56 protein-coding genes and 1 pseudogene (2 of these 57 running past the window's edge) are annotated in these 56306 nt (G+C 66.3%); 45 read left to right on the plus strand and 12 right to left on the minus strand.

The features are described from left to right. From ASE79_RS00550 to ASE79_RS00640, 19 genes are all read left to right on the plus strand, one after another. Positions 1-603: the 3' portion of a TonB-dependent receptor plug domain-containing protein gene (locus tag ASE79_RS00550; RefSeq protein WP_056410711.1), read on the plus strand. 2469 nt of this gene lie to the left of the window's left edge; 603 of the gene's 3072 nt are visible here — the last part of the coding sequence; its start codon lies beyond the left edge, outside the window; it ends in the stop codon at positions 601-603. A gap of 390 nt (positions 604-993) precedes the next feature. Further along, positions 994-2172, plus strand: coding sequence for an inositol-3-phosphate synthase (locus ASE79_RS00555; protein ID WP_056410715.1), 1179 nt, complete (start codon positions 994-996; stop codon positions 2170-2172). Further along, on the plus strand, positions 2169-3062 hold the full coding sequence (locus ASE79_RS00560; RefSeq protein WP_056410717.1) for a hypothetical protein: 894 nt from the start codon (positions 2169-2171) through the stop codon (positions 3060-3062). Before ASE79_RS00555 ends, ASE79_RS00560 begins: the two co-directional genes overlap by 4 nt. Then, positions 3059-4153, plus strand: coding sequence for a class I SAM-dependent methyltransferase (locus ASE79_RS00565; RefSeq protein ID WP_056410720.1), 1095 nt, complete (start codon positions 3059-3061; stop codon positions 4151-4153). The genes ASE79_RS00560 and ASE79_RS00565 overlap by 4 nt, the downstream gene beginning before the upstream one ends. 2 nt (positions 4154-4155) lie before the next feature. Next, positions 4156-5151, plus strand: a complete 996-nt coding sequence (locus ASE79_RS00570; protein WP_200910314.1) for a Gfo/Idh/MocA family protein — start codon at positions 4156-4158, stop codon at positions 5149-5151. Continuing rightward, positions 5142-5957, plus strand: a complete 816-nt coding sequence (locus ASE79_RS00575; RefSeq protein ID WP_056410725.1) for a hypothetical protein — start codon at positions 5142-5144, stop codon at positions 5955-5957. The genes ASE79_RS00570 and ASE79_RS00575 overlap by 10 nt, the downstream gene beginning before the upstream one ends. Then, positions 5954-7474 (plus strand): YcaO-like family protein, encoded by a 1521-nt coding sequence (locus ASE79_RS00580; RefSeq protein WP_056410728.1) that lies wholly within the window; start codon positions 5954-5956, stop codon positions 7472-7474. Before ASE79_RS00575 ends, ASE79_RS00580 begins: the two co-directional genes overlap by 4 nt. Next, on the plus strand, positions 7471-8301 hold the full coding sequence (locus tag ASE79_RS00585) for a sugar phosphate isomerase/epimerase family protein (protein ID WP_056410731.1): 831 nt from the start codon (positions 7471-7473) through the stop codon (positions 8299-8301). Before ASE79_RS00580 ends, ASE79_RS00585 begins: the two co-directional genes overlap by 4 nt. Next, complete coding sequence (locus ASE79_RS00590; protein ID WP_056410734.1) at positions 8301-9509, plus strand: glycosyltransferase family 4 protein; 1209 nt, start codon at positions 8301-8303, stop codon at positions 9507-9509. The genes ASE79_RS00585 and ASE79_RS00590 overlap by 1 nt, the downstream gene beginning before the upstream one ends. A 7-nt stretch (positions 9510-9516) precedes the next feature. Next, on the plus strand, positions 9517-10212 hold the full coding sequence (locus tag ASE79_RS00595) for a PIG-L deacetylase family protein (protein ID WP_056410737.1): 696 nt from the start codon (positions 9517-9519) through the stop codon (positions 10210-10212). 52 nt (positions 10213-10264) lie between these two features. Continuing rightward, positions 10265-11275, plus strand: coding sequence for a galactosyltransferase-related protein (locus ASE79_RS00600; protein ID WP_200910296.1), 1011 nt, complete (start codon positions 10265-10267; stop codon positions 11273-11275). 11 nt (positions 11276-11286) lie between these two features. Beyond that, complete coding sequence (locus ASE79_RS21500) at positions 11287-12219, plus strand: polysaccharide pyruvyl transferase family protein (RefSeq protein WP_056410740.1); 933 nt, start codon at positions 11287-11289, stop codon at positions 12217-12219. Further along, the gene (locus tag ASE79_RS00610; RefSeq protein ID WP_235516703.1) at positions 12216-13148 is read left to right on the plus strand and encodes a glycosyltransferase family 2 protein; all 933 of its coding nucleotides are present in this window, start codon (positions 12216-12218) and stop codon (positions 13146-13148) included. The genes ASE79_RS21500 and ASE79_RS00610 overlap by 4 nt, the downstream gene beginning before the upstream one ends. A 102-nt stretch (positions 13149-13250) precedes the next feature. Continuing rightward, positions 13251-13541: an HNH endonuclease gene (locus ASE79_RS00615; RefSeq protein WP_056413098.1), complete on the plus strand. Its 291-nt coding sequence runs from the start codon at positions 13251-13253 to the stop codon at positions 13539-13541. A gap of 289 nt (positions 13542-13830) precedes the next feature. After that, positions 13831-15291 carry an aminotransferase class I/II-fold pyridoxal phosphate-dependent enzyme gene (locus tag ASE79_RS00620; RefSeq protein WP_056410743.1) on the plus strand — a complete coding sequence of 487 codons (1461 nt, stop codon included), beginning with the start codon at positions 13831-13833 and terminating at the stop codon, positions 15289-15291. Positions 15292-15347: 56 nt separating this feature from the next. Further along, entirely contained in the window at positions 15348-15842 is a 495-nt protein-coding gene (locus tag ASE79_RS00625; protein WP_056410746.1) for a nucleoside deaminase, read from the plus strand. A gap of 384 nt (positions 15843-16226) precedes the next feature. Continuing rightward, positions 16227-16673, plus strand: coding sequence for a DMT family transporter (locus tag ASE79_RS00630; protein WP_056410748.1), 447 nt, complete (start codon positions 16227-16229; stop codon positions 16671-16673). A gap of 457 nt (positions 16674-17130) precedes the next feature. Beyond that, positions 17131-17856, plus strand: coding sequence for a hypothetical protein (locus ASE79_RS00635; protein ID WP_056410751.1), 726 nt, complete (start codon positions 17131-17133; stop codon positions 17854-17856). A gap of 242 nt (positions 17857-18098) precedes the next feature. Continuing rightward, on the plus strand, positions 18099-18839 hold the full coding sequence (locus tag ASE79_RS00640) for an SDR family NAD(P)-dependent oxidoreductase (RefSeq protein ID WP_056410756.1): 741 nt from the start codon (positions 18099-18101) through the stop codon (positions 18837-18839). Between the two features lie 112 nt (positions 18840-18951). Here the strand turns inward: ASE79_RS00640 and ASE79_RS00645 are convergent, their stop codons facing one another. Genes ASE79_RS00645 through ASE79_RS00660 form a run of 4 tightly spaced genes read right to left on the minus strand, consistent with a single transcriptional unit; the run spans position 18952 to position 22851 of the window. Then, positions 18952-19257 (minus strand): cytochrome o ubiquinol oxidase subunit IV, encoded by a 306-nt coding sequence (locus ASE79_RS00645; RefSeq protein ID WP_056410758.1) that lies wholly within the window; start codon positions 19255-19257, stop codon positions 18952-18954. Then, positions 19254-19880 carry a cytochrome c oxidase subunit 3 gene (locus ASE79_RS00650; protein WP_056410760.1) on the minus strand — a complete coding sequence of 209 codons (627 nt, stop codon included), beginning with the start codon at positions 19878-19880 and terminating at the stop codon, positions 19254-19256. The genes ASE79_RS00645 and ASE79_RS00650 overlap by 4 nt, the downstream gene beginning before the upstream one ends. Then, on the minus strand, positions 19877-21976 hold the full coding sequence (locus ASE79_RS00655) for a cbb3-type cytochrome c oxidase subunit I (RefSeq protein WP_082444981.1): 2100 nt from the start codon (positions 21974-21976) through the stop codon (positions 19877-19879). The genes ASE79_RS00650 and ASE79_RS00655 overlap by 4 nt, the downstream gene beginning before the upstream one ends. After that, entirely contained in the window at positions 21973-22851 is an 879-nt protein-coding gene (locus ASE79_RS00660) for a cytochrome ubiquinol oxidase subunit II (protein WP_235516704.1), read from the minus strand. The genes ASE79_RS00655 and ASE79_RS00660 overlap by 4 nt, the downstream gene beginning before the upstream one ends. A gap of 283 nt (positions 22852-23134) precedes the next feature. On the opposite strand from ASE79_RS00660, the gene ASE79_RS00665 reads away from it, so the two are divergent. Beyond that, positions 23135-24010, plus strand: a complete 876-nt coding sequence (locus ASE79_RS00665; RefSeq protein ID WP_056410762.1) for an SDR family oxidoreductase — start codon at positions 23135-23137, stop codon at positions 24008-24010. Positions 24011-24071: 61 nt separating this feature from the next. Continuing rightward, positions 24072-25265, plus strand: a complete 1194-nt coding sequence (locus ASE79_RS00670; RefSeq protein WP_056410765.1) for a DUF2252 family protein — start codon at positions 24072-24074, stop codon at positions 25263-25265. Between the two features lie 392 nt (positions 25266-25657). On the opposite strand, the gene ASE79_RS00675 is transcribed toward ASE79_RS00670, so the two are convergent. After that, positions 25658-26785 (minus strand): MFS transporter, encoded by a 1128-nt coding sequence (locus ASE79_RS00675; protein ID WP_235516705.1) that lies wholly within the window; start codon positions 26783-26785, stop codon positions 25658-25660. A gap of 180 nt (positions 26786-26965) precedes the next feature. On the opposite strand from ASE79_RS00675, the gene ASE79_RS00680 reads away from it, so the two are divergent. The 6 genes and pseudogenes from ASE79_RS00680 to ASE79_RS20650 all read left to right on the plus strand — a co-directional run. After that, positions 26966-27577: a TetR/AcrR family transcriptional regulator gene (locus ASE79_RS00680; protein ID WP_056410771.1), complete on the plus strand. Its 612-nt coding sequence runs from the start codon at positions 26966-26968 to the stop codon at positions 27575-27577. Positions 27578-27854: 277 nt separating this feature from the next. Next, a complete protein-coding gene (locus ASE79_RS00685) occupies positions 27855-29987 on the plus strand; it encodes a TonB-dependent receptor (protein ID WP_056410774.1) in 2133 nt (710 codons plus the stop codon). Further along, a complete protein-coding gene (locus tag ASE79_RS00690) occupies positions 29987-31048 on the plus strand; it encodes a PepSY-associated TM helix domain-containing protein (RefSeq protein WP_056410777.1) in 1062 nt (353 codons plus the stop codon). Before ASE79_RS00685 ends, ASE79_RS00690 begins: the two co-directional genes overlap by 1 nt. A 224-nt stretch (positions 31049-31272) precedes the next feature. After that, positions 31273-31605, plus strand: coding sequence for an ArsR/SmtB family transcription factor (locus ASE79_RS00695; protein WP_056410783.1), 333 nt, complete (start codon positions 31273-31275; stop codon positions 31603-31605). A gap of 11 nt (positions 31606-31616) precedes the next feature. Beyond that, the gene (gene arsC / locus ASE79_RS00700) at positions 31617-32045 is read left to right on the plus strand and encodes an arsenate reductase (glutaredoxin) (RefSeq protein WP_056410787.1); all 429 of its coding nucleotides are present in this window, start codon (positions 31617-31619) and stop codon (positions 32043-32045) included. Next, positions 32045-32434: pseudogene (locus tag ASE79_RS20650) on the plus strand (ArsB/NhaD family transporter); the annotation flags it as partial. The gene arsC and the pseudogene ASE79_RS20650, both read left to right, overlap by 1 nt. On the opposite strand, the gene ASE79_RS00710 reads toward ASE79_RS20650, so the two are convergent. Continuing rightward, positions 32434-33876 carry a TonB-dependent receptor plug domain-containing protein gene (locus ASE79_RS00710; protein ID WP_235516706.1) on the minus strand — a complete coding sequence of 481 codons (1443 nt, stop codon included), beginning with the start codon at positions 33874-33876 and terminating at the stop codon, positions 32434-32436. The pseudogene ASE79_RS20650 and the gene ASE79_RS00710 sit on opposite strands and share 1 nt — an antisense overlap. Positions 33877-34055: 179 nt before the next feature. Here ASE79_RS00710 and ASE79_RS00715 point away from each other — a divergent pair, with 179 nt between their 5' ends. From ASE79_RS00715 to ASE79_RS00740, 6 genes are all read left to right on the plus strand, one after another. Further along, complete coding sequence (locus ASE79_RS00715) at positions 34056-34289, plus strand: hypothetical protein (protein WP_056410789.1); 234 nt, start codon at positions 34056-34058, stop codon at positions 34287-34289. 133 nt (positions 34290-34422) lie between these two features. Next, positions 34423-35205, plus strand: coding sequence for a DeoR/GlpR family DNA-binding transcription regulator (locus ASE79_RS00720; protein ID WP_056410793.1), 783 nt, complete (start codon positions 34423-34425; stop codon positions 35203-35205). Positions 35206-35221: 16 nt separating this feature from the next. Next, positions 35222-36364 (plus strand): MFS transporter, encoded by a 1143-nt coding sequence (locus tag ASE79_RS00725; RefSeq protein ID WP_200910297.1) that lies wholly within the window; start codon positions 35222-35224, stop codon positions 36362-36364. A 45-nt stretch (positions 36365-36409) separates the two neighbouring features. After that, positions 36410-36727: a hypothetical protein gene (locus tag ASE79_RS00730; RefSeq protein WP_056410796.1), complete on the plus strand. Its 318-nt coding sequence runs from the start codon at positions 36410-36412 to the stop codon at positions 36725-36727. Between the two features lie 102 nt (positions 36728-36829). Beyond that, positions 36830-37249: an SgcJ/EcaC family oxidoreductase gene (locus ASE79_RS00735; RefSeq protein ID WP_056410799.1), complete on the plus strand. Its 420-nt coding sequence runs from the start codon at positions 36830-36832 to the stop codon at positions 37247-37249. Between the two features lie 72 nt (positions 37250-37321). Continuing rightward, a complete protein-coding gene (locus tag ASE79_RS00740; protein ID WP_056410801.1) occupies positions 37322-38089 on the plus strand; it encodes a hypothetical protein in 768 nt (255 codons plus the stop codon). Between the two features lie 141 nt (positions 38090-38230). Here the strand turns inward: ASE79_RS00740 and ASE79_RS00745 are convergent, their stop codons facing one another. Beyond that, positions 38231-38689, minus strand: a complete 459-nt coding sequence (locus ASE79_RS00745; RefSeq protein WP_056410805.1) for a DUF3833 family protein — start codon at positions 38687-38689, stop codon at positions 38231-38233. Positions 38690-39121: 432 nt separating this feature from the next. Here ASE79_RS00745 and ASE79_RS00755 point away from each other — a divergent pair, with 432 nt between their 5' ends. The 6 genes from ASE79_RS00755 to ASE79_RS00780 are packed head-to-tail and all read left to right on the plus strand — an operon-like array spanning position 39122 to position 44326. Next, positions 39122-39652, plus strand: coding sequence for a thermostable hemolysin (locus tag ASE79_RS00755; protein ID WP_082444983.1), 531 nt, complete (start codon positions 39122-39124; stop codon positions 39650-39652). Then, positions 39649-41739 (plus strand): AMP-binding protein, encoded by a 2091-nt coding sequence (locus tag ASE79_RS00760; RefSeq protein WP_056410815.1) that lies wholly within the window; start codon positions 39649-39651, stop codon positions 41737-41739. The genes ASE79_RS00755 and ASE79_RS00760 overlap by 4 nt, the downstream gene beginning before the upstream one ends. Next, positions 41726-42505, plus strand: coding sequence for an SDR family NAD(P)-dependent oxidoreductase (locus ASE79_RS00765; RefSeq protein WP_056410818.1), 780 nt, complete (start codon positions 41726-41728; stop codon positions 42503-42505). The genes ASE79_RS00760 and ASE79_RS00765 overlap by 14 nt, the downstream gene beginning before the upstream one ends. Next, positions 42502-43161, plus strand: coding sequence for a tetratricopeptide repeat protein (locus tag ASE79_RS00770; protein ID WP_056410821.1), 660 nt, complete (start codon positions 42502-42504; stop codon positions 43159-43161). Before ASE79_RS00765 ends, ASE79_RS00770 begins: the two co-directional genes overlap by 4 nt. Beyond that, positions 43158-43784: a class I SAM-dependent methyltransferase gene (locus ASE79_RS00775; protein ID WP_056410824.1), complete on the plus strand. Its 627-nt coding sequence runs from the start codon at positions 43158-43160 to the stop codon at positions 43782-43784. The genes ASE79_RS00770 and ASE79_RS00775 overlap by 4 nt, the downstream gene beginning before the upstream one ends. Then, positions 43781-44326: a phosphatase PAP2 family protein gene (locus ASE79_RS00780; protein WP_056410827.1), complete on the plus strand. Its 546-nt coding sequence runs from the start codon at positions 43781-43783 to the stop codon at positions 44324-44326. Before ASE79_RS00775 ends, ASE79_RS00780 begins: the two co-directional genes overlap by 4 nt. Here the strand turns inward: ASE79_RS00780 and ASE79_RS00785 are convergent. Then, positions 44323-45675 (minus strand): sensor histidine kinase, encoded by a 1353-nt coding sequence (locus ASE79_RS00785; RefSeq protein ID WP_156359472.1) that lies wholly within the window; start codon positions 45673-45675, stop codon positions 44323-44325. The genes ASE79_RS00780 and ASE79_RS00785 overlap by 4 nt on opposite strands. Then, the gene (locus ASE79_RS00790) at positions 45662-46339 is read right to left on the minus strand and encodes a response regulator transcription factor (RefSeq protein WP_082444985.1); all 678 of its coding nucleotides are present in this window, start codon (positions 46337-46339) and stop codon (positions 45662-45664) included. Before ASE79_RS00790 ends, ASE79_RS00785 begins: the two co-directional genes overlap by 14 nt. Positions 46340-46473: 134 nt before the next feature. On the opposite strand from ASE79_RS00790, the gene ASE79_RS00795 reads away from it, so the two are divergent. The 3 genes from ASE79_RS00795 (at position 46474) to ASE79_RS00805 (ending at position 51231) form a co-directional block, all read left to right on the plus strand. Further along, positions 46474-47751, plus strand: a complete 1278-nt coding sequence (locus ASE79_RS00795) for a TolC family protein (RefSeq protein ID WP_056410833.1) — start codon at positions 46474-46476, stop codon at positions 47749-47751. Next, on the plus strand, positions 47748-50945 hold the full coding sequence (locus tag ASE79_RS00800; RefSeq protein ID WP_416354490.1) for an efflux RND transporter permease subunit: 3198 nt from the start codon (positions 47748-47750) through the stop codon (positions 50943-50945). Before ASE79_RS00795 ends, ASE79_RS00800 begins: the two co-directional genes overlap by 4 nt. Positions 50946-51012: 67 nt before the next feature. Beyond that, a complete protein-coding gene (locus ASE79_RS00805) occupies positions 51013-51231 on the plus strand; it encodes a hypothetical protein (RefSeq protein WP_162236981.1) in 219 nt (72 codons plus the stop codon). 177 nt (positions 51232-51408) lie between these two features. On the opposite strand, the gene ASE79_RS00810 is transcribed toward ASE79_RS00805, so the two are convergent. Beyond that, positions 51409-51843 carry a hypothetical protein gene (locus ASE79_RS00810; RefSeq protein WP_056410840.1) on the minus strand — a complete coding sequence of 145 codons (435 nt, stop codon included), beginning with the start codon at positions 51841-51843 and terminating at the stop codon, positions 51409-51411. Positions 51844-52245: 402 nt separating this feature from the next. Then, on the minus strand, positions 52246-52614 hold the full coding sequence (locus tag ASE79_RS00815; protein ID WP_156359474.1) for a hypothetical protein: 369 nt from the start codon (positions 52612-52614) through the stop codon (positions 52246-52248). On the opposite strand from ASE79_RS00815, the gene ASE79_RS21505 reads away from it, so the two are divergent. After that, positions 52613-52858, plus strand: a complete 246-nt coding sequence (locus ASE79_RS21505; protein ID WP_156359475.1) for a hypothetical protein — start codon at positions 52613-52615, stop codon at positions 52856-52858. The two genes, ASE79_RS00815 and ASE79_RS21505, sit on opposite strands and share 2 nt — an antisense overlap. A gap of 100 nt (positions 52859-52958) precedes the next feature. Here ASE79_RS21505 and ASE79_RS00820 read toward each other — a convergent pair whose 3' ends face one another. Continuing rightward, positions 52959-54287, minus strand: a complete 1329-nt coding sequence (locus ASE79_RS00820; RefSeq protein WP_056410846.1) for a sugar MFS transporter — start codon at positions 54285-54287, stop codon at positions 52959-52961. Between the two features lie 175 nt (positions 54288-54462). Between ASE79_RS00820 and ASE79_RS00825 the strand changes: the two genes are divergently transcribed. Then, on the plus strand, positions 54463-55569 hold the full coding sequence (locus ASE79_RS00825) for an aldose epimerase family protein (protein WP_416354500.1): 1107 nt from the start codon (positions 54463-54465) through the stop codon (positions 55567-55569). Positions 55570-55596: 27 nt separating this feature from the next. Then, a protein-coding gene (locus ASE79_RS00830) for an IlvD/Edd family dehydratase (RefSeq protein ID WP_056410852.1) crosses the window boundary here: on the plus strand, positions 55597-56306 show its 5' end (the start). Its footprint extends 1081 nt past the window's final position; the window shows 710 of its 1791 coding nt (coding positions 1-710); its start codon is at positions 55597-55599; its stop codon lies beyond the right edge, outside the window.

Genomic DNA, 56306 nt, shown 5'->3' on the forward strand with positions numbered 1-56306 from the left:
AGCAGCAATCCGACCAGCGGCTTCATCCGCCAGGGCACGACCAACTATTACAAGTCGATCTCGCGCGGGATCGATTTCCAGGCGCAATATACGCTCGCGCTCGGCGGCGCGGGCAAGGTCGACTGGAACTTCAACGGGTCGCTGACGACGTTCGCCGGCAGCCAGGATTCGCCGCTCCAGCCAAAGCGCAACTGCGTCGGCTATTACGGGAACGGATGCAGCCAGTTGCTGCCGAAATGGTCGCACGGCCTGCGGACGACCTACACCACCGGCGACGGCATCGTCAGCGCGTCGTTCAACTGGCGCTATGTCGGGTCGCTGACCAGCGCGGACAATTCGGGCGACGAAGCGATCGGCGGCACGCCGGAGCGGGCACGCACGACCTTCTACCACATCGCGCCCGCCAGCTATTTCGACCTGGCGCTGTCGTTCGCGATCGCCAAGGACTTCTCGCTGCGGTTCATCGCCAACAATTTGCTCGACAAGACCCCGCCGATCCTCGCGAATTCATACGACATCAGCCTCGCACGGAGCAACACGATCCCCGCGCGCTACGACTCGCTCGGTCGTAACGTCGCGGTGGGCGCCACCATGCGGTTCTGACGCGCGACGCAAGGATTACAGGGCTCGCCGACCGCGGCGGGCCCTTTTTCGTATTACCGGTTTAGGATGGAGGGTGCAGGCTAGCCGAGATCTGCGCCGGCTGGCGGCGCCCGCTATGCGCGTGGACGATGCCGTCGATCTTGGATCGGCCGACGGCATCCAGATCGCGGTTCCGGTAATTTAAGGTCATATCCGAGGCGGGCGATCGGGCGATCGTTGCTGATTTGGCGACCATGACGGGATGGTTTGCAGGCCGGACCGTTGACACCATACCTGAAAATCGGAAACATATGTAATTCCCAGAGCAGTTTAACCCGCATTTTGGCATAGATCGGTGGACTTTGTTTATTGGTTGGCTAGCCCCGCCCTCTGTTTTGAGAGGACGTAGTTATGGGCGAACGGGTCGGGATCGCAGTGATCGGACTGAATGGCGCGGTGGCCACTACCGCGGCGGCGGGGATCGCGATGATCCGCGCGGGGTCGAACGACCTGTCGGGCTTGCCGCTCGCCAGCCGCGATGTCGAGGGCATGTCGGCATACCGCGATCTGCATTTCGGCGGCTGGGACCTCAGCCATGACGACCTCGCGACCGCTGCGCTCAAGCACGGCGTGCTCACCGAGAGCGATCTTGCCAACGGGGCCGCAAGCCTGTCGGACATGCGGCCCTGGCCCGCTGTCGGATCGACCGATTTCTGTGCGAACATCGACGGCGCCAACAAGATCGCCGCGCCCGGCCACCGTGCCGCGGTCAAGCACATCCAGGACGATCTCGCGCGCTTCAAGAGCGAGCAGAATCTCGACCGGGTGGTGATGATCAATCTCGCCTCGACCGAGCGCAAGGCCGATCTCGCTGCGGACGCGCTGACCAGCGTCGAGGGGTTCGAGCGCGGTCTCGACAGCGACGACGCGGCGATCAGCCCGGCGATGCTCTACGCCTATGCCGCGATTGCCAGCGACACACCCTATGCCAATTTCACGCCATCGGTTGCCGCTGACGTCGCCCCGCTCGCCGAGCTTGCCAGCCAGCGCGGCGTGCCGATCGCCGGCAAGGACGGCAAGACCGGGCAGACGCTGCTGAAGACCGTGATCGCGCCGGCGCTGCGGGACCGCGCGCTGCACGTCGACGGCTGGTTCTCGACCAACATCCTGGGCAATTCGGACGGCCTCGCGCTCGACGATCCCAAGAGCCTCGCGTCGAAGGTCGATACCAAAAAGTCGGTGCTCGACCAGATCCTCGGCTATCCGGTCGAGGATCACATCATCATGATCCATTATTACAAGCCGCGCGGCGACAACAAGGAAGCGTGGGACAATATCGACCTGACCGGCTTCCTCGGCCAGAAGATGCAGTTGAAGCTGAACTTCCTGTGCAAGGACTCGGTGCTCGCCGCGCCGCTCGCGATCGAGATTGCGCGCTGCCTGGCACTGGCGCAGACGCGCGGCGACGGCGGCGTGCAGGACCAGATGGGGATCTTCTTCAAGATGCCGCAGACCGCCGATGGCGGCGAACCGATCCACGCGTTCGGCGAGCAGCAGCTGATCCTCGACACCTGGCTCGACCGCCGGTGAGTTTTGGCGCAGCGTACCTGCCGCTGTTGCGCGAACTCGGCGACCTGAAGCGGATCCGCTCGGCGGAGCGCGAAGGATCGATTGCGGAGCGGTTGTTCGCGTGTGGCTGGGCCGCGCTGGCGGCGGGTGAGGCACCGGTGGCCGTCATGCGCCGCACGGTTGCCGCCGCGCTCGCCGCGGCACGGCTGGGCGATCTCGACCGTGCCACGCTCGCCGAGCTTGGTCTTTCCGACGCGGAAGCGCGCGCCGTGCTCGAACGCGCGTTCGACGAGGTGGCGATGCTGCTCGACCCCGCACTCGCCGCCGAATTGCGCGATGCGCTCCCGGAAGGTGCGCCGGCGGCCGGCCCGGTACCTCGGTTCGTCCCACAGCTCGCGACGCAGCCGCGCGCCGGCGTCACCTGCCCCGGTCGGCCACGCCTGCTGCTCCAGCCCGCCGAAAACCACGCCGAGCATTGCCTGATCGTCGCGGTGTACGGCGTGCTCGCGGCGCCCGGCTATGGCGCGGATCCGGCAGAGGTGTTCCTCGCGTCGATGGCGCATCATTTCCACAATGCCGCGATGCCCGATGCGGGGTTTACCGGCGAGGTGCTGCTCAGCGACCTGCTCGACCGCGTGATCGATGCCGCGCGCGAACAGGCAATGGCGATGCTAGATCCGGCGGTCGCGGCACAGGTCCGCGCGGCGATCGCGCCGATCGCCGGCGATGCCACCCCGGCGGCACGCGCGTTCCATGCCGCCGACGTGCTCGATCGGGTGCTGGAGATCGAACAGCATCTCCGCGCCGCATCGGCAACGATGGACAGCGTCCTCCACACCTATGAGCTCGTCCATGCCGGACCGGTCAAGACGTTCCACGATCGCGTGCTGAGCGACGTCGGCCTGTTGTGACCTATCGCTCGCCGCTTTCCGGAAGGCCGCTGGTCGCGGATACGCCGCATTCGCTCGCCGCCCCCGGCGAGCGCTGGCCGGTGGTCGACGGCATCCCGTATCTGCGGACCGACAGCGAAGGTCTGGTGGCGGTGGCACTCGACCATCTCGACGCGGGTTGCCCGGACGATGCGCTGTTGGCGCTGCTGACCGATCAGGATGCGTGGTGGACCGGCCCCGCGACCGATCTCGGCGAGCTGAAACAGCTGGTGCGCGAGCGCGACACGCTGTCGCTGCGCGCGGCGATGGCGTTGCTCCGGATGGGGCCGGTGGCCGACTATTTCGCGCATCGCTGGAGCGATCCGACCTATCTCGCCGGGCTCGCGCTGGTCGAGGCGCACTGGCGGCAGCCGAAGACCGCGTTCGAGCTTGCCTGCGGAATCGGTCATTATCTCCGCGAACTTACCGCGCGCGGCGTCGCGTGTATCGGCGCGGACGTGGTGTTCTCGAAATGCTGGCTCGCCAAGCATTGGGTGGCGCCCGCCGCCGATTATGTCGTGTTCGATGCCGCAGGAAAGTGGCCGGTCGCGGCGCAGCGCTTCGACCTGGTCGCGTGTCACGACGCCTTTTATTTCCTGCCCGATCAGCCCCGCGTCGCCGCGCTGTTGCGCGAGGCCGTCGCCCCCGGCGGCGTGCTCGCCGTCAGCCACATCCACAACGCCGCCGTCGCGGGCGGGGCAATGGGCCCCGCTCGCGACGGTGCCGAGTGGGCGACTTTGTTCCCCGATGCGACTGTCTATGACGAACGCGAGTTGCGGCGCGCGTTGCTGGCTTGCGATGCACCCGCCCCGACCGGATGGTCCGACGACCCCGCGATCGAGGCCTGGTCGATCGTCGAGCCGGACGGCGATGCGCCACGACCGCTGACCGGCGGGCTGGCGATGCCGGTTGCCGAGGCGGTGCTGGTGCCCAATCCGTTGCTCGGTGATACCGGTCCGCGCTGGCCCTCCGACCGCTACCGCGCGGAATATGGCGCAGCGGCCACATGGCTGTCGGATACCGGCGATGCGGCGCGGCACCGCCGTGTCCTCGACCTGCCGGCGCGGTGGTGAGCATGCGGTGGGGCATCGTCGGCTTCGGCTGGGTCGCGCGCGATTACATGGCGCCGGGGATCGCGGCATCGGGCGGAACAGTGGTCGCGATCGCCGACCCCTCGCCAATGGCGCAGGCCAGCGCGATGTCGGGCGGTATCCTCGCTTATGATACGGCCGAGGCGATGCTGGCCGATGCCAAGCTCGACTGCATCTACGTCGCCACGCCCAACAACCTCCATGCCGACCCGGTCCGCGCGGCGGTTGCGGCGGGCGTTCCGGTGCTTTGCGAAAAGCCGATCGCCGCGACGCTGGACGATGCCGAAGCCATCGGCGCGTCCGTTGCAGGGCATCTCTACGGCACCGCGTTCGACCAGCGCCATCACCCCGCGCACCGCGCGATGGCGCAGGCGATCCGCGACGGAGCGATCGGCCGACCGATCGCGGTGCGGATCGTCTACGCCTGTTGGGTCGACCCGAGCTGGTCGCCGACCGCTGGCGATGGCGGGTGCAACTGGCGCGCCGACCCGGCCGCAGCCGGTGGCGGCGCGGTCATCGACCTTGCGCTCCACGGCCTCGATCTGGCGGCGATGCTGGTCGACGAACCGCTCGCGCGTCTGCACATCGACCTGCAGCGGCGTATCCACGACTATCCGGTCGACGATGGCGGCATCCTGTCGGGGCGCACCGCAGGCGGCATCCTGGTCCAGAGCCATGTAGCCTATAACTGCCCCGAGGTGCTGCCGCGCCGCCGGCTCGAGATCCTCGGCGAGGACGGACTGCTGGTCGCGACCGACACGATGGGCCAGACCGAGGGCGGCACCGTGATCCGGCGTTGCGCGCGCACCGGGGACGAGACCGCCCTGCCCTTCGACGCCGCACTGTCGCCCTTTGCCGCGCAGGCCGCCGCGTTCGCCGCCGCCGTCCGCGGCGACGCGCATGATTTCTCTATCGACCGGGACCTGTCGCTGATGCGACTATTCGACGCCGCCTATAGCGAGGCGCGATCGTGCCTCTGAGCTGGTATGCCTGCGCGCATTGCGGCTTCTGGCAGCGACACTTCGCGCCCGCCGATTGCGCGGTCTGCAACGACACGCGCAACGACCTGCCCGAGGACGGCTGGCGCTTCCTCCCCGAGCACGACGTCGCCGCAAGCCATGACGGCAGCTGGCGGCAGGTTGCCGACGATCTCTGGGCCTTCACGACCACACCGCATCTCGGGCTCGGCGGCACTGGCTGGCTGATCGTGCGCGAGGGCGGCAACATCGCCTTCGAGGCCGCCCCCTATTATTCGCGCGCGATGCTCGACCAGATCGTGCGGCTCGGCGGCATCCGCTACCTCGCCGCCAGTCACGCGCATGGCTATGGCGCGCTGTTCCAGCTCCAGCGCGACTGCGCGCCCGAGATGCTCGCGATCCACAAGGACGACCTCGGCATGACCAAGGCGTTCCGCGTCACGACGCCCTATGACGAAGTCCTGGAGATCGCGCCGGGCTATACGCTGCATCACGTCGGCGGACATTACGAAGGTCAGGCCGCGCTCCACGATGCGGTCGGCAAGCGCCTGTTCTGCGGCGACATGTTCAAGATCGACCAGGACGAAGCGGGTGTCAGCCACGCGATCTCCAGTCACAAGGCGTTCCACAAGGACATCCCGCTGACGCATGGCGAGATCCGCCATTACCGCGCGGTAATCGCGCCGCTGGCGTTCGATGCCGTCCTGACCCCGTTCGAATATGCCCCCGAAGTCGGCCGCGATGTCGCCGTCGCCGTGCTCGACGAGGCGCTGGCCCGTGCGCCGGGCGTGAAGAGGATCCCGCTATGACCCGCACTATCACCGGCCTGCCCGAACAGTTGGACGCGGCCTGCCATCTGTATCTCGACGCGTTTCCCGCCGGCGACATCGTCGCGTTCCCGATCGACGGCATCGACCGTGTCGGCATCCCCGTCTGGGTGGTCGCGCTATTTCCCGAAACCGCGGACCTCGACGGCATCATGCCCTATGGCGTCGGCTATGGCGCAACCGACCAGGCCGCGATCCTCGGCGCGTTGGGCGAGATCGCCGAGATGGTCTGGCCGACGCTGACCTTGTCCGCGCGCGGCAAGACGCATGGCAGCTATGCCGACCTCGTCCGCGAACGCGGCGAACGCGGGATCGCCGATCCGCTGACGCTGTGCCTTCCCGCCGGGTCTCCGGTTGGCCGCGAGACGCCGCTCGACTGGGTCGAGGCCCGACGGTGGGCGGACGGCTCGAGCGTCCTCGTGCCGATCGACCTCGCCGCCTATTCCGCCAAGGAACTGGCCCCAGGCTACGTGCCGTTCACGACGATCATCTCCAACGGGATGGGCGCGGGGCCGGACCTCGACTGGGCGATCGGCCACGGACTGTGCGAGATCCTCCAGCGCGACGGCAACGGGTTGCTGTTCCGCGCGCTCGACCGCGGCGTCGCGATCGACCTGCCTGAATGCCTGCCCGCCGAGATCGGCGATCTGGTCAACCGGTTCGCCACCGCCGACGTCCGCGTGATCCCCAAATTCGCGACCGACGAGTTCGGCCTCGCCAACGTCTATTGCGTCGGGGTCGATGCACGTGAGCCCGCGGTGCCGATCATGGCGACCGCGTGCGGCGAGGCGGCGCATCCCGACGCCGTGCAGGCCTTGGCCAAGGCGATCGCCGAATACGCCGCCAGCCGCGCGCGCAAGGCGTTCGCGCACGGCCCGATGGCGCTTGCCGAGACGATCGCGCCGCGCGGCTATATCGATCGGTTCATGGCGCAGGCCGGCGGGGCCGCGAAATCGAGCGACAGCCGCGCCTTCACGGAGATGCAGCGCTGGACCGACGTCGACGCCGCGACCTTGCGCGACTGGCTCGCCGGGACGATGCTCGCCGAGCGCAGCCGCCATGCCTTTGCAGACCTGCCCCGCGCCGACGTCCCCGATGCCCGCGCGCGCGGCCAATTGGCGCGAGAGGCGGTCGAGACCGCCGGGTTCGACATCCTCTACGTCGACATGTCCCCAGCGGATTCCAGCGTCGCGGTCGTCAAGGTGATCGTGCCGGGCATGGAAGTCGAGACGATGAGCTATTACCGGATCGGCGAACGCAACGTCGCCAAGCTCGTCGCGCTCGACAGCCCGCTGGTCAGCTTCGGTGGCGAGGCGAGCACGACTCGCCGGCCCGTCCGCCTGACGGACGAAGCGATCGCACGGCTGGGCGGTCAGCCCTTCTTCGATACCGCGCTGGCGGACGAGATCGTCGGCCCGCTCTATCCGCTCTACCGCGAACCCGAAGCGCATCACGTCGCCTGGTCCGAACAGAGCCTCGAGACGGAGGCGGCACGATGACGCTTCGTTTCGCCTACAATACCAACGGGGCGGCCAACCACCGCCTCGACGACGCGCTGCACCTGATCGCGGACGCGGGCTATGACGGCGTCGCGCTCACGCTGGATCATCACCACCTCGATCCCTTTGCCGACGATTGGGCGCGCGAGGCGGAGCGGGTCGGCGCGCTGCTGCGGTCGCTGGGGCTGGGATCGGTGATCGAGACCGGTGCGCGCTATCTGCTCGACCCGCGCGACAAGCATGAACCGACGCTGGTCACGGCGGACCCCGCGGGGCGTGATCGGCGGGTCGCGTTCCTCGCCCGCGCGCTCGAGGTCGCCGCGATCCTGAATGCCGAGACCGTGTCGTTCTGGGCGGGTGTGCCGAAACCCGGTGTCGCCCGGCACGATGCGCTTGACTGGCTCGACTCGGGGCTCGGCAAGGTCGTCGAGCATGCGGCACGAACCGGCATCCCGGTCAGCCTGGAGCCCGAGCCCGGCATGCTGATCGAGACGGTGGAAGACTATGCGCGGCTCGCGCGCCGCCATCCGGACCTGCGTCTCGCGCTCGACACCGGCCATTGCCTCGTCACGCAGGACATCGCGCCAGACGCTGCCGTTCGCGCCTATGCCGACCGCCTCGGGACCGTCGCGGTCGAGGACATGCGCCGCGGCGATCACACGCATTTGCCGTTCGGACAGGGCGACATGGACATTCCCGCCATCCTTGCCGCGCTGGAGTCGATCGGCTTCGACAAGCTGGTCTGCGTCGAACTGTCGCGCGAGAGCCCGCGTGCGCATCAGGCCATTCCGGAGTCGATCGCCTATCTGCGCGCGGCGCTGTCCTGATGCGGATCTGCTTCGTCTCGCGCCGCTTTTTCCCCGCGATATCGGGGATGTCGATCTACGCGATCAACCTGCTGCGCCAGCTCGTCGCAGCGGGCCACGACGTGACGATGATCAGCCAATATTACGGCGACCCCGCCCGCGCCCGCGTCTATGGCGGCGGCCCCCCGCCCCCGGTGCCGGGCGTGCGCGTCGTCGGCCTCGAAGCGCTCGGCGAACAGGACGGCGGCGACTTCGAACGCGATATCGATGCGATGGTCGAGGCGATTGCGCGCGATCATGCGGCGCATCCGTTCGACCTGCTGCACGCGCAATATGGCTATCCGACCGGCTGGGCGACGATGATCGCCGCCCAGCGTCTCGGCCTCCCCTGCGTCGTGTCGATCCAGGGCGGTGACGGGCATTGGGTCGGCTCGTGCTGCGAGACGCACCGGCTCGCGATGGTGCGCGTGCTCGACCATGCCGGCGCGCTGCTGATCGGCGGCGCCAGCTTCGCCGGAGAAGTCCATGACCGGCTCGGCACCCCGCTCGACCGGTTCACGATCGTTCCGGGGGCGGTCGATACCGACCATTTTACACCCGCGGTGACGACCGCGCCCGAAGGCCCGGTCCGGCTGCTCTATCACGGCCGCGTCGACCGCCGCAAAGGCGTGCTCGATTTCCTCCAGGCGCTACCGGCCGTGCGCGGCGACTGGCACGCGACCATCTCCGGCATCGGTCCCGACGTCGACCCCGCCCAGGCGCTTGCGACAGAGCTACAGCTTACCGACCGTGTAACCTTCAGCGGCTATGCGGATTATGATGCGGTGCCGGAACTCTACCGCGCGCATGACGTGTTCGTATCGCCGACCTACGCAGAGGGGTTCTCGAACACCATCCTCGAGGCGATGGCGTGCGGCCTTGCGGTGGTATCGTGCCACGCCGTCGGCGTGGTCGACTGCGTCCGCGACGACGAGAACGGCATGCTGACCGATCCCGGCGATGTGCCGGCGCTCGCGGCCTCGCTGACTCGTATCATCACCGATACCCGGCTGCGCACGCGTCTGGCGACCGCCGCGCTGGAAGAATGCCGCCGGGTGTATAGCTGGGACGCGGTCGGGCAGCAGATCGTCGGCATCTACCGCGACCTGAGGGGGCATCCGCAAACCGGCTTCGATACGACCCTGCCGATGACCCCCTGCCGCTTCCGCAGCGAACCACATCTGTTGTGAGCGATCGATGAAGCTGCTCGCAATATCGCCGCATCTGGACGACGCGGCCTTCTCCGCAGGCGGGCTGCTGGCGTCGCGCGTCGACCAGGGCTGGGACGTTACCGTCGCGACGTGCTTCACCGGCAACGTCGCGCAGCCAACCGGGTTCGCGCTCGCCTGTCAGCTCGACAAGGGGCTGGGCGCAGACATCGACTATATGGCGCTGCGCCGGGGCGAGGATCTCGCTGCGTGCCGGGCACTGGGTGGGCGCGCGATCCATTTGCCGTTCCTGGAGGCGCCCCATCGCGGTTACGCCTCGGCAAAGATGCTGTTCGCGGCCCGCCTGCCCGACGACCGGATCGTCGACGATCTGGCGGCGGCACTGGTCGAGCTTTTCGCGGCGGAGAAGCCGGATCTTGTGCTGGGGCCGTTGTGCCTTGGCAACCATGTCGACCATCACGTCGTTCTGGACGCGATACGGCGATCCTGTGCCGATCTTACCGTGTTGCTATGGGAAGACTGGCCTTATGCCGACCGCGAAGACCGCGTTGCCGCCATGCCCGCGATGATCGAACAGCTCACGCCCGCAACGCGTGCGCGGCGTATCGCCGCCTGCGCCGCGTACGGGTCGCAACTCGGCTTCCAGTTCGGCGGCGTAGAGGCGATGTCGGCGCGGACCGAACGGGTCTTCGAGGAACGGTTCTACCCGCTTCACGCGCACTGACCGACCGGCGCCCGTCGCCGCGCGTCCCCCAATTCCAGGCAGAGCCATCATCATGACCGAAGTTTCCGTCGTCACCCTCGGCAAGGGACGCCCCGACCATCTCGTCAACGTCGTGCTCGGCCTGACGCGCCAGACGCTGATGCCGACCGAGCTGATCGTCGGCAAGGGACGCCCCGACCATCTCGTCAACGTCGTGCTCGGCCTGACGCGCCAGACGCTGATGCCGACCGAGCTGATCGTCGCGGTGATGCAGGACGAGCTCTACGTGCTTCCCGACGCGCCGTTTCCGATCCGCCAGATCCAGATCGTCGCCGACGTGCTCCCGCTCGCATCGGCGCGCAACGCCGCCACCCGCGTCGCGACCGGCGAGGTGATCGTGTTTCTCGACATGGATTGCATTCCGACGCCGACTCTGGTCGCGGACTATGCCGGGTTCCTCGCCGGGTTCGACGGGTTGCTGATGGGCGAGGTGTTGTATCTGCCGGGCGGTGCGACCGCCGGCAACTGGTCATATGACCGGTTCGCCGAGGTTGCGGTGAAGCATTCCGACCGTCGCGGCCCCCCGCCCCAGGGCATCGAGATCTGCACCGACTATCGCTGCTTCTGGTCACTGAGCTTCGCGATGCGGCGCGCGACGTTCCTCGGGCTGGGCGGTTTCGACGAACGCTATGTCGGCTATGGCGGTGAGGATACCGATTTCGGCAAGGCGATCGACCAGGCGGGCATCCCGATCGCCTGGGTCAAGGGTGCGCTGGCCTATCATCAATACCACCCCCACCACATGCCGCCGGTCCACCATCTCGACAGCGTCGTGCGCAACGCCGAGCTGTTCGAGAGCAAATGGGGCTATCGGACGATGGGCCACTGGCTCCACGCATTCCGCCTCATGGACCTGATCGACATGACGCCGGGGCGGCCGATCCGCATCCTGCGGCGCCCGGATGCCGCCGATCTCGCGCTGACCGGGCAGCAAAGCCACCAGCCCTATGCCAATACCGCGACCGTCATCCGCTTGCTCGAGGACCGGCTCGCGGCCACCGAGAAAGCTGCAGCCGCCGAATGAGGATCGCGTGCATGACGGCCCCCAAGCACCTGGGCGAGCAGCGCGCCATTCTCGCCGCCTTCTATCGAACGCATGTCGCGATCGGGTCACGCTACGCGCTGCTAGACTTTCCCGACCATGCGAATGTCGGCGACAGCGCGATCTGGCTTGGCGAACTCGCCCTGCTGCGGCAGATAACGGGGCGCGATCCGTGCTACGTCTCGACCTGGCACGATTTCGACCTCGATGCCTTTCGCGATGCCTGCCCCGACGGCGTCCTGTTCCTGCATGGCGGCGGAAACCTTGGCGACATCTGGCCGCATCACCAGCTATTCCGCGAGGATATCCTGGCGACGGTGCGCGACCGAACCATCGTGCAGCTCCCCCAGTCGATCCATTATCGCGTGCCGACGCAGGTCGATCGGTTCGCCAAGCTCGTCGCCGACCATCCGGACTTCGTCCTCTACGTCCGTGATGCCCGCAGCCTGGACTTCGCCCGCCGGCATCTGGCATGCCCGTCGCACCTCGCACCGGACTCGGCCTATGCTTTGGGCGAACAACTGCGTGGCGCGCCGCAAGGCGACGTGCTGATGCTGATGCGCACCGACGACGAACGGCAGGGCTATGCGGTACCGTCGGAGGATGGAGCGACCATCGTCGACTGGCTCGAGGACGATGCCGATCTGCCGCTCGGGGGCAGCGCGACGGCGCGCGAGGCGCAAGCCGTCGCCCGAGTCGACCGGGGGCTGCGGCTGCTCTCGCAGGGCCGGGTCGTCGTGACGGATCGGCTGCACGGCCACATCATCGCGGACCTGCTTGGTATCCCCCACGTCGTGCTCGACAACGAATACGGCAAGATCGCAGCATATCTGGACGCCTGGGCCGGGCCGGATGCGATCGTGACGAGGGCGACGACGAGCGAACAGGCCCTGGCCCTGGCCAAGCAGCGCATCAGCGCAACGTGACGCAGGCGATCGACGTCAGTCTCCTCATCTGCACGCGAAATCGGGCAAGCTCGCTGGCGTCGACGCTCGAGTCCGTGGAGCGGGCGGCAGCCTATGCCGGCCATCTTGCCGTGGAAGTCGTCCTGGTCGACAACGGCTCGCTCGACGATACCCCGCGGCGATTGGCGCAATGGCAGGCGGTGCAGGCCTTCCCCGTCCATCTCGTCCAAGAGCCGCATCCAGGGCTCGCCCGTGCACGCAACACTGGGCTTACGCGCTGCACTGGTCGCATCGTGGCCATGACCGATGACGATTGCGTCTTGCATGAAAACTATTTCTCAGCGCTCTGCGCCGCGTTCGAAAGGGTCAGCGGACCGGCGATCATTGGCGGCCGGATCCTGCTGGGCAACCCTGCCGATCTCCCCGTCACCATCAAGCTCGAAGATCACCCGATGGTCGCGTCTTCGAAAGGGTTTCCGGGCGGTTTCGTCATGGGGGCAAATCTGGCGTTCACCGCGGATGTCCGACGGTTGACGGGATGCTTCGATGAACGGTTCGGCGCCGGTGCGCCATTCATCGCAGCCGAGGATACAGACTTCCTGTTTCGTGCGGCAGGCCTTGGCGTTGCGGTGCTCTATGACCCGCTGATGGTGGTCGACCATCACCACGGGCGTCGCGATGTTGACGATGAGACGCGGTTGCTCGCGGGCTACAGCTTTGGCGATGGTGCGCTGTACGCCAAATATCTCTTCTCCGACCGGCGCGCGCTTCGTGCCATCGTGGACGACATTCTGGCAGTGCGCTTCGACCTGACGCGGCCGGTGACCACACATGCCGGCATCAGGCGGTTCTACTGGTTCCGCCTGCGCCACAAGGCCCGGGGCTTCGCCTATTTCTGGTGGATCGCGATACGATCGACCCTGCAGCGGATTATGGCGGCTGGCGCCTGACAAGGTTTTGAGGCCGCTGGATATTCCCCCGCGCAACACCATATTTCGGTGATGGGCGGACGGGTGAAACGGATAGCGGGTCTGGTCCAGGCCGAGGCTCGGATGACGTCCACCGAGGACATCGGTCGGTGCGGGCTGTGCGAGCGGCTTCTCGGTAAAAAAGTCGAATGGCATCACCGGATACCGAAAAGCCGTGGTGGCACGGAAGTCATGCCGGTCCATCCGATCTGTCACCGCATCATCCATGCCAGCGTGTCCAACCAGGAGCTTGCCACCACATTCGCGGACGTCGCGGTGTTGAAGGCTCGCCCGGATATTAGCCGCTTCCTGCATTGGATCGCGGACAAACCTGCGGATTTTCATGCGCCGACCCGCCGACCCGATACACGGTAGGCATATCGGTTCATGTCACCATGCGGACCTGGTTGCGCCGGGTAGCTGACCGTGCGCGAGCGTGCCCGCACTGCGTAGTAGCCGGCCGACGGTCCCGAGAGGGTGCCGATCGCGTCCTTGTCCTCACTATTGCAGTAGCCCGCCGACAGACTGCCCAAGCTAGGCAGGCGGCAGTTCTGGTCCATGCCCGCCAACCGGTAACGTCTTGTTTGGTAACGAAGATCAACGATCCTCGCGGGCTTTTCCGGCGGCCGTGCGTTTGAGCCACTCGATCACGAGAGGGTTAGGCATGGATCAGAAGATTGCGCCGTTGGCCGACGCGCTGACGGCAATCGAGAAGCGGCCGGTCATCGGCTTCGGGGCGCCCGGCCACAACCAGGGCGCAGTAATTCCCGGGGGTATGAAGGCACTGCTCGGCAAGCGGGTCTTCGAAGCCGATGTGCTGACGCCGAAGGGCCTCGACGATCGTACCGAGGGTAAACTCGCCCTGCAACGTGCGCACGAGATCGCTGCAGAGGCTTGGAATGCCGACTTCTGCCGGTTCGTGACCGGCGGATCCACGCAGAGCCTTCACACCGCGATGGCGGCCGTCGCCAGGCCGGGCGACACCATCCTGATCGCCGCGAGCGCGCATAAGGCCGAGCGAACCTATGCGCTGGCAACGGGGCTCGATGCCGTCATCGTGCCCGTACAGATCGACGAGGGATGGGATATCGAGCACGGCGTCGAGCCGCGCGCGCTCAGCGCCGTCCTGGCGGCGCATCCGACCGCCAAGGCGTTCATCGTCGTCAGCCCGACCTATTACGGCGTGACCAGCGATATAGCCGCGCTCGCCACCGTCTGTCACGATCACGGCATCCCCCTGATCGTCGATGCCGCCTGGGGTGGTGCGTTCGCATTTTGTGAAGGGCTGCCTGACGATCCGCTGACAAAGGGGGCGGATCTCGCGGTCTACAGCGCGCACAAGACGATGGGGGCGCTCGCACAGGCGTCGGTGATCGTTACCAAGGGCGAGCTGATCGATCGCCAGCGTCTGTGGATGGCCTATGAACTCTTCGAGACCACCAGCCCGTCCGTGCCCATCCTCGCGACGCTCGATGCGACCCGGCGCGACCACGCGCTGAACGGTGAACAGATGTGGACCAGCGTCATTGCGCGGGCGAACATGGTCCGCAGGAAGATTGCAGGTATCGCGCCGCTGCGGGTGTTCGGCCATGATCACCTGCCGCCAGCGGCCGATCTGGACGTTACCAAGGTGCTGATCGACGTCTCGGCGCTGGGCGTATCGGGATATGCCATCGACGACTGGCTCTACAAGTATCACCGGATCAGCATGGGACTGTCCGACGCCCGGCATATCCTCGCGGTTCTATCGCTGGGAACGACCAAGTCCGACTTGCGCAAGCTCGTCCGCGGTCTGCAAGACCTTGTGAAGCAGCTTGCGTCAGACCCCTCTGTCCTGCCGACAATTGCGCCCCCTCCGGGGATTGGCACGCTGTCCGTCGACATGGCGATGCCGGGGCCTGTGGCATTCTACGGTCCTGCCGAGATGATTGCCTACGAAGGCGCTGCCGGACGTATCGCGGCCGAGATGATCGCGCCTGCGCCGCCCGGTGTCCCTCGTCTGGTTCCGGGTCAGCGCATCACGGCTGCGCATGTCGCGTGGCTGGTCGCGAACCGTGATGCAGGCGCTTTCGTGATGGATCCGGTCGACCCGACCGGATCGACCATAAGGGTGGTGCAGGGCTGACGCGGCAACCGGAACAGCACCCCGATTTTCAAGCAGCCTTAACGAGGTAGACTATAATGCATACTGATACCGACGAACACTGGATGCAGATGGCGATAGAGGTTGCGCGCTCGAAAGGGTCCGATCCCGCAACCGCCCCACTTGGCTGCGTCATCGTGCTGGACGGCAAGGTGATTGCCGCCGAACGCAACCAGACCAAGGAATTGCCGGATGCGACTGCGCATGCCGAAATGATGGCAATCCGCCGCGCGTGCGAGAAAACCGGCGAACTGGAGCTGCGCGGGGCAACATTATACTCGACGCTTCAGCCGTGCGGTATGTGCACGATGGCATCGATCTGGTCGAAAGTCGGCCGCGTCGTTTACGGTGCTGGTCGCAGCGACGTGCATCCCATGTATTTCGAAGCCAAGCACGTCGACACCCTCGGGTTTATCGGAGATGCATACCGGGACGATATCGAGATCGAGGGCGGCTGCCTGCGCGAAGCCTGCGCGGAACTCTATTACGGCCCCGATGCTGACCTGAGCGAGGAGGAACAGGCCAACCTGTAAGTCCGCTGCGTGCCATCACGGCGACCTGGCATCGGTGGTGCGCTGTCAGCGTCACTGCGGGTTGAAGGGGCCCTTTGGCCCTTCGGGCGCGCTTCCAAGCGGCTACTTGGCGGGAAAAGGTCGACGGATTCTCGAACGACGCAAGGCGCCAAACCCACGGAATAGAGCCTTGCGGCGAAGCGCAAGCGCGCCGCGCCGGCGATCGCATGAGCCCCGTCGCTATCGGTAGCGAGAAGCCGATAGCGACCGCCGTGACGCTCGGCGTCCAGGAAAACGAGACCGGCCCGGATATTTTATAATGTTCCCGGGTTTGGCAGTCAGATGTCTGATGTGCGCTTGGGTGAGACGCAGCAGGCCGATCATTCTCTAATTGGGGGACATTCGATGAACGCAGCCTGGGCTTATCCCTTCATTTTCGTCGCTGGCATGTTGCAGGCCGTTGGTGCGTCGATGGGCGGTCAGCTGAACAAGTCGATCGGCAATCCGTGGCTCGCAACCTCCATCTCGTTCATGCTTGTCCTGTTCCTGACAGTCGCTCTATTCGCGTGCATGCCGAAGCCGCTGCCTACCGTGGGCGACTTTGCCGCTATGCCGTGGTGGGCGCCACTCGGGGGCATCGTCGGTGCGGTCGCCGTGTTTGCCGGGTTTCTGCTCATCCAGAAGCTTGGCGCCGGCCCCGTCAACGGCATCACGATCACCGCCAATATCCTGGCCAGCTTGGCAATCGATCATTTCGGGCTGTTCCGCATGGAGCAGCACGAGATGAACCCTTGGCGCTTCCTCGGCGCAGTATTGATGGTCGGCGGCGTCACGCTGATTGCAAAGTTCTGAGGCGACGTGCGTGGTCGACACGACTGATTTTACGGTCTTCGCCGATCTACGGAACGGCCTGAGATTGGCCGGACGGCGTTCGAAAGCCTCCGGTCGCCCAGCCCATAGTCGGCCGTGCGCGCACCATTCACCGCGTCCCGACTTCAGCGCTACTGCGTCCCGCGCTGCTCGAATGGTACACGGCGCACGACCTCGTACTGCCAGGTCGTGTCCGGTTAGGATTGCCAGTGAGTCCGCCTGTCCGACGGGCGCCCTTTCTTGACCAGGGACACAGAGCGGCATAGTCGCCCAAGCGTTGTCCGGGCCTCGGTTGACCAGATCCGGACGGTGACATTCGACCCAGCTTTCCGTCTCGCCAACTGCGGGCATCCGTTCAGCTGCATCTCTATCTTCGCTGTCGTACCGCTCGGCGGCACCTGCAGGATCGACGGACGTTCGGTAGACGATACCATGGAGGATGCACGTGCGCGGTCTAGATTTCAGCTCTTGGCAGAGCCTGCTCGCCACTATCCTCGGACTGACGCTGGTTACGCTGTTGGGGGTTGGCATCCGTCTGCTCACCCAAATGACGTTCCAGCAGCGTCGTGAACGCATGAACCGGCAGATCAACGAGCGCCTCAGGACGCTCATCGCTGCCTACAAGGTTCTCGGCGGCTCGTTCACGGGGGACCTGACCGTCGATCCGGCCCATCGGCGCGACCTGCGGCGGCGGGAGCCGGGCGGCGTCGCAGAGGAACCGATGGCCGCGCTGGACCTCAGTGCGGCAGGCGCGGCGCGGTCGGACCGCACGCGCCGGATCCGCGACGCGGTCGAGGCCGCGCTGTCCGATATCATCCTGCTCGGTACGGAGGAACATGTCCGGCTCGCGGACAGCGCGGTTCGCGAGCTGGTTGCAGGCCATCCGGTCCACACGCACGATCTGGTTGTGTCGCTGCGTGCGTTCGTGCGTGATGCGCTCGATCTCGACCCGATCCCGGCCGACCTGACCATCGCTATGCAGGGACCGACGCGTCCGGCGTCGTCCGGCGGCGGCAAAAGTGGCAGCAACAGAGACGATGCCGGCCGAAGCGGCGGCGGCGGTGGTATGGGCGGCGGCGGCGGCGGGGTTGGAGGTGGCGGCATGGGTAACGACGTCCTTGGCGACGATCCACACCATGTCGCAGCGCAAAACGCGGCGCGATAGGCGAAGCCTCCCCGGGCCAAGTCTGGGCTGATCCATCAGGCGACATTGGCAGGCACAGTGCTGCCCCCCCAACTTCCGCCGTTCGTTCATGCCCGAACCACGACCATTTCACAGGCGCGTCCAAAGGCGTCAGAATGACAGGGCTCCGCAGATTCGGACATAGAGTATCTGGGTCGCGGGTACTGGTAAGCGCCTGTCCCTCGGCTTAGACCCAGTAGAGCGAACCATGGCGGGGAAATAAAATGGGCGTTCTCGACGGTAAAGTCGCGCTCGTAATCGGCGGAACACGGGGAATTGGCGCGGCTATTAGCCGGAGGATGGTCGCCGACGGTGCTTCGGTTGGAATCATTTACCGCAGCCGGGCGAACGACGCCGCGCGCTTTGAGAATGAACTGCGCGAGAATGGCGCAAGGGTCTTTACGGTACAGGCCGATGTCAGCGACGTTACAGCGCTCGATCATGCGATGGACCAGATTGCACGTCATCTCGGCGGTCTCGACATTCTCGTGAGTGTAGCCGGCACAGCGATCGTCGGTCCGCTTGAGGCTTATGCGGACGACGCTTTCGATCGGTCCTTCGCGCTTAATGTCAAGGCCCCCTTCGTGGCGGCGAAGAAGGCCGCGTCTCTTATGGCGAAGGGCGGGCGCATCATCACCATTGGCAGCATCGTCGCGGACAGAATGCCCGGTGGGGGTGGAACGCTTTACGCCGCGAGCAAGGCGGCGTTGGGAGGGATGACCCGAGGCCTGGCGCGCGATCTTGGGGCGCGAGAGATTACCGCGAATCTGGTCCAGCCGGGGCCGATCGACACCGAACGCAATCCGGCAGACGGCCCCAATGCCGCGCTAACCAGGGCGCCGCTTGCTATTTCCCGTCATGGAACCGCTGATGAGGTTGCAGGCCTCGTTGCGTACCTCGCTTCGCCGGAAGCCGGTTTCGTCACGGGCGCCACGTACAATATCGATGGCGGCTGGAGTGCGTAACTGGCCCGTCTTGTTCAAACGACTAGAACTGCCCATCGCACGGCGCTGGCATCTCGCTGCGCGGCCCGTGGCATTGCCGTCGCGATAGCAGCGGTTAGGCTCCAGGCACGCGTCACCCCATCATCCGCCCACGCAGGTTGAACAGGATCACCAGCGTTCCCGACACCATCAGAGCGATGATCAGCGTGGAGAACAAGATCAACTGCAGGTCGTGACGCGAGGAGCGCTTCACGCTGATGTGGAGGAAGCAGCGGAACTGCACCGCCATCTGCACAAGGCCCAGCGCCAGCACGGTCCCGAAGATCGCCCGCGCCCCGAAAGACGGCCAGCGGACCATCGCAAAGGCCGCCACCGTCAGTGCGAGCGACAGGACGTACCCAACCGCATAGGTGCGCAATTCGCGGGTCCGGTCGCTCATCCGATATTCCCTTGCAGGTAGACGACCGAGAAGATCGCGATCCAGACGATGTCGAGCAGGTGCCAGAACAGCCCCAGCCGCAACAGGTTGATCCTGACGCGCGCATCGAGGCCGTACGCGCAGACCTGGCCGACCATCACGACTAGCCAGAAACAGGCGACCGCGACGTGGAGGCCGTGCAGCCCGACCAGCGCGAAGAACGACGACAGGAAGCCGCTCCGCATCGGATAGGCGCCGTGCGCGAGCATCGTCGCGAAGTCGTTCGCCTCGAGCGCGAGGAAGACGAGGCCGAGGCCCAGCGTCGCGCCGAGCCAGCCGAACAGCACGCGCCGCGGCTCGTCGTATTTCATCGCCAGCGTCGCGCGGCCGAACGTCGCGCTGCTCGTCAACAGGAGCAGCGTCTCGACGAACGCGGGCAGCAGCTTGAACTCGGATGCGGGAGTCGGGCCGCCGACGGTGCTGGCGATCATCGTGCCGTAGGTGGCGAACAGCAGCGCGAAGATCACCGCGTCGCTCATCAGGAATATCCAGAAGCCGAAGATCGCGTTCTCCGCCTGGTCTTTCGTCAGTTCGCCGGTGTCGCCGAGGTTGAGGCCGGCGTGCGCCAGTTCGGGTTCGCTCATCGGACGATCTCCGCCAGCCCGCGATTGACGGCCGCGGTCTCCAACTGGCGCGGGATCGCGCGCGTTACGCGCACGCGGGCGAGCCAGGCCTCATGCGCGCGCGCGATCTCCGCGGCGGGGATGGTGCGGTGCTGGTCGCGACCGAAGCTGCGCACCACGACCGCCGCGACGATCACCTGGAGCGCGACGATGGTCAGCCCCCAGATCGCCCAGACGAGTCCGAACGCGGCGACCGCCGCGGCAACCCCGATCACGACGCTGGTCGCGCTGCCCCGCGGGACGACGATATCCGCGTAGGACGGCGGCGAGGCATAGGGATCGGGTTGGCCTTCGTCATGCTTGTGATCATAGAATGGGTTGCGGCCGTCGACCTGCGGCAGGACCGCGAAGTTGTATTCGGGGGGCGGTGCGCTGATCGACCATTCGAGCCCGCGGCCATCCCAGGGGTCGCCCGCCTCGACGCGCGTTGCGGCGCGGTCGCGGATGCTCACCCATAGCTGGATGCCGAGCGACGTCAGCGCCGCCAGCAGGATGAACGCGCCGACGCCCGCGACGTACAGCCAGGGTCGGAACGACGGTTCGAAGATCGCCTGCATCCGCCGCGCCATCCCGCTCGCGCCGAGCACGTACAGCGGGAAGAAGGCGAGATAGAAGCCGACCACCCAGCAGGTGAACGCGATCCGCCCCCACCGCTCGTCGAGGCGGAACCCGAACGCCTTTGGAAACCAGTAGTGATACCCCGCCAGCATCCCGTAGAGGAGGCCCGGGATCAGCATGTTGTGGAAATGCGCGACCAGGAACAGCGTGTTGTGGACGAGGTAATCGAGCGGCGGCATCGCCAGGATGATGCCGGTGAAGCCGCCCAGCACGAACGTCATCATGAACGCAATCGCGTAGAGCATCGGCACGGTGAAGCGCACCTCGCCGCGGAACATCGTCCAGATCCAGTCATAGATCTTGACGCCCGTCGGCACGCCGATCGTCATCGTCGCGATCCCGAACGCCGCGTTGACGTTGGCCGACTGCCCCATCGTAAAGAAATGATGGACCCACACGGTGAAGCTCAACACCGCGATCGCCATCGTCGCGATCACCAGCGAGGTGTAGCCGTACAGATCCTTGGTCGAGAAGGTCGACACGACCTCCGAATAGACGCCGAACGCGGGCAGGATCAGGATGTAGACCTCGGGATGACCGAACAGCCAGAACATGTTGGCATAGTTCATCATGTTCCCGCCAAGGTCGTTGGTGAAGAAATGGAACCCCAGATAGCGGTCGAGCGCGAGCAGCAGCGTGGCCACGGTCAGCGGTGGCATCGCGAAGATCATCAGGATCGACGTGCACAGGCTGGTCCACGCGAACATCGGCATCCGCATGAAGCGCATCCCCGGCGCGCGCAGCTTGTAGACGGTGCAGGCGATGTTGATCCCCGCCATCGTCGAGCCGATCGAGCCGAGCGTCACCGCCCAGATCCAGTAGTCGACACCGACGCCCGGGCTGAACGCGCGCTCGGTATAGGGCGGGTAGCCGCTCCACCCGCCGGTCGAGAACTCCCCCACCACCAACGACGTCATCATCAGCCCGGCCGCACCGATCGTCAGCCACAACGCGATCGAATTGGCCCAGGGAAACGCCATGTCGCGCGCGCCGATCTGAAGCGGCAGGACGTAGTTGATCATCCCCGTCAGGAACGGCATCGCCATGAAGAAGATCATGATCGAGCCGTGCGTCGAGAAAAGTTGGCCGAAATGATCAGGCGACAGGAAGCCGGGATTATTGATCGCGACCGCCTGCTGCATCCGCATCAGCACCGCCTCGACCAGCGCCCGCGACAGCATCACGAACGCGACGACGACATACATGATGCCGATCTTCTTGTGGTCGAGGCTGGTGAGCCACTGCGTCCACAGATACCGCCATTTGCCGTAGCGCGTCAGCAGCGCCGCGACGACGACCGCGCCGACCACCACCAGCGCGCCGGCGAATGCGCCGATGATCTCGCTGATCGTCGGGTTTTCCCACGCGCGCACGAACGGCAGGTCCTGCCAGCCGAAACGCCCGAGCACGGCTGGCCAGAGGGGAACGGAAACGGTCATCGAACGGCTTTCGGAGGGGAGTGGGTCATGTCGCCGGTCGCCGCGAGCACATGCTCGAACAGCATCGGCGGCACGCGGGCGAACTCGACGGGCTTCGTGATGATCGATCGCGCGGACAGCCGCCGCCACGTCTGCGCATCGAGCGTGCGCGTTCCCCGGCGTGCAGCCGCCGCCCAGCGATCATAGGCCGCTGGCGACACCGCAACGACATCGAATTTCTGCTGCTGGAACCCGGCGCCGTTATACTGCGTGTTCTCGCCGCGGAACCGCCCTGGCCGGTGCGCCTGGATGTTGAGTTCGGTCGTCATGCCGCCCATCGCATAGATCTGACCGGCAAGTTGCGGGATCAGCATCGACTGCATCACCGTGCCGCTGGTCAGCCGGATATGCACCGGGCGCCCGGCGGGAATGGTCAGCCGATCGACCGCCGCGACGCCGAGGTCGGGATAGACGAATACCCATTTCCAATCGAGCGCGATCGCCTGCACTTCGACGGGCGTTGTGCCCGGCAGGCGCCGATACGGATCGTCGATCTGCGTCCAGTGCCACAACAGCATGGCGAGCCCGATGACGATCCCGGCGGGCGGGATCCAGATCAAGGCCTCCACCCACCAGGAGAAATTCCACTTTGGCCGGTATGCATCGCTGCGATTGGACAGACGGTAATGCCACGCGAACAGCGGCGTCAGCAGCAGCACCGGCCCCGCGACGAACAGCAAGACGATCGAGACGGTGATGAACAGGTCGCGCTCATGCCCGGCGACGGGCCCCTGCGGATTGAGGAACCCGTGCGACAACGCCGTGCACCCGCCAAGACCGACCAGCGTCACGAGCAGCGAAAGCCGTGACACCCCGCGCTTGAGCCGTACGATCACCTGTCCCCCTTATCGCCCCGCCCGCCCTCTTAAGTAGTGACCGCGGTGGCGTCTTCCCCTTGCAGACCGCGCGTCACTGTCAATCGGCAATGACGCGCGCTCCTCGAAGATCCCGCTCCTGCACGTTTTCCCGATACACGGCGCTCGAGGCGATCGCGCCGATCGTGGTCGAGGACGACGCTGATGCCGAGTCCTTCCCGCAGCCAGTTGCGGGTGCACGGCCCGCGGCACTTAACGGCCCTCAGACCGTTCCGTCAGCGACCAGCACTGCAGGATGGACTCCATGACCAGCGACCCACGTACCAGCCAGCCGACACGCTTTCCCGGCGAGCCGCAGCAACCGTCCCCCGGCCTCGTCGCAGAGATGAAGACCAAGCCGGATCACGGGGAGGAAAGCTATGTCGGCAAGGGCTTGCTCAAGGGCAAGGTTGCGCTGATCACCGGCGGGGACTCGGGCATCGGCAAGGCCGTCGCGATCGCGTACGCACGGGAGGGTGCGGACGTCGCGATCTCCTACCTCGCGGTGGAGCAGGCCGACGCCGAGGATACGCGTGCCTGGGTGGAGAAAGCGGGGCAACGCTGCGTGCTGCTGCCAGGCGACATTCGCGACCGGGATCACTGCGTTGCGTTGGTCGAGCGCACCGTGGCCGACCTCGGCAGCCTCGACATACTGGTCAACAACGCCGCGGCGCAGACCATGAACGAGGATCTGGCCAGCATCGACGACGACGAGATGCAGGATGCCTTTGCCGCCAACGTGTTCGCGATGCTCCGTCTGGCCAAGGCCGCGGCACCGCATATGAAGCCTGGGTCCGCGATCGTGAACACCACCAGCGAGCAGGCCAAGGTCGCGGCCAAGAGCATGATCGTCTACGCGGCGACCAAGGGCGCGATCTCCAGCCTGACGGTCGGGCTGTCCAACTTGCTCATCGACAAGGGCATCCGCGTCAATGCCGTTGCCCCCGGCCCGATCTGGACGCCGATCCAGCCGATCGCGAAATCGCCGGAAGAACTCGAGACGCTCGGCCAGGATACGCCGGTCGGCCGCGCCGGACAGCCTGCGGAACTAGCGCCAGCCTATGTTCTGCTGGCATCGCGCGAGGGCAGCTACATGACCGGCGCCGTGATCGCCGTGACCGGCGGTGTGCCGATCAACTGATCAGGCAAGGCCTGTCGGGACGTACGACCCAACAGGCCGTGTCGCCGCACAAAGGACGGATATGACGAAACCGACACTTGCCGAGAGGCCCGCTATCCTTGCCGCCAAGCGCCAACTCAAGATGGCACGCTCGACTCATGCCTATGTCAGAGGCAATACGGCGAAATTCTACGAATGGCTCGATGCGTCGCCCGCCTCGCGCCGCGTTCCGCAGGGGCCGGCGATCTGGATCTGCGGCGACTGCCACCTTGGGAACCTGGGTCCGATCAACGATGGTGGCGGAAAGATCGCGATCCAGATTCGCGACCTGGACCAAGCCGTGATCGGCAATCCGGCACATGACCTGATCCGACTCGGCTTGTCGCTTGCAACCGCAGCACGGGGCTCCGACCTGCCCGGGGTGACGACTGCTCACATGATCGAAGAGATGGTCACCGGCTACGCCAGCGCGATGGCCGATCCCGCCAACGGTGACACCGGCCCGGAGCCGGATGCGGTCCGCAGCGTGAAGCGCCGCGCCATTGGGCGACGCTGGCGGCACCTCGCCAAGGAACGTTTTGCGACCCGCGAGCCGATGATTCCGCTCGGCGACAAATTCTGGCCGCTGGAGCGCTTCGAACGCGATGCACTGGCCGAACTGGTCACCGAGCCCGAGGTCGCAGCCTTGGTCCTTTCGCTTGACGAAAAAGACCGCGATCGAACGGTCCGTTTGGTAGACGCGGCCTATTGGATGAAGGGATGCAGTTCGCTCGGGCTGCTTCGCTTTGCCGCGTTGGTCGGGCTGAAGAACGCCAAGGGCCGGTCTGACTATGCGCTGATCGATCTGAAGGAAGCGACAAGCCCGATCGCGCCGGCTGCCAAAGGCGCGAAGATGCCAAAGGACGAGGCGATCCGTGTTGTCGAGGCGGCACGTGCGCTCTCCCCTCATCTCGGCAGCCGGATGGTCGCTGCACGTGCACTCGATCGGTCGCTGTTCGTCCGTGAATTGTCGCCGCAAGACTTGAAGCTCGAGGTCGAGCAGTTCAGCGCCGGACAGGCCGTGAAGGCCGCGCGCTACCTCGCCTTCGTCGTCGGCACGGCACACGCGCGCCAGATGGATGCCGATACACGTCACGCCTGGGCTGGCGTCCTCGATGCCGATCGCCGGGGCGCAATCGATGCACCCAACTGGTTGTGGGAGAGCGTCGTGTCGCTGGCGGGTAGCCACGAGGCAGGATATCTGGATCACTGCCGTCGATACGCGATGAGGGCGTAATCCGACCGCGCATCTCAGAATGGCTGCGAGGACAGGCACACTTGCGGTGGGAGCGAGACACGGCGCCCCTCCGCGCCGGCCGCAACCAGATACTGCATGAGGCCGCAGCGAGGGCATTAGGCCGCCCTCGCCGCTCCCTCGACCTCAGCGATCGGTGTATCGCCCCGCCCCTGGTCGGCCGCGTTAGGCCAGATCCCATTGACGCCCTGCCGGTTGCGGCACGTTCGGGCTGCAGTTCTTAGCAAGCCGGTACAGTAGCAGCGCAATGTCTTGTCGCGCGGACGGCGAGCGTCGCGGGAATCGTGCCGGCGAACGTCGCAGTCCGTGCGCCCCCCGAAACAGCGCGTTTCAAGACGGTAGAAAGCGTCACAGAGTCCTGTGTCGAGAGCAGGTCAGGCGTGCGCGCGGGGGCCGGGCGTGAAGCCGTGTCCGCGTGCGCCGAAAGCGATGCAGAGGGCGATCAACGCGAGCAGGAGCACCACCCAGGAGAATGCGCCCGCACCCGATTGATTAAGAAGAAGGCCGCCGACGATCCCGCCCGCAGCGATCGCACTGTTCCAGACCGTGGTAATCATGGCGCTGGCCAAATCGACGCCATCGCCAGCCGCATCAGCCGAAGCCGTCTGAAGTTGCGTCGCAGCGCCCCCGAACGACAGGCCCCACAGGAGGATACCGGCGAACACCACCGCGGGAGCCGTAGCGAAGAGGGCGAAGGCCAGCGCCACGCCTGCGAAAGCAATCAAGCTGACCAGCACGAGGCGGCGCAACATGCGATCGACCAGCAGCCCCGTCACCCAGATACCGGCAAGTGCGGCACCGCCGAACGTCAGCAGCAGCAGATCGACCCGTTCCTGGAGGCCCGACAGGACGGAAAACGGCGCGACATAGGTGTAGAGGATATTGTGCGCGGTCATCCAGGCGAAGATTGTTGCGAGGATCGGGCGGATGCCGGGTGTAGCGAAGACGGCGCTGATCGACAGCCGCCGGTGCGCCGCCTGTCCTGCGAAGTCAGGCACCGCCCACAACACCCAGCCAATCAGCAGGAGCGTCGTTCCCGACATCGCAAAGAACGCTGCACGCCAGCCCATAGTCGCACCGAGAAAGGCCCCTGCCGGTACGCCGAGCGACAGTGCGATCGGCGTACCGACCATGGCGATCGCCAGCGCCTTGCCCTTGAGCCGGCCGACCACCATCCGGCGCGCATAGCCAGCCAGAATACCCCAGGCGAGGCCGGCCGCTACGCCGGCAAGGAAACGCATGACCAGCGTCAGCCAGTAATTGCCGGACATGGCGGTGATGGTGTTGAAGACGAGGAAGCCCATGATCGCCGCTAACAATGTCGGCTTGCGCCGCCAGCCTTGCGTCCAGGCGGTCAACGGTATCGCGGCGATAAGCGACCCCGCCGCATAGACGGTGACGGTCTGCCCGGCCAATGCTTCGGAAACGCCGAGACCATCCGAGATACGCGGCAACAAGCCAGCCGGTAGGGTTTCCGTCAGGATGGCGGTGAAGCCGGTCATGGCGAGCGCCAGCAGCGCAGAGATCGGCAACTGGTCGCGCTCGCCGTCCTCCCGCGCGGGGATTGGATCTGTCATTGGACGCCCTATTTGTGGATTGCTTAGTCCATAAATAGGGCGTGCGTGAACTGGTTGTCAATGACTTCTGGATCAACTAAGCCAGAATTGACAAAGGAGCTTGATATGGCCCGTACTGGACGCCCGCGCGGCTTCGATCGTGACGAAGCAGTCACACAGGCAATGCACCTGTTCTGGGAGCATGGCTTCGAGGGCGTGTCGCTGGAGCAGCTTCGTCGCTCGATGGGCGGTATTTCATCGGCGAGTTTCTATGCCGCGTTCGACTCCAAGGAGGCTCTGTATCGCACCGCGCTAGACACTTATCTCGCCACGCATGGCACGGTAATGTCGGCATTACGCGATCAACGCCTGACCCCACGTCAGCGGATCGAGCGAGCGTTGCGCCGCTCGGCGGAGATGCAAACCGATCCTACGCATCCGACCGGCTGCATGGTCGCGCTTTCGAGTATCATCTGCTCCGAAGGTGGAGCGTCGGTTCAGGCGCTGACGAGCGCCGAGCGAGAGGCGAACCGCAAGGCGATCCTAGCCTGTGTCGAAACCGCGATCGCGGATGGTACGCTGCGGGGCGACACAAATCCGGCTGGATTGGCCACCTTGTTCGAGGGGCTTTTGGTTGGTTTGTCCATTCAGGCCCGAGATGGCGTTTCCACCAAAGACCTCGATGCAGGCGTCACACAGGCTCTGAGCGCTTGGGATGCGAACATTCCGCGATCCTAACGAACTTGCGCTGCGGCTCCGCTCGATCCCGGACAGTCCCCGGGTTCGATTAAAACCGGGAAGCCGAATCATCAACAAACGAACCAGTTATTACCAGGCATCCATAACCGGCCGATCGGCGACGCAGAGACGCGCGGTTTTCGGTGATGAACGTCGCGAGTCTCATGGTTTACGCCGCATCATGGACAAGCCCCGCCTACCCCAGATACTATCTGCTAATGCGAGACGATTGCAATTGAATGGATCTGCTTCTACGGCCCCCACAAAGGGAAATAGAATGAAGATTGCATTCGGCATGCTCGCCGCCAGTGTCCTGTCGACAGGCGTAGCAAGCGCGCAGGAAATACAGGCTAGCGATACGGCGGACGACGCGCGGCGGAGAGATGTAGTCGTAACGGCTGCACGCACGAACCTCCCGGCGAGCGCCCTGCCCCTGACCGTCGACGTGATCGACCGCGAGACGCTGTCGCGTCAAGTCGCGGTGTCCGGCTCGGTCGTCGATGCGATCTCGGCGCTGCTGCCGGCCTTCTCGCCCACACGCGAAAAGATTACCGGCTTCGGCGAAACGCTGCGCGGTCGATCGCCGCTCTATGCGATCAACGGCATTCCGCAGAGCACGCCGATCCGGGACGGCGCACGCGACGGCTATACCATCGATCCCTTCTTCATCGACCGGGTCGAGGTGATCTACGGCTCCAACGCCCTGCAGGGCATCGGTGCGACCGGCGGCGTCGTCAATCAGGTTACCGCGAGCGCGCCGAAGCAAAACGGCTGGAGCGGACGCACGCTGCTTCAGGGTAACAGCGGCGACGATTTCGCAGGGGCATCGCTCGGCGGAAAGATCGCCGGCCTCGTCAATATGCGCAGCGGCCGGTTCGATGCGACCGGCGGCGTTGCGTTCGAGCGGCGCGGCGTCTTCGTCGATGGCCGTGGGCGGCGCATCGGCCTCGACGGCAACCAGAGCGAAATTCAGGATACGGGCAGCCTGGCCTTCTTTGGCCGGGTCGGCGTCGATCTGTCCGACACCGCCCGGTTCGAGGTGATCGCCAACCGCTTCAAGCTGGAGGGCAACAATCACTATGTTGCGGTCGATGGCGACCGGACGCTGGGCATCCCCGCCACCAGCCGGCGAGGCGAAACGCCGGGCCAACCCTCCACGGGCCTGGCCGAGATGGTGTCGGCATCGCTGACGGACGGCAATGTGCTTGGCGGGGCGTTCACGCTTCAGGGCTTTTACAATCGGACCAGCGACACGTTCGCCGGTGGTGTCCTCGCGACGTTCCAGGATGCGAGGATCGCGCCTGTTGGCACGGTGTTCGACCAGTCGCGCAACGTCTCGCGCAAGCTCGGCGGCAAGATCAGCTATGAACGCACGGTGCCGGGGCTCAAGGCGCTGACACTGACCGCCGGGTTCGATGCGTTGATCGACCGCACCAAGCAGGATCTGGTGCAGACCGGCCGCAATTGGGTTCCGCAAACCGATTTTCGCAGTCTCGCGCCGTTCGGCCAGGCCAATCTCAAACTGTTCGATGGCGTCGTCAGGGTCGCAGGCGGGGTCCGCTACGAGACCGTACAGCTCGATATCCCTGACTATACGACGCTTGCGAGTGCCAGCGCGCGGGCCGTCATCGGCGGCAAGCCGTCCTTCGACCGCGCATTGTGGAACGGCGGTGTCGTGCTGGAGCCGGTCAAGGGTATCCGCGCCTATGGCAGCTATGCCGAGGGTTACACGATCGCCGACATTGGGCGTGTCCTGCGCGGTATCACCCAGCCGAACATCCGGATCAGCGACTTTCTCGATCTGACCCCGGTGATCTCGAACAACCGCGAGATCGGCGTCGAAGTGAAACAAGGTCCGCTGGACGCCAGCGTGACCTATTATTGGTCGTCGAGCGATCTGGGGCAGGTGCTCGTCCGCAGCAGCGACGGGTTCTTCAACGTCGCGCGCCAGCCGATCGACATCGAGGGTCTGGAATTGAACCTTGCTGTTCGCACCCCGCTGCCCGGTCTCAAGCTCGGCACCGGTTTCAGTCATCTGAACGGGCGCACCGACACCAATGCCGATGGCATTTTCGATGCCGATCTGGACGGCGCCAACATCTCGCCGGATCGCCTGAACCTCAACCTGGATTACACCCGCGGCCGCCTGAGTGCACGGGTACAGGGACGCTATTACCTGTCCCGCCGCTTCCAGGGACAGCCGATCGCCAACGACTTCGTCGGCTATCGGCTGTTCGACGCGTATGTCGCCTATGAACTCCCGGTCGGTCGCGCGATGTTGAGCGTGCAGAATCTCGGCAATACCGATTACGTTACTTATTATAGCGATACGCAGGGTCCGACCGACAATGCGCGCTTCTATACCGGGCGGGGTCGCAACGTCACGTTGAGCTGGCAGGCTGGCTTGTGATGCGCATCCTGTCCCTGCTGCATCGCTGGATCGGCGCGATCGGCGGTCTGCTGCTGGCCGTACTGGGTCTCACCGGTACGCTGCTCGTCTGGCGGAACCAGCTGACCTTCGTGGCGCACGCCGGCGATACAGTCCGGCCCGATCCGGTATCGCTGGCCCGGGCCGTCGACGCAGTATCGCAAGCGTCGCCCCCGATCGACCGCATCACCTTCGCAGGCGACGGTCTGGGCGTGCATCAGGTCCTCTTCGCAGACGGCAGCGGTGCCTATGTCAGTCAGGCCGGCGAGACGGTCGAACGCTGGTCCTCGTCATGGCAGCGACCGGAATTGTGGGTGTTCGATCTCCATCATCACCTTCTGATCGGCGATGCTGGCGAGACGATGACAGGGGTCGCCGGGCTGACCGGGTTGTTCTTCGTCATTACCGGAGTAGTCCTGTGGTGGCGGATGCACAGCCGCTTCCGGCTGCGGTTATGGCCTGCGTCGATGAAGCCCGGCGCAGTCGTCCATCACCACCGGGACATGGGAGTCGTGACGGCGCCGTTGCTGCTCGTGTCGCTGGTGACGGGCGTCCTGATGGTTTTTCCCGCGCTTGGCGGGCCCTTGCTTGCCGAACCACGGGCGCACCCACCCAAAGTCGACAGCGTCCGGGTTACGCCATCCACGCATGACCTGAAGCCACTTTTCACCGCGGCTGCCGCGATGTTTCCTGGTGCCGAACTTCGCCGCCTGCAGATGCCGCGCAAGCCCGGCACGCCCGTCGTGCTGCGCCTCCGCCAATCCTTCGAATGGACGCCGAACGGACGGACGTTCGTGTACGCCGATCCGGCTACGCTGACGATCCTGGCCCATGACGATCCGGCGACCCAGGGAAACGCGGCATCGATCCGCGAAAAACTCTATCCCGTGCACGCTGCAAAAACTGGCGGCATTGCATGGAAACTCGCCATGACCGCGTCGGGCATCGTACTGACGCTACTTGGCAGCCTGGCGGTATACGGCTTCTGGCGGACGAAATGGAACATTGGCCAGAGCAAGCGGCGGAAGCGGAAACGCAGCTGAAGCAGGACGTTCATCACAATGTCTGAGACTCGAACGACCGGCTGGTCATGGAGCTCGAGACCACATACCGGCGGTTTGATGCGTTCTTAGTGTCTCTTGACGGTCGCCTGAGGGACGAATGCGGAACACGCCTTGGATGAGAAACCGGGGCCCCTTCGGCCAGTTGCGAAGCTACCCCCTCCATACGGGCTAGCGGTCATAGATATATCGTCTATGCTGGATACATGGATACCGAATTGGCAATCGTCGCGCTTGGGGCGCTAGCGCAGGTCACCCGCCTCGACGTGTTCCGCCTGCTGGTCCGGCACGAGCCCGAAGGGATGGCGGCGGGCGCAATCGCCCGCCAACTTGACGTGCCGCAGAACACGATGTCGGCGCATCTCGGGATACTCGCCCGAGCCGGCATCGTGCGCGCCGAACGGCACAGCCGGTCCATGATTTACCGTGCCGATCTCGACAGCCTGCGCGCGCTGACGCTGTTCCTCGTCAAGGACTGCTGCGCCGGTTCGCCCGAACTGTGCGCGCCGCTCATCGCCGAACTGACCCCCTGCTGCTGAAAGGACACGCCATGGCCGTCGACGTCGTGATCTACCACAACCCCGCCTGCGGCACGTCGCGCAACACGCTGGCACTAATCCGCAACGCCGGCATCGAGCCGCACGTCGTGGAGTATCTGAAGACCCCGCCCTCGCGCGCGCTGCTGGTCGAACTGATCGACCGCGCCGGCATCACGCCGCGGGATCTGCTGCGCGAGAAGGGCACGCCCTACGCCGAACTCGGCCTCGGCGACGCCTCGCTGACCGACGCCGCGCTGCTCGACGCGATGATGGCGCACCCGGTCCTGATCAACCGGCCGCTGGTCGTTTCGCCGCTTGGCGTGAGGCTCTGCCGTCCGTCCGAAGCCGTCCTCGATCTGCTGTCCGAGCCGCAGCGGGGCGCGTTTGCCAAGGAGGATGGCGAACAGGTGGTGGACGCCGCCGGACAGCGCCTCGCCTGATGCTTCTCGCCCTCGCCATCTTCGCCGTCACGATCGCGCTCGTCATCTGGCAGCCCCGCGGCCTCGGCATCGGCTGGAGCGCGCTGGGCGGCGCGGCCGTCGCGCTGCTCGTCGGGGTGGTCTCGCTGTCCGACGTGCCGGTGGTGTGGGGCATCGTCTGGAACGCGACCGCGACGTTCGTCGCGATCATCATCGTCAGCCTGCTGCTCGACGAGGCCGGATTCTTCGAATGGGCGGCGCTCCACGTCGCGCGCTGGGGCGGCGGACACGGTAGACGGCTGTTCGTGCTGATCGTCCTCCTCGGCGCAGCCGTGTCGGCGCTGTTCGCCAATGACGGCGCGGCGCTGATCCTGACGCCGATCGTCATCGCGATGCTGCGGGCGCTCGGCTAGAGCCCGCCCGCCGTGACCGGGTTGCCCGCGGCGTTGAACACGTCGAGCAGCGCGGCATCGCCGCCGCCGCGGATATCGGTCACCGCGACGCCGTAGAGGATCGAGGTGTCGATCTCCTGGCGCGCCTTGTAGAAGCCGACCGTGGTGGTCAGGGTGTTGCCGCCGATCGCCCATTCGCGGCTGGCGCGCAGATCGTTGGTGATGTTGCCGACATCCTGCTGGCGACGATCGCGGATATTGTAGATGCCGATCAGCCCGTTGCCGTTGAGCGACGCCGGGTTGGCGATCGCCTGGCCGGCATTGGCGCCGCTCGCATAGCGGAAGCTGCCGCCGGTCGCGCCGAGCCGAGTCAGCGCGGCAGCGGGCGACAGGATCTGGCTGCTGAACGGGCCGATCAGCCCGCCCGAGCGGTTGGCGTAGCGGAACCGGTCGATCACCGTCCAGTCGGCGATCGTGAACCGGCTCTCGCCCCCGAACGACGTCTCGCGGACGCGCTGGCCGTCGCGAATATCCTCCTGGATCGACTGGTTGCGCTCATCGAGCAGCGTCACCGACTGTAGCGCGCGCGTCGACAGCGTGTCGTGGGTCGGGTCGAACCCGGGAATCGCCTGCAGCTTGGGGTCGGCATCGGTGCCCGTTGCACGCAGCGGCACCGAGTCGTAGAAAGGCGAACGATCATCGAGCACCTTGCCATAGAGGCGGACATAGCCGCCGGTGAATTCCTTGGTGATATTCGCCTTGATCTGGCCGCCGCGCTGCCCGTCGAAGCCGATCCGGCGCGGGCCCTCGCCCTGGCGGAAAAAGCCGCCGACATGATAGCGCAAGCTCGGCGTCAGTCGGCCGCCATAGTCGAAATCGGCCCGAAACTGGTCGAAATCCAGCCCCGCGGTCAGCGCCACCGCACCGCCCTCGACCTCGCCGGTCTTGGAGATGAAGTTGATGATCCCGCCGGGCGAGTTCGACGCGAAGGTCGACGCCGAGCCGCCGCGGATCGCTTCCACCTGCGCGAGATTGAGATCGACGCGCAGGAACGAATCCGAGCTCGCGCCGACGATGTCGCCAAACTCCATCACGGGCAGTCCGTCTTCCTCCAGCTGCACGAACTTCGCGCCGGAGGAGGACAAAGGCAGGCCGCGAATGGTGATGTTGGCGATGCTTTCGCCGTTCGGCGCTTCGGCCAGGATGCCGGGAATGTTGCGCAGCAGATCGCCGATCGAGCGCGGCGCCATCTTGGCGATGTCGGCCTCGCGCAGCGCACTGGTCGAGGTCGCGCTGTCCAGCCGGTCGCGCCCCTTGGCGACGCCGGTCGAGAAGACTTCCGCGGCGGGCACCTTTTTCTTGGGCGCGGTGTCGGCGGGTACGGTTTCGCGTTCGGTCTTGGCAAATGCTGGCGGAGCGAACGCGAAACAGGCGACGACGGCCAGGAGCAGTTTCTTCATTTGAGGGTCCGCTTTCTCGAAGAATGGTCTCGCAGGATCGGCAAAAGATTGAATCCCCGACCGCTGGATGACGCCGGCGTTCGAACTGCCACTTCCTGACTTTATAGGAGGGCGGGACGCGCTCGGTGCGGGCGAGCCGATATATTGCGCCGGCGCGGGTATCGAGGGCCGGTCGGAGGATGCGCGCAGCGATGTCGCAGCCCGCGACGCGCTTGGTGGCGACGATGACGGGCTCGCTGTGTCACCTGGAACGCGATGGCCTCCTCGGCTGCTGCGACTATGGCGAGGTCCCGCGACGGGTGGATTACACGCCCACGCCGCTGGGACGGGGATCGCGCGCGGGGACGTCGATTATCGACAATGGTCCGGTGTTTCGATCGGCACGGGACCGGTTCGACCATGACGATCGCTGAACAAAAAAACTCCGGTCGACGCGAGCGACGTTCCGCGCTGAGCCATCGTCTCGAGACCCGCGCAATACGCGTTCACGCACGGTTAGACTCTATATTTCTTGTTTGTGCACGTTTTAGCCGGTATAGACCGCGGATGCCCAATGACATCCCGTCCTCCCGCCGCGACACGATCCTTGCCCGCCTCGCCGCCGGCCAACCGGTTCGCTCCGGCGCGCTTGCCGAGGAGTTTGGTCTTTCAGAGGACGCGATCCGGCGCGATCTGCGCAGCCTTGCCGCAGAGGGCCTGTGTCGCCGCGTCTATGGCGGCGCCTTGCCGGTCGTCGCGGGTGCGACCCCGATGGCGGAGCGCGTCGGCGAGGATGTGCAGCGCAAGCAGGCGCTGGCGGACGCCGCGCTGCCCTTCCTGGAACCGAGCAGCTTCGTTTTCGTCGACAACGGCAGTTCCAACCTCGCCCTTGTCGAGAGACTGCCGCCATATCTGAACCTTGGCATCGCCACGAGCTCGATCACGATCGCGGCCGCGCTTCAGCAGCGCGACGACGTGGACGTGCTGGTGGTCGGCGGCATGATCGATCGGATGGTCGGCGGCGCGGTCGATGGCACCGCGCTCGAGACGATCGCGCGGCTCAACATCGACCTGTGCGTCCTCGGCGCATGCGCCGTGTCCGTCGCGGGGGGAGTCAGTGCGTACGACCCCGACGACGCCGCCTTCAAACGCGCGTTGGTTGCGCGTAGTCGCAGAACGATCGTCCTCGCGACGAACGACAAGCTTGGTCGACACGCCCCGCACCGCGTGTGTGGCGTCGACGTCCTCGCGCAGATCGTCGTCGAGCATGACGCCGACTCCGATCTCGTGCGCAACCTGGCGGAGGCCGGCGCAACGATCGCGCGCGCCGCCCCGCAAGCCCAGCCCTGATCCGAGGATAATAGCCGTGGAAAAGCCCAATTCCGGCGCGCGTCTCGCAACGCGCCTGGCCTTCCTCGTGTCCGGCTTCGGGCTCGCCTGTTGGGCACCGCTCGTTCCGCTGGCCAAGGCGAGGCTGGCGATCGGCGACGGATCGCTCGGGCTGCTGCTGCTGTGTCTCGGGCTTGGCTCGGTCGGCGCGATGCAGCTTGCCGGACCGCTGACGTCGAAGCTCGGCGCGCGACCGGCGATCCTCGTCGGTGGCATCGGGCAGGCGATTTTGCTGCCCTTCCTCGCCTTCGCGCCGACGGTGCCGACCATGGCGGTCGCACTGCTGCTGTTCGGTGCGTTCCTCGGCGTGATCGAAGTCGGCATGAACGTGCATGCGGTCGAGGTCGAGACGCAGGCCGGCACGCCGCTGATGTCCGGGTTCCACGGGTTGTTCAGCGTCGGCGGCTTTGTCGGATCGGCGTTGCTGACCGCGGTCCTGTCGATGCAGATCAGTCCGGTCGCCGGGGTCGTCACGGCATCGGTGCTGATGATCGCGACGCTCGCATTGGCCGCGCCGCGGCTGATCCCGACCCCCAAGACCGAGGAGACCCCGCTGGTCGTGGTCCCGCGCGGCATCGTGATCCTGCTCGCCGCGCTCGCGGCGATCACCTTCCTGACCGAAGGCGCGATGCTCGATTGGGGGGCGTTGCTGCTGAGCGGCAAGGGCCTGCTGCCGGTCGCGCAGGCGGGGATCGGCTATAGCGTCTTCGCGGTGGCGATGACCGCCGGCCGCCTGACCGGCGACGCGATCGTCGGCAGGCTCGGGGACCGGCGGACAATGCTGTGGGGCGGGCTGCTCTCGCTTCTGGGCTATGGCGTCATGCTCCTCGCACCGGTCGCGCCAGTCGCGCTGTTCGGGATCCTGCTGATCGGTCTTGGCGCGTCGAACGTCGTGCCGATCCTGTTCCGTCAGGCCGGCAGGCAGACCGTCATGCCCGCGGGCCTCGCGATCGCCGCGGTCACGACGATCGGTTACGCCGGGATCCTCGCGGGTCCCGCGGCGATCGGCTTTGTCGCGCAGGGCATCGGCCTGCCCGCGGCCTTCTGGCTGCTCACCGCGCTGCTGTGTCTCGTGCCGCTCTGCGCGAAGGCTGCCACCGCCAGCGGGCGGACATCCTGACCCTTCCCGACGCAGCCTTCCTTCATCGCCTCGCCGACCCTGCCGATGCCCCGCTACCGCACCGATATCGCGGTCAACACCAAGGTGAAGCAGGGCTATAGCTTCGACCTCGTCATTGAGGCGGACCGCGCGGCGGAGGCCGCGATGCGCGCCGAGATCGCTGGGCGCTTCTCCCACCACGCCATTCTCGGCAAGGAACTCAAGCTGACGGGCAGCGAGCCGATGCTGCATGCCGAAGCGTTGCGGATCCTGGGATCACCGCCCCTTCGCCGCCCCTGGACTCACGCCTTGGCCATCATCGCGCGGATGTCGGCATGCAATTTAGATCGATCGCCCGGCGACCGAGGACGTCCGTTCGGGTAAGGCCCCCACCACTCGACAAGTCTAACGCTGCCTTGGACAAGTACTTTATAGTCGGGTACTATAGATCCTATTCTAGTGCATCACGCCTGTGTGGGGGCAAAGATGGTCGATCAACTGACGCAGATCACCGACCAGTTCGAAGCATCATGGAACGCGCATGAGATGACTGTGTTCGGGCAGCTTTTTCATGACGATGCGACATTCGTCAACCGGTACGCGACCTATTGGCGCGGTGTTGATCAGATCGTTGCGGGGCATCGCGCGATCCACGACTCGATCTATCGCGACTCGTCGCTGCGGGTCGATCCGGCGGATATCGATCCGATCGACGACGATGCCGCGATCCTGCATTTCTGGACGCGGCTGTCCGCCGGTGCCGCGCATCCGGCCGGGCCGCATCAGGCCGATACGCTGATCCTCGCAGTCGCCATCCGCCGTAACGGCGACTGGCGGATCCAGGCCGCACAGAACGTGACGCTCGCCGATCCGCGTACCGGCCGGGAGCTTCTCCGCGCATCCTGACCCGCGCATGACCGCCCCCGAGGGGCCAGTGACCTAGCGTCCAAACCGCCTGATCCTTTGGGGGTATGCGACATGACGACACTGAACGCCGGTTTCGACGATCTTCACGACACACCGTTCCTGGCCCGCCACCGTTTCGACCGGCTGGTGGTGCCCGGTTTCGTCGCCGCGATCTGGGCCGCCATTCTGGCCGGATTCGTCCCCGATATCGTCGGTCATGTCCGGACGCAGGGCTTCTCCTATCCGATCATCGTCCATCTCCACGCGCTCGCTTTCACCGGCTGGCTTATTCTGCTCAGCGTACAGGTGGCTCTGGTCGAGACGGGCAATGTCGCGCTCCACCGGCGGCTCGGCGTGGCGGGCGCCGGGCTCGCCGGGACGATGGTCATCCTGGGGCCCATGGTCGCGCTCATGATGGGCAGCGCCGCGTTCGGTACGCCGCGCTGGGATCCCGGCTTCCTGAGCATCAGTCTCAGCGACATCCTGGCCTTTGCGGTGATCGTCGGCGCGGCGCTGGTGCTGCGCCGTGACGCCGCCGCGCACAAGCGGCTCATGCTGCTCGCGACGATTCAGATCGCCGGCGCGGGTTTCGGCCGGTTCATGGGGATCTTCCTGCACGGCCTTGGCGGCACCGGCTGGTGGGGATTCTTCGTTGGCGGGACGCTTGAACTCGACCTGCTGATCGTCGCGCTCGGTGTCTATGACATCGTCACACGCGGGCGGCTCCATCCCGTCTATCTTCCCACGGTCCTTGCGCTCTGGGGTCTCCAGGCCACCGCGATCACGCTCTATTTCACGCCGGCCTGGACGGCGTTCACGACCCACATTCTCGGCCACTGAGGCTCAGCGCGACACCGCCACGCAGGAGATACGTGTCTGCTGCTGGCGACCCATGCAGCCATTTTCGGGATCAGTTTCGGTCCCACACAGTTCGCGTGTAGCCAGCCGTTGCTTGCAACACGTGGCATTCGTCAGGCAGGTTCATGGCAGCTTTCTGATGGTTTCATCGAGCGTCGCGACCGTCACGCCCAGCTTGCGGACGATCAGGTGATTCTGCGCCACCTGCGCATCGGGCGACAATGTCAGCCATTGATCGACCCGCATGCCGCCCTTCGTCGCAAAGCGGAGATGCAGCCGATTACCCACCGCCTCGCCCACCACCGGTCCGGACGCATCGGTCAGCGTTCCAGTATAGCGTCCATTGCCGAGCGGCCGTATCCCCCAGTGGCGATCGCGCGCAGGCTTGCCCTGCTGTTCGATATGCTGGTCGAGCACCAGCGTGCCATCGGCGCCGAGCCGCCCGACGCTGCTGACATGCGTCGTGACGGGCGCGTGCAGGACGATCTTCAGCGTGCCGACCCCATCGAGCCGTCCCGCGAAGAAGCGTTCCGCGAAGAAGCGTTCCGCGACGAACGGCGGCGAGGCACTTACGGTGCCCATGCGCGGTCCGCTCGCACAGCTTGCGAGAAGCACGGCCAGCGCGACCGGAATGGCTGACCTCATAGGGTGCGACATCATGAACGAGGCTTTCGAGAGGCATGGGGGTGGTTCGGCGTCGGATGCGAGGACCTGCAACGATGGCCTTGCAACGACCGTTGCGGAGCGAGCGAACCGCATCAAGGGCGCTTATCTAAGGTGTCTGCCATCTCCACGCCAGCAACCGGCGAATAAAATCAAGTTCATGATAGCGTGACCGCATTCCTTTATTGATACTCAGTATCAGAAACCTTGCCGGTATCAGCACTGGCACCACTAAAGTCATCGATCAGGCCACGTGGCACACTATAAAATAGCACCCGGAAACATTTTCGTCACCGCGGACTGAGGTGACCAGTTTCGGGCGGCGTCCAAGCTGCATCTGGGAGGATGCATATGCACGATGCCGCGCTGATTTCGCTGATCCACGACCGTTACGCCGCCGTTCATGGCGCGATACCCGCCAGCGATTACCCGACCTATCTGACGATCGGTGCGCCCGACGTGCCGCAGGCGACCCTGGGGTACCGGCTCGCCGGTGCCGGCACGCTGTTCCTCGAGACGTATCTCGATCGCCCGATCGAGGCCTTACTGACCGAGCGGTTCGGCCGCCCGGTGCCCCGCACGCGGATCTTCGAGCTCGGCGACCATGCCTCGCAGCGCCCCGGCGCCACGATGACGTTGTGGCGCGAAGCCGCAGCCGCCCTCACGGGGCAGGCGGATGTCGCGGTCGCGGTGCTGACACGCCCGTTGCGATCGATGTTCGCGCGGCTCGGGCTCGACCTGATCGAACTCGCACCGGCACGGATCGAGGCGCTTGGCGAGGCAGGCTCGGCCTGGGGGCGCTATTACCAGACCGACCCCGTGGTCTGTGCCGGCGACATCGATGCCTGCCGAACGCGGCTCGATCGGAGTGCGCGCGCATGACGCGGTTGCTCGACGCGGTCATGCGCCATGCCGAGGCCCAGCCCGAGGCGATCGCCATCGACGGCGCGGAGCCGATCAGCTGGGCGACGCTGGCGCGCGTGCTGCCGCCGATCGCGCAGGACCTGGCGACACGCTTTGCAGGCGGCCGTCCGATCGCGCTCCAGCTCGATCAGGGCATCGGCGAATGCATTCTCGACCTCGCACTGCTCGAAGCAGGCATCGTGACGATCCCGCTGCCCTCCTTCTTCACGCCCGCGCAGACCGATCACGCGCTCGACGCGGCCGGCGCGGAGATACGGCTCTCCGGCCCGGTGACCCTGTCGCTCGACACGCAGCCAGCCGTTCACGTCAACGAAGATCACCGCGCCCGGCCGGCGCGCAACCTGCCTGACGGTACCGCGCGCATTACCTTCACATCGGGATCGACCGACGATCCGAAGGGCATCTGCCTGTCGCGCGACCATCTGCTGGGAGTCGCGCAGGCCGTGGTCGATACGCTCGGCGTGCATCATGCGGGGCGGCACCTGCCGATCCTGTCCCCCGGCATCCTGCTCGAAAACGTCGCCGGCTTTTACGCGACCATCCTGGCGGGCGGCACCTATGTCGCGCTGCCGCAAGTCGCGATCGGCATGGCCGATCCGTTCCGCCCCGACATCGCCGCGCTGCTGCAGACGATCGAGCGGCAGGCGATCACCTCGCTGATCCTCGTTCCGGACTATCTCGCGGGCCTCGTCGCGGCATTGCGCGCGACAGGCCTCCGGCTCCCGCGCCTGTCGCTCGTCGCGGTCGGTGGCGCGCGGATCGATCCGCTGCTGCTCGACGCCGCAGCCGCGCTGGGGCTGCCGGTGCGCCAGGGGTACGGCCTGACGGAATGCGCCTCGGTCGTCGCGCTCGACGACGGCGATCCGGCATCGCGCGGCAGCGTCGGGCGGAGCATTGGCGCGAACGGCGTGCGGCTGGCCGCGGACGGGGAGATCCTGATCGACGGGCCGCTGTTCCTCGGCACCGTCGGCGCGCCCCGCACCCCCGGCCCGCTCGCGACGGGCGATATCGGACGGATCGACGACGCCGGACGGCTATGGATCGAAGGGCGCAAGTCGGCGCTGATCGTCACCAGCCACGGCCGCAACGTCTCGCCCGAATGGGTCGAGGGCGTCCTGACACGCCAGCCCGCGATCTTCCAGGCGATGGTGCGCGGCGAGGGGCAGGCGACGCTCGATGCGTTGATCGTACCCTCATCGCCGAGCGCGGATATCGCCGCCGCGGTTGCCGCCGCCAACCTTGCGCTCCCTGCCTATGCCCGGATCGCGCGGTGGCAGGTCGTCGCGCCCTTCACCCCAGCAACCGGACTGCTGACCGGCAATGGCCGCCTGCGCCGTACCGCGATCGACGCCGCCTATCCAGACCAGGAGATTTCGATGGACCAGCCCTTTTTCGACCGTCTCGTCGCCGAGACCCGCGAGGCGCAGGCGCGTTTCGCGATGACGCCGCAACTCGTCGCCGGGATGACCGGCCGCATCACGCGCGCGGACTACATCGCCTACCTCACCGAGGCGTTCCACCATGTCCGCCACACCGTGCCGCTGATGGAAGAAGCGCGCGCCCGGCTCACGCACCGGCCCGTCCTCGTCGCGGCGCTCGACGAGTATATCGAGGAGGAGACCGGCCACGAATTCTGGATCCTCGAGGATATCGAGGCGGCCGGCGGCAACAGCCTCGTCGCCAGCCACGCGCCAGCGCCCGCGACGCGCGCGATGGTCGAACATGCGTATGAGACGATCCGCCAGGGCAATCCGGCCGCGTTCTTCGGCATGGTCTATGTCCTGGAGGGCACCAGCATCGCGATGGCGAGCCATGGCGCGGGCGCGGTGCAATCGGCGCTCGGGCTTCCTGACTCGGCGTTCCATTATCTCACGTCGCACGGTGCGCTCGACCAGGATCATATGGTCTTCTTCGAAAAGCTGATGAACCGGATCGACGATCCCGAGGACCAGCGTGCGATCATCGACATGGCGAACGCGATGTTCGGGCTGTTCGGCGCGCTGTTCGCCGGGATCGAGCTGGAGACCACGCGTGTCGCCGCTTGAAGGTCGCCGCATCGTCCTGACCGGCGCGGCCGGCGGGATCGGCGGGCTGCTCGCAGCACGGCTGCGCGGGTGCGGCGCGCACGTCACCGGCGTCGACCGCGTCGCGTCGCCTGCGTGTGACGATCACCTCGTCGCGAACCTCGCCGATCCCGCAGCGCTCGCCGATCTCGGCGCGCAGCTCGCGGGCCGGCACGTCGACATCCTCGCCAACGTCGCCGGCCTCCAATATTTCGGGCCGTTCGAGCAGCAGGGCGCGACCGGAATCGCGCTCGGCTATGCGGTCAATCTCGTCGCACCAGCGGTTCTAGCCAGCGCCGTCGTGCCCCGGATGATCGCGCGCGGCGATGGCCAGATCGTCAATATCGGATCGGTGATGGGCGCGGTCCCCTATCCGTATTTCACCGCCTATTCGAGCGCGAAGGCCGGGCTGAAAGGCCTCAGTCAGGCGCTGCGCCGCGAACTGGGCGGACGCGGCATCGCGGTCACGCACGTCGCGCCGCGCGCGGTCAGGACCGGGTTCAACACCGCGACGATCGAACGCTTCATGGCGCTGACCAAGATGAGCGCGGACGACCCCGCCACCGTCGTCGACCGCATCTTCCGCGCGATCGAGCGGCGCGAACGCGACGTGTCGATCGGCCTGCCCGAACGCGTCTTCACCCAGCTCAACGCACTGCTGCCCGGCGTGGTCGATCGCGGCCTCGCCGGACAGGTGCTGACCGCCCGAACCCTTTTCCAGGACAAACCCTCAGGAGCCCTTTCATGATCGTCCGTTACGCTCTCGCTTTCGTCGCCCTCGCGCTGGCGGGCTCGGCCAATGCCAGTAACAATCCGGCGATGGATGCCGCGGTCCGCCGCATCAACGACCAATGGGCGCATATCCGCTATCAGGTCGCCGACAGGAACGAGCAATATCGCCAGCTCGACGTACTCGCGGGCGAGGCCGCGCAGGTCTCGGCGCGCTATCCCGGCCGGGCCGAGCCGCTCTTGTGGCAGGGCATCGTCGTCAGCGAGGAAGCCGCGCGCGCGAGCGTGCTGCGACAGCTGGGCTTTGCGCGGTCGGCACGGGAGATCCTGGAAAAGGCGCAAGGCATCGACCCGAACGTCGCCGATGGCGGCGTCAAGATGAGCCTCGGCGTGCTCTACTACCGTGTCCCCGGTTTCCCGATCGGCTTCGGCAACACCGCAAAGGCGCGCGCGCTGCTCGAGGCGGCGCTGAAGCAGGATCCGAACGGCCTCGACAACAACTTCTTCTATGCCGACTTCCTCAACGACGAGGGCCATCCCGCCCAGGCCAAGCAATATGTCCAACGCGGCCTCCAGGCGCCGGTGAACGCGGCGCGACCGGTATGGGATGCCGGGCGGCGCGCGGAAATGCGCGCGCTGCTGGTCAAGATCAACGCCAAGCTCAAGTCCGCGTGAACGCGCTCGCCGCCGCGCTCGGGCGACAGCTCGCACGTCCGAGCGGCGTCGGCGGCCGGCTCGTCGGGCAGGCGATGCGCATCGCCAATCGCCGCCCGACCCGCCTCGCGATCGCCGCGCTCGACGTCCGGAGCGGCGACACGGTGCTCGACCTCGGTTGCGGCACCGGCGATGCGATCCCCGCTCTGTCGGCGGCGGCTGGTGGCGGGCGCGTCCACGGCCTCGATCATTCGCAGGCCATGATCGACGCGGCGCGACGCCGCCACACAGACGTCATCTTCCACTGCGCGTCCTTTACGGAGATCCCCCTGCCCGATGCGTCCATCGATCGGATCCTGGCCACCAACGTCGTCTATTTCTGGCACGACGACCGCGCCGTGCTGGCCGAACTGCTGCGAGTGTTGCGGCCGGGCGGGCGGCTCGCGCTCTACGTGACGACCGCGGACTCGCTGCAACGGATCGGGCTTGGCAGCAGCCCGACGCACCGGCTGTTCAATGCTGCAACCCTGCGCACGATGCTCGGCCCGGCCGCGACCATCGCCACCGTCGATGCGGGGTTCGGCGTCGCCGGCATGATCGCAACCCTGGATACACCACGCGTGCCGAAGGACAATGCAGCATGAGATTTCGAATTGCCGCGGCCGCACTCGCTGTCGTCATCCCCGTTACGTGCGCCTCACCCGCGACGGCATCGCCAAAGGGCTGGGCTGATGCCAGCGATATCGGCCGCGACCTTCTCGTCGGCGCAGCGCTCGGCGTGCCCGCGATCCAGGGCGACTGGCGCGGCGATCTGGAGGCCGGGGGCAGCATGCTCGTCGCGGGCGGGACGACGTTCGCGCTCAAGGAACTGATCCATGAGCGCCGCCCGGATCGCAGCGACGACAAGAGCTTTCCCTCCGGCCACACCTCGGTCTCGTTCGCCGCGGCCGCCTCGCTCGAAAAGCGCTATGGCTGGGAGGCGGGGCTGCCGGCCTTGCTCGTCGCGTCGTTCGTCGGTGTCGCGCGCGTCCGGGCCGACAAGCATTATGTCCACGATGTCCTTGCCGGCGCGGTGATCGGCGGCGCCAGCGGGTTCCTGCTCACCGCGCGCCACAACGACCGCGTGCGCCTCACGCCTTGGGCGGGATCGGGCGGTGGCGGCATCGACGTCGCGATGCGCTTCTAACCGCGCGCCGGCGCAACCAACGACACCGCGCTGCCGACATCGGCGAACACCAGCGTGATGCCGTGCAGGTCGGCGATCGCGTTGACCAGGCTGAGCCCCAGCCCTGCGCCTTCGCAATCCTGCCGGCCGCGATAAAAGCGTTGCGTGACCAGCGACCGCTCGGCGCGGGGCACGCCCGGCCCGTCATCGGCTACCGTCACGACTACCGCCCCGCCCTCATGCCGCAGCGACAGCAGCACGCGACCATTGGCCGGCCCGAACTTCATCGCATTGTCGATCAGGTTCGATACCGCCTCCATCAACAGGCTCGCATCGCCCTCGACCGGCGCGACAGGGGCGATCTCGCAGGTCAGGTCGATCCCGCGATCCTCCGCCGTCGGCCGGTGCAGCTCGCACGCATCCTCGACAAGCCGCGCGAGATCGACCGCGGCAAAGCGGCTGCGGCGCGCATGATCCTCGAGTTCGCGGATCCGCAGCAACGCTGCGACGATCCCCAGCAGCGTATCGATCTCGGCGAGCGCCGCATCGGCCACCGCCTCAAACCCCGCGCGCGTATCGGCCTCGCGCAGCCCGCGCTCGACTCGCGCGCGCAGGCGGGTGAGCGGCGTGCGCAATTGGTGCGCGATATCGTCGCCGACGCCGCGGACCTCGGTCACGAGCATCTGCAGCCGGTCGAGCATCGCGTTGATGTGCGCGCACAACAGCCCGAAGCTGTCGGGATCGGTCCCGACGGGCAGCCGCTCCGCCAGGTCGCCCGCGACGATCCGCGCGGTGAGCGTGCGGACCGCATCGACCTGTCGCGCAGCACGCCGCCCGGCCGCGAGGCCGAACCCGATCGCGAGCAGGATTGCGGGGATCAACGCGATCGCCAGCGACCGCTCGACCACGCGCAGTGCCTCCTCCGCATCGTCGAGATCGACCCCCGTCACCAGCCGCGATCCATCGGACATCGCGCAGATGACGAGCCGCGCGGTGTCGCGCGTCTTGCCCGGCAGTTCGGTCGTCACGACCTCGGCGACCACCGATCCGTGCGCGGTGATCCCTGCCAGCGGCAGCCGGGCGATATTCCCCTCGATCAGCGCGCCGTCCGCGGCGAACAGCGCGAGAAAGCGATCGCGGTGGATGTCGCGCTCCAACATGGCGCGCACGCCCGCCGGCCGCGCGGGCGCCGCGATCGCCGCCAGATCGCGGCAATCGCGCACGAAGCCGCGCTCGGCCATGCGCCGATGGCTGCCGTTCGCCAGTACCCAGAACAGTCCAGCGACGACCAGCGACTGGACGATCAGCAACGCCGCGATCGCCCCGCCCCACCGCCATGTCGCACGCGTCCGCGGATCAGACCGGGACATCGAACACATAGCCTTGCCCGCGTACGTTACGGATCAGTTGCGGTTCGCCCTCGCCGTCGACCTTGCGGCGCAGGCGTCCCATATGCACGTCGACGACGTTGCTGTTGGGCTCGAATGTATAGCCCCAGACATCGCGCAGCAGCATCGACCGCGTGATGATCCGGTCGGGGCGGCGGACCAGATAGTCCAGCAGCTTCAATTCGCGCGGCAGCAGGTCGAGCGCCCGCCCCGATCGCGTCGCGGTCCCCGCCAGCAGGTCGAGGTCGAGCGGGCCGACGATCAGCCGCGTGTCGCGCGTCTCGTTCGGTCGGCGCAACAGCGCCTCGACGCGCGCCACCAGCTCGACCAGCGCGAACGGCTTGGGCAGATAATCGTCGCCGCCTGCGCGCAGTCCCCGGACCCGGTCGTCGAGGCTGCCGAGCGCGCTGAGGACGAGCGCGGGGGTCCGCCGGCCCTCGGCCCGCAGCCGCGCGATCAGGTCGAGCCCCTCGCCATCGGGAAGCTGCCGGTCGACGATCAGCAGGTCGGCGCCATCGTCCTGCGCCGCGACGAAGCCTTCCCCCGCCAGGCCATGGTGAGTCACCGCATAACCGTTCGCGCGCAGCTCGAGCATGATCTCGTGCGCGGTGCCGGCGTCGTCCTCGATGAGCAGGATATGCGTCACGAACCCTGTTCGCAGCCTGGGCGGCACGCCGTCAATTGAATTGCAGTTCAGAGTCTGAACGCGGATTTAATCGACGGGCCCGCGACCCAGCCGCTACCGGCGTTTCAAGGTTATCCCCTTGGAGAATCACGGAAATGCGGATTGTTGCCCTCGCGCTGATGGTCGGTGCCGTCATGCCGACCGCCGCGCACGCCCAGATGTCGGCGCAGACCCGGGCGGGGACGGCAATCTCGCTCGATCGTCTCGCGCAGGACGTCATCGCCAACAATCCCGAGCGGCAATTCTACCAGCGGCAGATCGAGACCGCAGGCGTCGAGCGATCCGCCGCCGGGCGCTGGGCCGATCCCGAAACCGTCGTCGAATTCGGCCAGCGCCGCGCCGACGATCGCACCACCGGCATGCCGCTCGGCGACGGGCTGACCTATGCCGTCTCGGTCGTCCAGCCGATCGAATTCGGCGGCCGCATAGCGCTGCGCCGCGCGATCGCCGAGCGGCAGGTCGATCTCGCCAAGATGGGCCTCCAGCAGTTCGACGCGACGCTGGCGGCGCGCGCGCGCACGCTCGGCTATGCGCTGTTCGCCGCCGACGAAAAGGCGGGTGTCGCGCGCGAGGTCGCGACGCGGATGCGGACGCTGGCGCGCGTCATCGTCTCGCGCGACCCGGCGGGCCCCGCCCCCCGGCTCGAGGCCGCCTCGCTCCAGGCCGGGGCGATCAGCGCGGAGCGCACCGCCGCGATCGCGGACGCCGAGGCGAACTCGGCGCTGTACGAGCTCAACCAGTTGCGCGGTGCGCCGTTCGCCGCGCGGCTGCGGATCGTCCGCCCTGACATGTCGCTCCCCGATCTCCCATCGGGCACGACGCTGGCAGCCAACGCCACCGCGAACAATTTCGAGCTGAAGGCGCTGCGCGCGCAGTTCGAGCAGCAGGGCCTGCGAGTCGATCTGGCGCGCAAGGCGCGGCTCCCGATCGTCGGCGTCGGGCCCTATTATGATCGCGCACGCTCCGACATCCGCGAGACGAACTATGGCGTCCGCCTCTCGACGACGATCCCGCTGTGGAACCGGCAGGCTGGCGAGGTCGCGGTCGAACAGGGGCGACAGGCGCAGGCCAACGCGACTCTCATCAACGCCGAACGGCGCGTCGCGCGCGACGTGTTCGACCAGGCGGCGCAGTACGAGGCCAAGCGATCCGCGCTCGGCAAATGGGATGGGAATACGCCGCGCAGCTTTGCCGATACCGCCGAGGAGGCCAATCGCAACTTCCAGCTCGGGGCGATCCCGCTCGCGATCTACATGCAGATGCAGCAATCCTATATCGACGCGACCAACGCGCTGCTCGACACGCGCCGCGAGGCGCTCGAGGCGCTGCTGATGCTGCGCGCACTCAACGGCGGCACCGCGCTCGCCCGATGATCGCGCGTTCGGCCATGGGCGGTCTGCTCGATTTCGTCACGCGGCGCCGGCTGGTGATCGCGGTGGTGACCGCGCTGATCGCCGCGGTCGGCCTGTGGTCGTTCGCGAGCCTGCAGATCGACGCGATCCCCGACATCACCGGGGTGCAGGTGCAGGTCAACACGATGGTCCCAGCCCTTGCGCCCGAGGAGATCGAGCGGCTCGCGACGCTGCCGATCGAGCGCGCGATGGCGGGCCAGCCGGGGCTCGACCAGACTCGCTCGCTGACCAAGACCGGGCTCAGCCAGGTCACGTTGCTGTACAAGGACGGCACCGACCAGATGCGCGCCCGCCAGCTCGTGACCGAGCGGTTGAACGCGGTGCGCGACCAGTTGCCGCCGGGCGCCTCGCCGCAGCTTGCGCCGATCACGACGGGTCTCGGCGAAATCTATTACTACACGCTCGAATGGAAGCGGCCGCCGCCGGGCATGGATCCGCAACGCCAGCTGATGGAGCTGTACGAGGCACAGGAATATACCGTCCGCCCGATGCTGCGTGCGGTCATGGGCGTCGCCGACGTCAACTCCAATGGCGGTCTCGAACAGCAGTTCGTCGTCGAGCCCGATCCGCGGCGGCTGACGATGCACGGCGTGACCGCGGCCGAACTTGCGCAGGCGGTCGGCAAGAACGTCGCGAATGCGGGCGGCGGCATCATCGCGCGCGGCGCCGAACGCTTTACAGTGCTGACCAACGGCCGCGTGACGAGCGCGACCGATATCGGCGCGATCCCGGTCAAGTTCGCCGGCGGCATCCTGCCGCTCCAGGTCCGCGATCTGGCCGACGTCGTGATCGGCGCCGCGCCGCGCCAGGGGGCCGCGACGCAGAACGGGCGCGAGACCGTCCTCGGCACCGTGATGATGCTGGTCGGGCAGAACAGCCGCGAGGTCGCGCTGCGCGCGGCGGACGCGCTCCCCGATATCCAGGCGGCGTTGCCCAAGGGCATGGTGATCCACCCGCAATATAGCCGCGCCGAGCTGGTCGACCGGACGATCTCGACGGTCGAGCATAATCTGGGCGAAGGCGCGCTGCTCGTCGCGCTCGTACTGCTGCTGGTGATGGGCAACTGGCGCGCGGCGCTGATCGTCACGCTCGTCATCCCGCTCGCCTTCCTCGTCACCGTGTCGGGGATGCACGCGATCGGTGTGTCGGGGAACCTTATGAGTCTGGGCGCGCTCGACTTCGGGCTGATCGTCGACGGCGCGATCGTGGTGGTCGAGAACAGCCTGAGGCTGCTCGCCGAACGCCGCCGCGCGAAGGGTGACGACCTCACCGCCGACGAACGCCGCGACACGGTGGCGGACGCCGCGCGGATGGTCGCTCGCCCGACCATGTTCGGCATTGCGATCATCGCGCTCGTCTATGTCCCCGTGCTCAGCCTCGGCGGGGTCGAGGGCAAGCTGTTCCAGCCGATGGCGCAAGCCGTGATGCTGGCGATTGTCGCAGGCCTCGTCTGGACGTTCACCGTCGTCCCCGCGCTGTCCGCCTGGCTGTTGCGTTCGCCCGCCAGCGACAAGGACGACAGCCGCCACAAGGGCCTGATCGGGCTCGCCGAGCGCGGCTATGCGCCGACGCTCGACCGCGCGCTCGCGCATCCCAAGCTGCTCGTGCTCGGCGCGCTCGTCATGCTGGCGGTGACGTTCGGCGTGTTCAAGACGCTCGGGTCGCAGTTCACGCCACAGCTCGACGAGGGGGCGATCACTGCGATGGTCTATCGCCCGGTCGGCATGTCGCTCGAACGCAGCCTCAGAATCGAGCAGGAGACCGAACGCCGCATCCGCGCGCAATTCCCGCAGGTCAGCCACACCTTCTCGCGGATCGGCACCAGCGAAGTCGCCACCGATCCGATGCCGCCCAACGAGAACGACCTCTATATCTTCTACACGCCCGAGAAGGACTGGCCGACCGGTGACGGCAAGCCCAAGACCAAGGCGGAACTGGTTACCGGAATCGAGAAGATCGGACGGCAGGTCTACAAGGGCCAGAGCTTCGAATTCGCGCAGCCGATCGAGATGCGCTTCAACGAAATGCTCGAGGGCGTGCGCGCCGACGTGTCGGTAAAGATCTTCGGCGAGGATTACGACGTCCTCGAACGCGCGGCGAAACAGGCCAAGGCGATCCTCGACAAGCAGCCCGGCACCGAGCATGTCGAGTTCGAAACCGCCGGTCGTCCCAAGAGCATCGTCGTCGAGCTCGACCACGCCGCGATGCTGCGCCTCGGCCTTGGCACCGCCGAAGTGAACAGCGCGATCACCGAGGCGATCGCGGGCGCCGAAGTCGGCTTCATCCCCGAGGGCGAGGCGCGCCACATGATCGTCGTCCGCATGCCCGAAAGCCTGCGCGCGGATCCCGCCGCGATCCTCGCCCTACCCTTGCGCGTCGGCGACTATGGCATGGTGCCGCTGTCGCGCGTCGCCCGGCTGCGCGTGACGCCGAAGGTCGAGCCGATCCTGCACGACGGCGGCAAGCGCCGCGCCGCGCTGATGGTGACGCTCAACACCAGCGATCTCGCCGGCTATGTCGCCAAGGCGCGCGCTGCGGTTGAGGGCCAGGTGAAGCTGCCACCGGGCTACCGGATCGAGTTCGGCGGCCAGTTCCACCAGCTCGAGGCCGCGCAGAAGCGCCTGTCGATCGTCGTCCCCGCCGCGCTCGTCCTGATCTTCCTGCTGGTCTACGCCGCGCTCGGCAGCGTGAAGGAGGCGGCGATCGTCTATACCGGCATCCCGTTCGCGGTGACCGGCGGCGTGCTGGCGCTGTGGCTGCGCGGCATGCCCTTCTCGATCACCGCGGCGATCGGCTTCATCGCGCTGTCGGGGATCGCGATGCTCAACGGGCTGGTGCTGGTCGACCACATCAATGCGCTGCGCGACGGTCGCGACGGCGATCCGCGTCCGGTCGACGACGCGGTCCGCGAAGGCGCGCGCGATCGCCTGCGCCCCGTACTCTCGACCGCGCTCGTCGCATCGATCGGCTTCGTGCCAATGGCGATCGCGAGCGGCGCAGGCGCCGAGGTCCAGCGCCCGCTCGCAACCGTCGTCATCGGCGGCATCGTCACCTCGACTCTGCTGACGTTGGTGCTGCTGCCCAGCCTGTACCGCTGGCTCGTTCGCGACAAAAGGTCGGAGACTTCGTCCGAACCCGATTGTCCGGCGAACTGATCGCCGACCGACGCGCTCGGCAGCACCGCCGCGACACTCCCCGCAACGTCGCGGGATGCTGCCGCCGATGTTCGCCGAGAAACCGCGCCGGTCCACGGAACGCGTGCAGCGATGCAAACTCGTCGACCGCGATCCGCGCATCCCGCCGAGCATCGACAAGGTCGCGGTCAGGGTGTTCGCGGCCGATCTGGTCGGCAAGCACTGGGTGACGCCGACGTTCTGGTCGGGTGCCCCCTCCCCGACAGCTGGCCCTTTTCGCCGTCTTTCGCCGTCAGGTCGGGACTGAAGCGCCGTTCGTCGCGGCCCGGCACCGTGGACGCGACGTCCTGGCGGAGCCTACTCGACGAACGGGCCTGTCGCGACGGGCCGTGCCCCGTGCTGATCAAACCCTCGTTGGCAAAGGACCGGTGCTGCCGATTGTCGCCATCCCTCCGCACCGCTCCGCGACAACGCGTTCGCGCGCTCATTGCTTGCGAAGGAACGCCTTTGCCTCTTCGGGGGTCGCCAGTCGCGTTTGCGTGTCCGGTGTTTGCAACAGCGGGTTGGCGCTGCGCCTCGGCACGATCGGCGTGGCACTGCTGGATTGCGAAGGCTGTTTCGCGTTGGGCTTCGCATCGGGCAAGTCCGGCGTGTCTGCGCGCGTCTGGCCAGCGGCACTTCCCTGCGTCACCGCTTCGAGCAGGTCCACACGCTTCGACAACATCTGGAGGTCGAGCTTTTCGGGGGTCGCCTGCAATTCCGCGACCTGGCGTTCGAGTTCGTCGATTCGCTTGTTCGCCGCGGCAAGACGCACGTCCTCCTCGACCTGGCCAATGTCTGCCTCGATGGACTTCTGCGCTGGCGATTTCGTGTTCGCCGTAGGTGCCGGGTCGCAACCCGCCAGAACAATCAGGCACACGAATGGCAGTGAAAGCCGTGAAAAATGTTGCATCCCGCACTTTTACGGGGAGCACTGACGCTTGTCAGGCCTCAAATTCAGGCCAACGGGCCCCCCCCGTTGGTGGAGAATGGGCGCACGGGGCCAATCACCACGCTGTAAAACGGCATTCCCACTCCATCGCAGATCCGACACCCGCCACGAGATGGCTGATTTCAGCCGCCCGCCCCCGACAGTTGAGGCTCGGACCGCCACCCGTGTGGCCCGCAAGCTCCCAGGTCCGTCGCTCGGAGGTCATGCCCGGCTTGCAATAATTGGACAGCTAGACTAACCCAATAAGTGCGTGTCGTTGGCCCCCTTCGACACCATTCCCTTGGGCGGCTGCGGTCGCCCATTTTTGTGCCTGCACTCGAAAAGCCAGCATCAATGCCGGACGCTTACGAGCCAGTTTGAGACATCGCAGGCCTCGTCGAGGAAGATGCGCAACTTGGTGAGTGCGGTTTCGGACAGCGTCACCCCGCCGCCGCCTTCGCGCAGTTCGATCTGGTCCTCGCCGACGAGATGCGCGATCCAGCGGCGTCCTGCGGTTACGCTAAGGCCCACACGTTCCAGCAACGCGATTTCCGATATCACCTCGCCATCGGCAAATGCGATGAAGAGAACCAGAAGCATACCCCAGGCATGGTCATCGAAGATCTCGCTGGGAAAAAGTCTTTTCCGAAATGCCCTTGCTACCAGAATGGCTTGGGCGGCTTTGCTGCGGTCGCGATCACCAAACATACGCAAGTACATGCCCGGCTCGGGGACGGCTTCCACAACATATGTCCGTCGATTTTTAATTTATGCCATTGTCATCGAACACCAAAATGCCTTCGACGAGCGGATGGATAATCCCGACGATCCCGACGCGATGTCGCTGCATGCCGCAATAGCGCGGGCGCTCCAGCTCGCAGACACGCAGGGTGAAACGCTGATCGGCGCCTATCTGGCCGATGTTCTTGTTCTGGCGGAAAAAACGAACGCCACTTCGACTTGATCGACGCGTTCACCACGTCCTGATCGGCGGCTCACCGGCCTCGTCGAATTACTCCGAGCAGCGACGACCGCCTTGGCAGCGATCGTCGTGCCCGCTCCCCTCAATGGACGGCGACCGGATCCGGTAGCGCATCCGTCACGCGCGATCCCCAGAGCGCGTAGAACAGGATGTAGAGTTCGCACGCCGCGGTCAGCAGGAAGGAAATTTGCAGCCCGTAGGTATCGGCGAGCCAGCCCTGGACGATCACCAGCGCGCCGCCCGCGATCGCCATGATCAGCAGCCCCGATCCCTCCTCGGTCAGCGGCCCCAGGCCACGGATGCCGAGCGTGAAGATCGTCGGGAACATGATCGAGTGGAACAGCCCGACCGAGATCAGCGCCCACATCGCGACATGGCCGGTGGTGAAGGTGGCGATCAACATGACGAGGAACGCGCCGATACTCGCCACCGCCAGCACGCGCTCGGCGGGGATGGTGCGCATCACGACGCTGCCGATCAGCCGGCCGACCATCATCCCGCCCCACAGGATGAACAGGTAATGCGACGCCTGCTCGTGCGTCAGGTTGCCGATCTGCGGCTGGCTGACGAAATTGATGAAGAGGTTGGCGACGCCGATCTCGGCGATCAGGTAGATGAAGATCGCCGGGATGCCGAAGACGAGGTTGCGGTGCGACCATAGCGACAGGCCCTTGCGGTCCGCCTTCGCCGACCGCTGCGTCGCGGCCCCCATCGCCGGCAGCGGGAAGCGCGCGATCACGACCGCCAGCACGACCAGCACGGCCGCGACGATCAGATAGGGCAGCACCACCGACTGCGCATCGGCAAGGCGCTCGGCCGGGGTCAGCACTGCGGTCGATCCCGCGACCGCCGTACCCGAGGTCGAACGCCCGAGGATCAGATACCCGCCGAACAAAGGCGCGAGCGTCGCCCCCGCCGAGTTGAACGCCTGCACCAGGTTGAGCCGCGCCGACGCGGTCTCGGGTGGGCCGACGACCGCGACATACGGGTTGGCCGCGACCTGCAACAAGGTGATTCCGCTGGCGATCACGAACAGTGCGACGAGCGTCACGCCGTAGCTCGGCAGCCGGGCGGCGGGCACCATCATCAGTGCGCCGACCGCCATCAGGCCGAGCCCGAACACCATCGCACGTTGATATCCGACCCGTTCGATCAGCTTGGCCGAGGGGATCGAAGCGAAGAAATAGGCGATGAACCAGACGCTCTCGATCAGCGTTGTCTGTGTATAGCTGAGGTCGAACACGCTGCGCAGGTGCGGCAGCAGCGTGTTGTTGATGACCGTGATGAAGCCCCACATGAAGAACAGACTGGCCAGCAGCGTCAACGCGGAGCGGTAGCCCCCGCTCCCCCCCGCCCCGACAGGCGCGGCGCGCGCGGGTGTATGCGTGTGCGTCTGTATCGGCATCGCCATAATCGTTCATCCTCCGTGCCGTGTCGGCGACTGAAAAACAGTCTTTTCCCGCATGGCTTGCCCAGAAATATATTGTCTGACTATATAGCCGAGCAAGGCGCGTCAACGGCGTCGCGAACAGGGGAGGAGAACCGGCATGCGTGCAATCGGGAAGACGGGGATCATTGTGGCAACCATGCTCGCAGCGCTTTCGACGCAGGCGGCCGACGCGGCAGACGTAAAGCGCGCCCCCGCCGGCACCCTAAAGGACGGCACCGCGATCGAGGCGGTGACGCTGAGCAACGCGCACGGCGTGTCCGCGCGGATCCTGTCCTACGGCGCGACGCTGCAATCGCTGATGGGCCCCGACCGCAACGGCAAGATCGCCGACGTCGTGCTCGGCTATGACGACCTCGCTTCCTATGTCGATCATCCCAACTTCTTCGGCGTGACGGTCGGCCGCTACGCCAACCGGATCGCGGGTGGCCGCTTCACGCTCGACGGCAAGACCTATCAGCTCCCGCTCAACGACAAGACCAACTCGCTGCACGGCGGCGGCAACGGCTTCGACAAGGTCGCCTGGACGATCGTCTCGGCCAAGAGCGGCCCGACCGCGACGCTGGTGCTCGGCTATCGCAGCCCCGACGGCGACTCCGGCTATCCCGGCACGCTCGACGTCACGGTGACGTACACGCTCGACGACGCCGGCAATCTCGGCATCAGCTATGACGCGAAGACCGACAAGCCGACGATCGTCAACATGACCAACCACGCGATCTTCGATCTGGGTGGCGAAGGATCGGCGGCGGGCACCTATGGCCACCGGCTGACGATCCCCGCCAAGGCGATCACCCCGGTCGGCGAGACGCTGATCCCGACCGGCGCGCTGCAACCCGTCGCCGGCACCGTCTTCGATTTCCGTGGCGGCCGCATCGTCGGCGAGGGGATCCGCGACGGCCGCGACCAGCAGATCCGCTATGGCCATGGCTACGACCATAATTTCGCGCTCGACAAGGGCCTGACCGCGAAGCCGGAACTGGCCGCGCGGCTGGAGGATCCGCTGTCGGGCCGCGTGCTCGAGGTGCTGACGACCGAGCCGGGCGTGCAATTCTACACCGGGAATTTCCTCGACGGGACGTTTGTCGGCAAGCAGGGCCATCTGTACCGGATGGGGGACGGTATCGCGCTGGAACCGCAGAAATTCCCCGACGCGCCGAACAAGCCGAGCTTCGTGTCGGCACGCGTTGATCCCGGCAAGCCCTATCACCACGCCGTGATCTATCGCCTCTCCGTCGCCCGCTGATATCCGATCCCCAGAAAGCCCCTTTCGATGACCGACATGCCTAAACTCCGCAGCCGTGCGTGGTTCGACAACCCCGAGAATATCGACATGACGGCGCTCTATCTGGAGCGGTATCTGAACTTCGGGTTGAGCCTTGAGGAACTGCGCTCGGGCAAGCCGATCATCGGCATCGCCCAAACCGGCAGCGACCTCAGCCCCTGCAACCGCCACCACCTCGTACTTGCCGAACGCCTCCGCGAGGGTATTCGGGAGGCGGGCGGCATCGCGCTCGAATTCCCGGTCCACCCGATCCAGGAAACCGGCAAGCGCCCGACCGCCGGGCTCGATCGCAACCTCGCCTATCTGGCGCTGGTCGAGGTGCTCTACGGCTATCCGCTCGACGGCGTCGTGCTGACGATCGGCTGCGACAAGACCACACCCGCCTGCCTGATGGCCGCGGCGACCGTCAATATCCCGGCGATCGCGCTGTCGGTGGGGCCGATGCTCAACGGCTGGCACAAGGGCGAGCGCACCGGCTCGGGCACGATCGTGTGGAAGGCGCGCGAGCTGCTCGCGACCGGCGCGATCGACGATGAGGGCTTCATCAAGCTCGTCGCCTCCTCGGCGCCGTCGACCGGCTATTGCAACACGATGGGCACCGCCACGACGATGAACAGCCTCGCCGAGGCGCTCGGCATGCAGCTGCCGGGCTCGGCCGCGATCCCCGCGCCGTACCGCGACCGCCAGGAGGTCGCGTA

Origin of the sequence: Sphingomonas sp. Leaf28 (assembly GCF_001421685.1) — a bacterium.
Classification (GTDB): Bacteria; Pseudomonadota; Alphaproteobacteria; order Sphingomonadales; family Sphingomonadaceae; genus Sphingomonas; species Sphingomonas aurantiaca.

What these genes read in the sequence shown, in the direction of transcription:
- ASE79_RS00640 (WP_056410756.1), top strand. Translation starts at nt 18,099, where the DNA reads ATGGGCGTTCTCGACGGTAAAGTCGCGCTCGTAATCGGCGGAACACGG.
- ASE79_RS00555 (WP_056410715.1), top strand. Translation starts at nt 994, where the DNA reads ATGGGCGAACGGGTCGGGATCGCAGTGATCGGACTGAATGGCGCGGTG.
- ASE79_RS00770 (WP_056410821.1), top strand. Translation starts at nt 42,502, where the DNA reads ATGATCGTCCGTTACGCTCTCGCTTTCGTCGCCCTCGCGCTGGCGGGC.
- ASE79_RS00620 (WP_056410743.1), top strand. Translation starts at nt 13,831, where the DNA reads ATGGATCAGAAGATTGCGCCGTTGGCCGACGCGCTGACGGCAATCGAG.
- ASE79_RS00795 (WP_056410833.1), top strand. Translation starts at nt 46,474, where the DNA reads ATGCGGATTGTTGCCCTCGCGCTGATGGTCGGTGCCGTCATGCCGACC.
- ASE79_RS00805 (WP_162236981.1), top strand. Translation starts at nt 51,013, where the DNA reads ATGTTCGCCGAGAAACCGCGCCGGTCCACGGAACGCGTGCAGCGATGC.
- ASE79_RS00825 (WP_416354500.1), top strand. Translation starts at nt 54,463, where the DNA reads ATGCTCGCAGCGCTTTCGACGCAGGCGGCCGACGCGGCAGACGTAAAG.
- ASE79_RS00645 (WP_056410758.1), bottom strand. Translation starts at nt 19,257, where the DNA reads ATGAGCGACCGGACCCGCGAATTGCGCACCTATGCGGTTGGGTACGTC.
- ASE79_RS00735 (WP_056410799.1), top strand. Translation starts at nt 36,830, where the DNA reads ATGGTCGATCAACTGACGCAGATCACCGACCAGTTCGAAGCATCATGG.
- ASE79_RS00800 (WP_416354490.1), top strand. Translation starts at nt 47,748, where the DNA reads ATGATCGCGCGTTCGGCCATGGGCGGTCTGCTCGATTTCGTCACGCGG.
- ASE79_RS21505 (WP_156359475.1), top strand. Translation starts at nt 52,613, where the DNA reads ATGCCCGGCTCGGGGACGGCTTCCACAACATATGTCCGTCGATTTTTA.
- ASE79_RS00815 (WP_156359474.1), bottom strand. Translation starts at nt 52,614, where the DNA reads ATGTACTTGCGTATGTTTGGTGATCGCGACCGCAGCAAAGCCGCCCAA.
- ASE79_RS00570 (WP_200910314.1), top strand. Translation starts at nt 4,156, where the DNA reads ATGCGGTGGGGCATCGTCGGCTTCGGCTGGGTCGCGCGCGATTACATG.
- ASE79_RS00615 (WP_056413098.1), top strand. Translation starts at nt 13,251, where the DNA reads ATGACGTCCACCGAGGACATCGGTCGGTGCGGGCTGTGCGAGCGGCTT.
- ASE79_RS00690 (WP_056410777.1), top strand. Translation starts at nt 29,987, where the DNA reads ATGCGCATCCTGTCCCTGCTGCATCGCTGGATCGGCGCGATCGGCGGT.
- ASE79_RS00655 (WP_082444981.1), bottom strand. Translation starts at nt 21,976, where the DNA reads ATGACCGTTTCCGTTCCCCTCTGGCCAGCCGTGCTCGGGCGTTTCGGC.
- ASE79_RS00580 (WP_056410728.1), top strand. Translation starts at nt 5,954, where the DNA reads ATGACCCGCACTATCACCGGCCTGCCCGAACAGTTGGACGCGGCCTGC.
- ASE79_RS00760 (WP_056410815.1), top strand. Translation starts at nt 39,649, where the DNA reads ATGACGCGGTTGCTCGACGCGGTCATGCGCCATGCCGAGGCCCAGCCC.
- ASE79_RS00755 (WP_082444983.1), top strand. Translation starts at nt 39,122, where the DNA reads ATGCACGATGCCGCGCTGATTTCGCTGATCCACGACCGTTACGCCGCC.
- ASE79_RS00585 (WP_056410731.1), top strand. Translation starts at nt 7,471, where the DNA reads ATGACGCTTCGTTTCGCCTACAATACCAACGGGGCGGCCAACCACCGC.
- arsC (WP_056410787.1), top strand. Translation starts at nt 31,617, where the DNA reads ATGGCCGTCGACGTCGTGATCTACCACAACCCCGCCTGCGGCACGTCG.
- ASE79_RS00590 (WP_056410734.1), top strand. Translation starts at nt 8,301, where the DNA reads ATGCGGATCTGCTTCGTCTCGCGCCGCTTTTTCCCCGCGATATCGGGG.
- ASE79_RS00785 (WP_156359472.1), bottom strand. Translation starts at nt 45,675, where the DNA reads ATGTCCCGGTCTGATCCGCGGACGCGTGCGACATGGCGGTGGGGCGGG.
- ASE79_RS00695 (WP_056410783.1), top strand. Translation starts at nt 31,273, where the DNA reads ATGGATACCGAATTGGCAATCGTCGCGCTTGGGGCGCTAGCGCAGGTC.
- ASE79_RS00730 (WP_056410796.1), top strand. Translation starts at nt 36,410, where the DNA reads ATGCCCCGCTACCGCACCGATATCGCGGTCAACACCAAGGTGAAGCAG.
- ASE79_RS00745 (WP_056410805.1), bottom strand. Translation starts at nt 38,689, where the DNA reads ATGGGCACCGTAAGTGCCTCGCCGCCGTTCGTCGCGGAACGCTTCTTC.
- ASE79_RS00595 (WP_056410737.1), top strand. Translation starts at nt 9,517, where the DNA reads ATGAAGCTGCTCGCAATATCGCCGCATCTGGACGACGCGGCCTTCTCC.
- ASE79_RS21500 (WP_056410740.1), top strand. Translation starts at nt 11,287, where the DNA reads ATGACGGCCCCCAAGCACCTGGGCGAGCAGCGCGCCATTCTCGCCGCC.
- ASE79_RS00680 (WP_056410771.1), top strand. Translation starts at nt 26,966, where the DNA reads ATGGCCCGTACTGGACGCCCGCGCGGCTTCGATCGTGACGAAGCAGTC.
- ASE79_RS00715 (WP_056410789.1), top strand. Translation starts at nt 34,056, where the DNA reads ATGCGCGCAGCGATGTCGCAGCCCGCGACGCGCTTGGTGGCGACGATG.
- ASE79_RS00600 (WP_200910296.1), top strand. Translation starts at nt 10,265, where the DNA reads ATGACCGAAGTTTCCGTCGTCACCCTCGGCAAGGGACGCCCCGACCAT.
- ASE79_RS00625 (WP_056410746.1), top strand. Translation starts at nt 15,348, where the DNA reads ATGCATACTGATACCGACGAACACTGGATGCAGATGGCGATAGAGGTT.
- ASE79_RS00670 (WP_056410765.1), top strand. Translation starts at nt 24,072, where the DNA reads ATGACGAAACCGACACTTGCCGAGAGGCCCGCTATCCTTGCCGCCAAG.
- ASE79_RS00820 (WP_056410846.1), bottom strand. Translation starts at nt 54,287, where the DNA reads ATGGCGATGCCGATACAGACGCACACGCATACACCCGCGCGCGCCGCG.
- ASE79_RS00630 (WP_056410748.1), top strand. Translation starts at nt 16,227, where the DNA reads ATGAACGCAGCCTGGGCTTATCCCTTCATTTTCGTCGCTGGCATGTTG.
- ASE79_RS00650 (WP_056410760.1), bottom strand. Translation starts at nt 19,880, where the DNA reads ATGAGCGAACCCGAACTGGCGCACGCCGGCCTCAACCTCGGCGACACC.
- ASE79_RS00780 (WP_056410827.1), top strand. Translation starts at nt 43,781, where the DNA reads ATGAGATTTCGAATTGCCGCGGCCGCACTCGCTGTCGTCATCCCCGTT.
- ASE79_RS00710 (WP_235516706.1), bottom strand. Translation starts at nt 33,876, where the DNA reads ATGAAGAAACTGCTCCTGGCCGTCGTCGCCTGTTTCGCGTTCGCTCCG.
- ASE79_RS00740 (WP_056410801.1), top strand. Translation starts at nt 37,322, where the DNA reads ATGACGACACTGAACGCCGGTTTCGACGATCTTCACGACACACCGTTC.
- ASE79_RS00635 (WP_056410751.1), top strand. Translation starts at nt 17,131, where the DNA reads ATGCACGTGCGCGGTCTAGATTTCAGCTCTTGGCAGAGCCTGCTCGCC.
- ASE79_RS00685 (WP_056410774.1), top strand. Translation starts at nt 27,855, where the DNA reads ATGAAGATTGCATTCGGCATGCTCGCCGCCAGTGTCCTGTCGACAGGC.
- ASE79_RS00675 (WP_235516705.1), bottom strand. Translation starts at nt 26,785, where the DNA reads ATGACCGGCTTCACCGCCATCCTGACGGAAACCCTACCGGCTGGCTTG.
- ASE79_RS00720 (WP_056410793.1), top strand. Translation starts at nt 34,423, where the DNA reads ATGCCCAATGACATCCCGTCCTCCCGCCGCGACACGATCCTTGCCCGC.
- ASE79_RS00665 (WP_056410762.1), top strand. Translation starts at nt 23,135, where the DNA reads ATGACCAGCGACCCACGTACCAGCCAGCCGACACGCTTTCCCGGCGAG.